Annotated in this window: 51 protein-coding genes, 5 tRNA genes and 1 pseudogene (2 of these 57 cut by a window edge); 26 read left to right on the forward strand and 31 right to left on the reverse strand. The window is 58.9% G+C overall.

Annotated elements, in window-relative coordinates; all coding sequences use genetic code 11:
• From AB4N82_RS05590 to AB4N82_RS05625, 8 genes are all read left to right on the forward strand, one after another.
• Window positions 1-1,075, forward strand: partial view of an ABC transporter substrate-binding protein gene (locus AB4N82_RS05590; RefSeq protein WP_032886231.1) — the 3' portion only. 554 nt of this gene lie to the left of the window's left edge; the window shows 1,075 of its 1,629 coding nt (coding positions 555-1,629); its start codon lies off the left edge, out of view; it ends in the stop codon at window positions 1,073-1,075.
• Between the two features lie 355 nt (window positions 1,076-1,430).
• Entirely contained in the window at window positions 1,431-2,984 is a 1,554-nt protein-coding gene (locus AB4N82_RS05595; RefSeq protein ID WP_371260713.1) for an ABC transporter substrate-binding protein, read from the forward strand.
• 171 nt (window positions 2,985-3,155) lie between these two features.
• Window positions 3,156-4,571: an OprD family outer membrane porin gene (locus AB4N82_RS05600; RefSeq protein WP_032886229.1), complete on the forward strand. Its 1,416-nt coding sequence runs from the start codon at window positions 3,156-3,158 to the stop codon at window positions 4,569-4,571.
• An 80-nt stretch (window positions 4,572-4,651) separates the two neighbouring features.
• The gene (locus tag AB4N82_RS05605; protein WP_095183824.1) at window positions 4,652-6,250 is read left to right on the forward strand and encodes an ABC transporter substrate-binding protein; all 1,599 of its coding nucleotides are present in this window, start codon (window positions 4,652-4,654) and stop codon (window positions 6,248-6,250) included.
• Window positions 6,251-6,326: 76 nt separating this feature from the next.
• Complete coding sequence (locus AB4N82_RS05610; protein ID WP_003171721.1) at window positions 6,327-7,337, forward strand: ABC transporter permease subunit; 1,011 nt, start codon at window positions 6,327-6,329, stop codon at window positions 7,335-7,337.
• 10 nt (window positions 7,338-7,347) lie between these two features.
• On the forward strand, window positions 7,348-8,259 hold the full coding sequence (locus tag AB4N82_RS05615; RefSeq protein ID WP_032886481.1) for an ABC transporter permease subunit: 912 nt from the start codon (window positions 7,348-7,350) through the stop codon (window positions 8,257-8,259).
• Between the two features lie 10 nt (window positions 8,260-8,269).
• Window positions 8,270-9,238 (forward strand): ABC transporter ATP-binding protein, encoded by a 969-nt coding sequence (locus AB4N82_RS05620; protein ID WP_122764733.1) that lies wholly within the window; start codon window positions 8,270-8,272, stop codon window positions 9,236-9,238.
• Window positions 9,238-10,209, forward strand: a complete 972-nt coding sequence (locus AB4N82_RS05625; RefSeq protein WP_095183822.1) for a peptide ABC transporter ATP-binding protein — start codon at window positions 9,238-9,240, stop codon at window positions 10,207-10,209. The genes AB4N82_RS05620 and AB4N82_RS05625 overlap by 1 nt, the downstream gene beginning before the upstream one ends.
• Before the next feature lie 98 nt (window positions 10,210-10,307).
• Here AB4N82_RS05625 and AB4N82_RS05630 read toward each other — a convergent pair whose 3' ends face one another.
• The 6 genes and pseudogenes from AB4N82_RS05630 to AB4N82_RS05655 all read right to left on the reverse strand — a co-directional run bounded on the left by AB4N82_RS05630 (window position 10,308) and on the right by AB4N82_RS05655 (window position 16,678).
• The gene (locus tag AB4N82_RS05630; RefSeq protein ID WP_122764732.1) at window positions 10,308-10,568 is read right to left on the reverse strand and encodes a hypothetical protein; all 261 of its coding nucleotides are present in this window, start codon (window positions 10,566-10,568) and stop codon (window positions 10,308-10,310) included.
• A gap of 96 nt (window positions 10,569-10,664) precedes the next feature.
• Window positions 10,665-10,910 carry a hypothetical protein gene (locus AB4N82_RS05635; RefSeq protein ID WP_032886224.1) on the reverse strand — a complete coding sequence of 82 codons (246 nt, stop codon included), beginning with the start codon at window positions 10,908-10,910 and terminating at the stop codon, window positions 10,665-10,667.
• Window positions 10,911-11,219: 309 nt separating this feature from the next.
• Complete coding sequence (locus tag AB4N82_RS05640; RefSeq protein WP_122752407.1) at window positions 11,220-12,419, reverse strand: MFS transporter; 1,200 nt, start codon at window positions 12,417-12,419, stop codon at window positions 11,220-11,222.
• Window positions 12,412-13,446 (reverse strand): hypothetical protein, encoded by a 1,035-nt coding sequence (locus AB4N82_RS05645; RefSeq protein ID WP_233896952.1) that lies wholly within the window; start codon window positions 13,444-13,446, stop codon window positions 12,412-12,414. The genes AB4N82_RS05640 and AB4N82_RS05645 overlap by 8 nt, the downstream gene beginning before the upstream one ends.
• Before the next feature lie 27 nt (window positions 13,447-13,473).
• Window positions 13,474-14,846, reverse strand: a pseudogene (locus AB4N82_RS05650) (DUF6002 family protein).
• 248 nt (window positions 14,847-15,094) lie between these two features.
• Window positions 15,095-16,678 carry a peptide chain release factor 3 gene (locus AB4N82_RS05655; protein WP_032886221.1) on the reverse strand — a complete coding sequence of 528 codons (1,584 nt, stop codon included), beginning with the start codon at window positions 16,676-16,678 and terminating at the stop codon, window positions 15,095-15,097.
• Window positions 16,679-16,973: 295 nt separating this feature from the next.
• Between AB4N82_RS05655 and AB4N82_RS05660 the strand changes: the two genes are divergently transcribed.
• The 6 genes from AB4N82_RS05660 (at window position 16,974) to AB4N82_RS05685 (ending at window position 22,622) form a co-directional block, all read left to right on the forward strand.
• The gene (locus AB4N82_RS05660) at window positions 16,974-17,726 is read left to right on the forward strand and encodes an ABC transporter permease (protein ID WP_242460935.1); all 753 of its coding nucleotides are present in this window, start codon (window positions 16,974-16,976) and stop codon (window positions 17,724-17,726) included.
• A gap of 20 nt (window positions 17,727-17,746) precedes the next feature.
• Window positions 17,747-18,640 (forward strand): glycine betaine ABC transporter substrate-binding protein, encoded by an 894-nt coding sequence (locus AB4N82_RS05665; protein WP_032886219.1) that lies wholly within the window; start codon window positions 17,747-17,749, stop codon window positions 18,638-18,640.
• 12 nt (window positions 18,641-18,652) lie between these two features.
• On the forward strand, window positions 18,653-19,306 hold the full coding sequence (locus tag AB4N82_RS05670; RefSeq protein ID WP_027604864.1) for an ABC transporter permease: 654 nt from the start codon (window positions 18,653-18,655) through the stop codon (window positions 19,304-19,306).
• Complete coding sequence (locus tag AB4N82_RS05675) at window positions 19,303-20,460, forward strand: osmoprotectant ABC transporter ATP-binding protein OsmV (RefSeq protein WP_032886218.1); 1,158 nt, start codon at window positions 19,303-19,305, stop codon at window positions 20,458-20,460. The genes AB4N82_RS05670 and AB4N82_RS05675 overlap by 4 nt, the downstream gene beginning before the upstream one ends.
• A 231-nt stretch (window positions 20,461-20,691) precedes the next feature.
• Entirely contained in the window at window positions 20,692-21,039 is a 348-nt protein-coding gene (locus AB4N82_RS05680) for a hypothetical protein (protein ID WP_032886217.1), read from the forward strand.
• A gap of 419 nt (window positions 21,040-21,458) precedes the next feature.
• Entirely contained in the window at window positions 21,459-22,622 is a 1,164-nt protein-coding gene (locus AB4N82_RS05685; RefSeq protein WP_032886216.1) for a type III PLP-dependent enzyme, read from the forward strand.
• Between the two features lie 73 nt (window positions 22,623-22,695).
• Here AB4N82_RS05685 and AB4N82_RS05690 read toward each other — a convergent pair whose 3' ends face one another.
• From AB4N82_RS05690 to AB4N82_RS05705, 4 genes are all read right to left on the reverse strand, one after another.
• On the reverse strand, window positions 22,696-23,097 hold the full coding sequence (locus AB4N82_RS05690) for a type II toxin-antitoxin system HicB family antitoxin (protein ID WP_095183816.1): 402 nt from the start codon (window positions 23,095-23,097) through the stop codon (window positions 22,696-22,698).
• 55 nt (window positions 23,098-23,152) lie between these two features.
• Window positions 23,153-23,335: a type II toxin-antitoxin system HicA family toxin gene (locus AB4N82_RS05695; RefSeq protein ID WP_122764730.1), complete on the reverse strand. Its 183-nt coding sequence runs from the start codon at window positions 23,333-23,335 to the stop codon at window positions 23,153-23,155.
• Window positions 23,336-23,532: 197 nt separating this feature from the next.
• Window positions 23,533-24,282 (reverse strand): tetratricopeptide repeat protein, encoded by a 750-nt coding sequence (locus AB4N82_RS05700; protein ID WP_122680378.1) that lies wholly within the window; start codon window positions 24,280-24,282, stop codon window positions 23,533-23,535.
• A gap of 2 nt (window positions 24,283-24,284) precedes the next feature.
• The gene (locus tag AB4N82_RS05705; protein WP_032886214.1) at window positions 24,285-24,965 is read right to left on the reverse strand and encodes a Fe2+-dependent dioxygenase; all 681 of its coding nucleotides are present in this window, start codon (window positions 24,963-24,965) and stop codon (window positions 24,285-24,287) included.
• Window positions 24,966-25,170: 205 nt separating this feature from the next.
• Here AB4N82_RS05705 and AB4N82_RS05710 point away from each other — a divergent pair, with 205 nt between their 5' ends.
• On the forward strand, window positions 25,171-27,474 hold the full coding sequence (locus AB4N82_RS05710; protein WP_095183812.1) for a TonB-dependent receptor: 2,304 nt from the start codon (window positions 25,171-25,173) through the stop codon (window positions 27,472-27,474).
• 135 nt (window positions 27,475-27,609) lie between these two features.
• Window positions 27,610-30,135: a PepSY domain-containing protein gene (locus tag AB4N82_RS05715; RefSeq protein ID WP_460104603.1), complete on the forward strand. Its 2,526-nt coding sequence runs from the start codon at window positions 27,610-27,612 to the stop codon at window positions 30,133-30,135.
• A 56-nt stretch (window positions 30,136-30,191) separates the two neighbouring features.
• Here AB4N82_RS05715 and AB4N82_RS05720 read toward each other — a convergent pair whose 3' ends face one another.
• The 4 genes from AB4N82_RS05720 to ptsP are packed head-to-tail and all read right to left on the reverse strand — an operon-like array spanning window position 30,192 to window position 37,284.
• Entirely contained in the window at window positions 30,192-31,733 is a 1,542-nt protein-coding gene (locus tag AB4N82_RS05720; protein ID WP_460104604.1) for an alkaline phosphatase D family protein, read from the reverse strand.
• A 44-nt stretch (window positions 31,734-31,777) separates the two neighbouring features.
• Window positions 31,778-33,493, reverse strand: coding sequence for a PTS fructose-like transporter subunit IIB (locus tag AB4N82_RS05725; protein WP_122752400.1), 1,716 nt, complete (start codon window positions 33,491-33,493; stop codon window positions 31,778-31,780).
• A gap of 11 nt (window positions 33,494-33,504) precedes the next feature.
• Window positions 33,505-34,425: a 1-phosphofructokinase gene (gene pfkB, locus AB4N82_RS05730; protein ID WP_095183808.1), complete on the reverse strand. Its 921-nt coding sequence runs from the start codon at window positions 34,423-34,425 to the stop codon at window positions 33,505-33,507.
• Window positions 34,426-37,284 (reverse strand): phosphoenolpyruvate--protein phosphotransferase, encoded by a 2,859-nt coding sequence (gene ptsP / locus AB4N82_RS05735; RefSeq protein ID WP_122680383.1) that lies wholly within the window; start codon window positions 37,282-37,284, stop codon window positions 34,426-34,428.
• Window positions 37,285-37,578: 294 nt separating this feature from the next.
• Here ptsP and cra point away from each other — a divergent pair, with 294 nt between their 5' ends.
• Entirely contained in the window at window positions 37,579-38,574 is a 996-nt protein-coding gene (gene cra, locus AB4N82_RS05740; protein WP_095183806.1) for a catabolite repressor/activator, read from the forward strand.
• Window positions 38,575-38,576: 2 nt separating this feature from the next.
• Window positions 38,577-39,353 (forward strand): TatD family hydrolase, encoded by a 777-nt coding sequence (locus AB4N82_RS05745; protein ID WP_099601105.1) that lies wholly within the window; start codon window positions 38,577-38,579, stop codon window positions 39,351-39,353.
• Here the strand turns inward: AB4N82_RS05745 and AB4N82_RS05750 are convergent.
• The 5 genes from AB4N82_RS05750 to AB4N82_RS05770 form a co-directional block, all read right to left on the reverse strand.
• Window positions 39,300-39,731, reverse strand: a complete 432-nt coding sequence (locus AB4N82_RS05750) for a hypothetical protein (protein ID WP_032886205.1) — start codon at window positions 39,729-39,731, stop codon at window positions 39,300-39,302. The two genes, AB4N82_RS05745 and AB4N82_RS05750, sit on opposite strands and share 54 nt — an antisense overlap.
• A gap of 126 nt (window positions 39,732-39,857) precedes the next feature.
• On the reverse strand, window positions 39,858-41,888 hold the full coding sequence (locus AB4N82_RS05755) for a methyl-accepting chemotaxis protein (RefSeq protein WP_122764729.1): 2,031 nt from the start codon (window positions 41,886-41,888) through the stop codon (window positions 39,858-39,860).
• A gap of 151 nt (window positions 41,889-42,039) precedes the next feature.
• On the reverse strand, window positions 42,040-42,876 hold the full coding sequence (ampE, locus tag AB4N82_RS05760; protein ID WP_095183802.1) for a regulatory signaling modulator protein AmpE: 837 nt from the start codon (window positions 42,874-42,876) through the stop codon (window positions 42,040-42,042).
• Window positions 42,873-43,436 (reverse strand): 1,6-anhydro-N-acetylmuramyl-L-alanine amidase AmpD, encoded by a 564-nt coding sequence (gene ampD / locus AB4N82_RS05765; protein WP_032886202.1) that lies wholly within the window; start codon window positions 43,434-43,436, stop codon window positions 42,873-42,875. The genes ampE and ampD overlap by 4 nt, the downstream gene beginning before the upstream one ends.
• Window positions 43,437-43,497: 61 nt before the next feature.
• Window positions 43,498-45,648, reverse strand: coding sequence for a DUF1631 domain-containing protein (locus AB4N82_RS05770; RefSeq protein ID WP_122764728.1), 2,151 nt, complete (start codon window positions 45,646-45,648; stop codon window positions 43,498-43,500).
• 244 nt (window positions 45,649-45,892) lie between these two features.
• Here AB4N82_RS05770 and nadC point away from each other — a divergent pair, with 244 nt between their 5' ends.
• A complete protein-coding gene (gene nadC / locus AB4N82_RS05775; RefSeq protein WP_122764727.1) occupies window positions 45,893-46,741 on the forward strand; it encodes a carboxylating nicotinate-nucleotide diphosphorylase in 849 nt (282 codons plus the stop codon).
• A gap of 65 nt (window positions 46,742-46,806) precedes the next feature.
• On the opposite strand, the gene AB4N82_RS05780 is transcribed toward nadC, so the two are convergent.
• From AB4N82_RS05780 to AB4N82_RS05795, 4 genes are all read right to left on the reverse strand, one after another.
• Window positions 46,807-47,112 (reverse strand): DUF6388 family protein, encoded by a 306-nt coding sequence (locus tag AB4N82_RS05780; RefSeq protein ID WP_122764726.1) that lies wholly within the window; start codon window positions 47,110-47,112, stop codon window positions 46,807-46,809.
• Window positions 47,113-47,276: 164 nt separating this feature from the next.
• Window positions 47,277-47,349 (reverse strand) — tRNA-Thr (locus AB4N82_RS05785).
• A 48-nt stretch (window positions 47,350-47,397) separates the two neighbouring features.
• Window positions 47,398-48,798: an O-antigen ligase family protein gene (locus AB4N82_RS05790; RefSeq protein ID WP_122764725.1), complete on the reverse strand. Its 1,401-nt coding sequence runs from the start codon at window positions 48,796-48,798 to the stop codon at window positions 47,398-47,400.
• Window positions 48,799-48,833: 35 nt separating this feature from the next.
• Complete coding sequence (locus AB4N82_RS05795; protein WP_032886197.1) at window positions 48,834-49,235, reverse strand: pilin; 402 nt, start codon at window positions 49,233-49,235, stop codon at window positions 48,834-48,836.
• 202 nt (window positions 49,236-49,437) lie between these two features.
• Between AB4N82_RS05795 and AB4N82_RS05800 the strand changes: the two genes are divergently transcribed.
• From AB4N82_RS05800 to yacG, 4 genes are read left to right on the forward strand one after another with little or no spacing between them, the layout of a single operon-like run.
• Window positions 49,438-50,646, forward strand: a complete 1,209-nt coding sequence (locus AB4N82_RS05800; RefSeq protein WP_122764724.1) for a type II secretion system F family protein — start codon at window positions 49,438-49,440, stop codon at window positions 50,644-50,646.
• Entirely contained in the window at window positions 50,643-51,509 is an 867-nt protein-coding gene (locus AB4N82_RS05805; protein ID WP_122764723.1) for a prepilin peptidase, read from the forward strand. The genes AB4N82_RS05800 and AB4N82_RS05805 overlap by 4 nt, the downstream gene beginning before the upstream one ends.
• A complete protein-coding gene (coaE, locus tag AB4N82_RS05810) occupies window positions 51,506-52,129 on the forward strand; it encodes a dephospho-CoA kinase (protein WP_122764722.1) in 624 nt (207 codons plus the stop codon). The genes AB4N82_RS05805 and coaE overlap by 4 nt, the downstream gene beginning before the upstream one ends.
• Window positions 52,126-52,326: a DNA gyrase inhibitor YacG gene (gene yacG / locus AB4N82_RS05815; protein WP_032886193.1), complete on the forward strand. Its 201-nt coding sequence runs from the start codon at window positions 52,126-52,128 to the stop codon at window positions 52,324-52,326. Before coaE ends, yacG begins: the two co-directional genes overlap by 4 nt.
• Here yacG and AB4N82_RS05820 read toward each other — a convergent pair.
• The 3 genes from AB4N82_RS05820 to AB4N82_RS05830 form a co-directional block, all read right to left on the reverse strand.
• Window positions 52,323-52,538 (reverse strand): hypothetical protein, encoded by a 216-nt coding sequence (locus tag AB4N82_RS05820; RefSeq protein ID WP_032886192.1) that lies wholly within the window; start codon window positions 52,536-52,538, stop codon window positions 52,323-52,325. The genes yacG and AB4N82_RS05820 overlap by 4 nt on opposite strands.
• A 76-nt stretch (window positions 52,539-52,614) precedes the next feature.
• Window positions 52,615-53,304: an energy-coupling factor ABC transporter permease gene (locus AB4N82_RS05825; RefSeq protein WP_032886191.1), complete on the reverse strand. Its 690-nt coding sequence runs from the start codon at window positions 53,302-53,304 to the stop codon at window positions 52,615-52,617.
• Window positions 53,301-53,768 (reverse strand): hypothetical protein, encoded by a 468-nt coding sequence (locus tag AB4N82_RS05830; protein ID WP_032886190.1) that lies wholly within the window; start codon window positions 53,766-53,768, stop codon window positions 53,301-53,303. Before AB4N82_RS05830 ends, AB4N82_RS05825 begins: the two co-directional genes overlap by 4 nt.
• 104 nt (window positions 53,769-53,872) lie before the next feature.
• On the opposite strand from AB4N82_RS05830, the gene AB4N82_RS05835 reads away from it, so the two are divergent.
• From AB4N82_RS05835 to AB4N82_RS05845, 3 genes are read left to right on the forward strand one after another with little or no spacing between them, the layout of a single operon-like run.
• Entirely contained in the window at window positions 53,873-54,502 is a 630-nt protein-coding gene (locus AB4N82_RS05835) for a DUF1780 domain-containing protein (protein ID WP_032886189.1), read from the forward strand.
• Between the two features lie 57 nt (window positions 54,503-54,559).
• A complete protein-coding gene (locus tag AB4N82_RS05840) occupies window positions 54,560-54,733 on the forward strand; it encodes a DUF3094 family protein (protein WP_032886188.1) in 174 nt (57 codons plus the stop codon).
• 60 nt (window positions 54,734-54,793) lie between these two features.
• On the forward strand, window positions 54,794-56,092 hold the full coding sequence (locus AB4N82_RS05845; protein ID WP_032886187.1) for an NAD(P)/FAD-dependent oxidoreductase: 1,299 nt from the start codon (window positions 54,794-54,796) through the stop codon (window positions 56,090-56,092).
• Between the two features lie 177 nt (window positions 56,093-56,269).
• Here the strand turns inward: AB4N82_RS05845 and AB4N82_RS05850 are convergent.
• The 5 genes from AB4N82_RS05850 to clpB all read right to left on the reverse strand — a co-directional run.
• Window positions 56,270-56,346 (reverse strand) — tRNA-Pro (locus AB4N82_RS05850).
• 94 nt (window positions 56,347-56,440) lie between these two features.
• Window positions 56,441-56,516: transfer RNA gene (locus AB4N82_RS05855), tRNA-Lys, on the reverse strand.
• Between the two features lie 5 nt (window positions 56,517-56,521).
• Window positions 56,522-56,598, reverse strand: a tRNA-Pro gene (locus AB4N82_RS05860).
• Between the two features lie 9 nt (window positions 56,599-56,607).
• Window positions 56,608-56,683, reverse strand: a tRNA-Asn gene (locus AB4N82_RS05865).
• Window positions 56,684-56,986: 303 nt separating this feature from the next.
• Window positions 56,987-57,414 carry the final stretch of an ATP-dependent chaperone ClpB gene (clpB, locus tag AB4N82_RS05870; RefSeq protein WP_122764721.1) on the reverse strand. 2,137 nt of this gene lie beyond the right edge of the window, so only the last 428 of its 2,565 coding nucleotides appear in the window; its start codon lies off the right edge, out of view — the gene reads right to left on this strand; its stop codon occupies window positions 56,987-56,989.

The raw sequence follows: 57,414 nt of genomic DNA on the forward strand, positions 1-57,414 counted from the left end.
CGAATATGCCGCCCAGTTGCTGAAGAACGGTACGCCTCAGGACATCAACCAGAAGCCAATCGGCACTGGCCCGTTCGTGTTCAAGAGCTACCAGAAAGACTCGAACATTCGTTACACCGGCAACAAGGACTACTGGAAACCTGAAGACGTGAAGATCGACAACCTGATCTTCGCTATCACCACCGACCCGTCGGTGCGTATCCAGAAGCTCAAGAAAAACGAATGCCAGATCACCCTCTTCCCGCGTCCGGCCGACCTCAAGGCGCTGGGCGAAGACAAGGACCTGAAACTGCCGAACCAGGCCGGTTTCAACCTGGGTTATGTCGCCTACAACGTCATGGACAAGGTCAAGGGCAGCGACCAGCCCAACCCACTGGCTGACCTGCGCGTGCGCCAGGCGCTGGACATGTCGGTCAACAAGCAGCAGATCATCGACTCCGTTTACCAGGGCGCCGGCCAACTGGCCGTCAACGCCATGCCGCCGACCCAATGGTCCTACGACACCACCATCAAGGACGCCGCCTACAACCCCGAGAAAGCCAAGGCGCTGCTCAAGGAAGCGGGCGTCAAGGAAGGTACCGAAATCGTGCTGTGGGCCATGCCGGTTCAGCGTCCGTACAACCCGAACGCCAAACTGATGGCTGAAATGCTGCAGAACGACTGGTCCAAGATCGGCCTGAAGGTCAAGATCACCAGCTACGAGTGGGGCGAGTACATCAAGCGTTCCAAAGGCGGCGAGAACCAGGCCATGATCATTGGCTGGAGCGGCGACAATGGTGACCCGGACAACTGGCTGAACGTGCTGTTTGGCTGCGATTCCCTGTCCGGCAACAACTTCTCCAAGTGGTGCGACAAGAAATTCGACGGCGTCGTGAAAGAAGCCAAGGCCACATCGGATGTCGCCAAACGCACCGAGCTGTATAAGCAGGCGCAACATATCCTCAAAGATGCAGTCCCGATGACACCTATCGCGCACTCGACGGTGTATCAACCCATGCGCAACACCGTGCAGGACTTCAAGATCAGCCCGTTTGGCTTGAACTCCTTCTACGGCGTGAGCGTCAGCGGCAAGTAAGGATCATTGACGGCGACGTTTCGTAACGTCGCCGTTATTACATCCGCCTGGCCCTTAGGAAATTGACCACGTTCGCAGCCGATGCTTCCTACAGCAACGAACTGCGAAACGGGACTCCGTTGCCTACAGGGTCAATCCAATTTGGCGCATTTACTGTGAAGTCCGCGACCCATAACGTCGTAGGACAGCAGAGGCTCCGACTTGGGAAAGGCACTTGCTGTGTGTGGGATCAGTGATGTCTCCCTGGCTTTGCGCCTGGGTGATTGCTCGCTGATGACAACTACAAACAAGGATCGGGATCGTCATGCGCCATACCACCGTTCTATCCGCCATTTTTGGCACCAGCCTGCTGGCCATGGCCACCATGGGCCACGCCGCCGACAAGAAGAGCCTGGTGTTCTGCTCGGAAGGCAGCCCGGCAGGTTTTGACACCGCGCAATACACCACCGCCACCGACAACGACGCGGCCGAGCCGCTGTACAACCGGCTGGTTGAGTTTGAAAAAGGTGCAACCAACGTACAGCCTGGGCTGGCGACCAAGTGGGATATTTCCGAAGACGGTCTGACCTACACCTTCCATCTGCGTGAAGGGGTGAAATTCCACAGCAACAAGGAGTTCAAGCCGACGCGCGACTTCAACGCCGACGACGTGCTGTTCACCTTCAACCGCATGCTGGACCCCGACCACCCGTTCCGTAAGGCCTACCCCACCGAGTTTCCGTACTTCAACGGGATGAGCCTGAACAAGAACATTGCCAAGGTCGAAAAAACCGACGCAAACACCGTGGTGATGACCCTGAACACGGTGGACGCCGCGTTTATACAAAACATCGCCATGAGCTTCGCTTCGATTCTCTCAGCCGAATACGCCGAGCAGTTGCTCAAGAGCGGCAAGCCCAGCGACATCAACCAAAAACCGATCGGCACTGGCCCGTTCGTGTTCCAGCGCTATCAGAAAGACTCGCAGATCCGTTACACGGGCAACAAACAGTACTGGGACCCGAGTCGAGTTCAGCTCGATCAACTGATTTTCGCCATCAACACCGACGCCTCGGTGCGGGTGCAGAAGCTCAAGGCCGGGGAATGCCAGGTGACCCTGCATCCGCGTCCGGCTGACGTCGATGCGCTCAAGGCCGACCCGAAGCTTCAACTGCTGACCAAACCGGGCTTCAACCTCGGCTACATCGCCTACAACGTGCGCCACAAGCCATTCGACCAGCTCGAAGTGCGCCAGGCGCTGGACATGGCGGTGAATAAGCAGAGCATCCTGAATGCCGTGTACCAAGGCGCGGGGCAACTGGCGGTCAACGCCATGCCGCCGACGCAATGGTCTTACGACGACACCATCAAAGACGCCGCCTACAACCCGGAAAAAGCCAAGGAACTGCTCAAGGCTGCCGGTGTGAAGGAAGGTACCGAGATCACCCTGTGGGCGATGCCGGTGCAACGGCCGTACAACCCCAACGCCAAGCTGATGGCCGAAATGCTGCAAAGCGATTGGGCCAAGATCGGCCTGAAAGTGAAGATCGTCAGCTACGAATGGGGCGAGTACATCAAGCGCACCAAGAACGGTGAGCACGATATCAGCCTGATCGGCTGGACCGGCGACAACGGTGACCCGGACAACTGGCTGGGCACCCTCTACAGCTGCGACGCTATCGGCGGGAACAACTACTCCATGTGGTGTGACCCGGCGTACGACAAGCTGATCAAGCAAGCCAAGGTCGTCACCGACCGCGAACAAAGGACTGTTCTCTACAAGCAGGCTCAGCAATTGCTCAAGCAGCAAGTGCCGATCACGCCTGTCGCCCACTCGACGGTCAACCAGCCGTTAAGCACCAAAGTCGAAGGGTTCAAAGTGAGCCCCTTCGGCCGCAACGTGTTCTCGGGCGTCAGTATTACCCCATAAGAAAATAACCGGATTGCAGGAGAGCGAAGTCAGCTCTCCGGCAAACGTGCAGCCTTTTATTGGGATTTTTCCTACGGCAAACGTTTGCAAGTGCCTGAACGAGTTACACACCAATAGTCGGTTCACCTAAAAAGACCGGCATAAAAAAAGAGAACCAAAGGAGCTTCACCCATGAAACTGAGCAGCAAAGCGCTTCTGGCCCTGGCCATCAGCACCATCACGGCAACCGCCTACGCTGAAACCCAAAGCCAGGACTTCGTTCCTACCACGTTGGCCGGCACCAGCGCCCAAAGCGAGGCCAAAGGCTTTATTGACGGTCAAAGCCTGGGCGGCACCACGCGTAACTGGTACTCGAACGAAAAATTCAACCGCAACACCCGCATCACCTATTTCAAGGATAAAGGCGACCTGACCAAGACCAGCATTTCCCGTCGTTACAACTGGGACCAAGGCACCATCCTCAATTACACCTCTGGGTTTACCCAAGGCACCGTTGGGGTCAGCACCGAAGTTGCGGCCTACAACGTGATCGCTCTGATCCGTGATCAAAAAGACATCGGCGGCGGCTCCAACCGCACCCTGGCCCACGACCGCGGTGACGCGGTGGACCAGTGGAGCAAACTGGGCCTGGCCAACGTCAAGTTCCGCGTATCCAACACCACGCTGACCGCCGGTCGCCAGAACTTCAGCAGCGGCATCGTCGACACCATCGGCAACCGTGCCCTGCCGTCGAGCTTTGAAGGTGTGAGCTTCAACAGCGAAGAATTCAGCAACCTGTCGTTCCAGGGCGGCGTGTTCGATCGCGTTTCGCCACGTACCGAACAGAGCCTGTCGAAGTTCCGCAGTGAGTACAACAGCAAGGGCGCAGCGGGCGTCGAGACTGACAAGGTTTACACCCTGGGCGCTAACTACCAGCCGCTCAAGAGCCTGAAAACCAGCTTCTTCGCAGCCAACGTGAAGGACTTCTGGAACCAGTACTACTTCGGCGCTACCCACGAGCTGGGTGACAGCTCGGTACTGGGCCTGACCACCGGCTTCAACTACTACAAAACCGTCGATGAAGGCAAAAAGCTGATGGGGGATATCGACAACGATACCTACTCCCTGTCCCTGGGACTGACCCACCAGGCCCACAGCCTGACGTTCTCGTACCAGCAAGTGAACGGTAACGAGTACTTCGACTACCTGCACGAAACCAACGGTATCTACCTGGCCAACTCCCTGACGTCGGACTTCAACGGCCCGAACGAGAAGTCCTTCCAGGTTGCCTACGGTATCAACATGGCCGAATACGGCGTGCCTGGCCTGAAGTTCAACATCTACACCGCTCGCGGCTGGGGCATCGACGGTACGCACTACACCGGCAACCGCGGTGTAGAGAACAAAGGCTACGACGGTGTCCAGGCTCAGGATGGCGAACACCACTATGAATACGGTGTTGGCGCGTCTTACGCCCTGCAAAGTGGCCCGCTCAAAGCCACCACCATTCGCGCCACCTACGTAGCGCACCGTGCTAGTGAACAACAGTCTGACGGCAACCTGAACGAATTCCGTCTGGTTACCACCATCCCGTTCAACATTCTTTAATTAGCGCCAGGTAGACGGCGGGCTCAGGACGAGCCCGCCGTCTACGCTTGTCTGGTCCCATCGATTGCAGAGGGCTCTGAATGAAAATGCTCCCGCTACAAGCTGCCGTTGCCGCAGCGCTGTTAAGCGTCGCTATCGGCGTATCGGCCAAACCCCTGGTGGTCTGCACCGAAGCCAGCCCGGAAGGTTTTGACCCGGTCCTTTACACCACCGCCGTCACCGCCGATGCCGCCGCTGAAACCATGTTCAACCGCCTGGTCGACTTCAAGCCAGGCACCACCGAAGTGGTGCCTGCACTGGCCAAAGACCTGCCAGAGATCAGCGCCGATGGCCTGACCTACACGTTCCACCTGCGTGACGACATCAAGTTCCACACTACCGACTACTTCAAACCCACGCGCAACCTGAATGCTGATGACGTGCTGTGGAGCTTCCAGCGCCAGCTGGACCCGAATCACCCTTGGCACAACAAGTCCGTCGTGGGCTATCCCTACTTTGAAAGCATGGGCTTCAAGGAACTGCTCAAGAGCGTAGAGAAGACTGACGATCACACCGTCGTCTTTACCCTGACTCGTCCTGAAGCACCGTTTTTGGCCGACCTGGGTATGGCGTTCTCTTCGATCCACTCCGCCGAATACGCCGACCAACTGCTCAAGTCCGGTAAGACCGACGACCTGAACGCCAAGCCGATCGGTACTGGTCCGTTCATCTTCACGCGCTACGCCAAGGACGCCCAGGTACGCTTCAAGGCCAACCCGGAGTATTTCCGTGGCAAGCCGGCAGCAGATCCGCTGATCCTCGCGGTCACTACCGACAACAACGTACGCCTGCAGAAGCTCAAGGCGAACGAATGTCAGATCGCGCTGTTCCCCAAGCCCGATGACATTCCAAGCATCAGGAAAGACCCGAACCTCAAGGTCGATGAACTGGCGGCGATGACCACCAGTTACACCGCAATGAACACCACTCACAAGTACATGAGCGATGCACGGGTTCGCCACGCGATCAATATCGCGTTCGACAAAGCAGGCTATACCGAAGCCCTGTTCGGCAAAGGCAATGCGGTCGTGGGCACCGGCCCGTATCCACCGACTTTGCTGGGTTTCAATACGAACCTGAAAAACCCGCCCCGTGACCTCGACAAAGCCCGCGCCCTGCTCAAGGAAGCCGGTGTACCGGAAGGCACCGAGTTCACCCTGTTTACCCGTAACGGCGGCGGCCCAACCAACCCCAACCCGATGCTCGGCGCCCAGCGCATGCAGGCGGATCTGGCGCAGGTTGGCTTGAAAGTGAATATCAAAGTCATGGAATGGGGCGAGATGCTCAAGCGCGCTAAAAACGGCGAGCACGACATGGTCTCGGCTGGCTGGGTAGGCGATAACGGCGACCCGGACAACTTCCTCACGCCCAACCTGAGTTGCGATGCCGCTAAAAACGGCGAAAACTACGCCCGCTGGTGTAACAAAGAGTTTCAAGCCCTGATCGACAAAGCCCGCGCAATTGATGAACCCGCGGCTCGGGCTGCGCTCTATGAACAAGCACAGGACGTTTTCGAAAAGGACCAACCATGGCTTCCCATGGCTTACCCGAAACTGTTCACCGCCATGCGTAAAAACGTAGAAGGCTTTACCCAAAGCCCTCTAGGTACAAATAACTTCGCCACCACCCAGGTGAAGTAAATAAGAGAAACGCTCGGCGCCGTCCACCAGGACGGTGCCGAACCTGCCTAACCGGCTGATTGAGGTACACACCAAGATGTTTAGTTTTATTGCCCGCCGACTGGGGTTATTGATCCCCACGTTTTTCGGCATCACGTTGCTGACGTTTGCGTTGATTCGCATGATCCCCGGCGACCCCGTCGAAGTCATGATGGGCGAACGACGAGTCGACCCCGAGATGCACGCACAGGCAATGGAGCGCCTTGGCCTTAACAAGCCGCTGTATGCGCAATATTTGGACTATGTCGGCAAACTCGCCCAAGGCGACCTTGGCGAATCGCTGCGTACCCGTACCAGCGTGTGGACCGAATTCACCGCCCTTTTCCCGGCGACCCTGGAACTGTCCATGGCCGCCCTGTTGTTCGCCGGTATCCTGGGCCTGTTGGCCGGGGTGATCGCGGCACTCAAGCGAGGATCCCTGTTCGACCACGGGGTGATGGGCATCTCCCTCGCGGGCTATTCGATGCCGATCTTCTGGTGGGGCTTGATCCTGATCATGTTCTTCTCGGTGAGCCTGGGCTGGACCCCGGTTTCCGGGCGTATCGACCTGCTCTACGACATCGAGCCGCGTACCGGCTTCATGCTGATCGACACCCTGCTGGCTGACGAGCCGGACGCGTTCTGGGACGCGCTGCACCACCTGATCCTGCCGGCCATCGTGCTCGGCACCATTCCGTTGGCAGTGATCGCACGGATGACCCGTTCATCCATGCTCGAAGTGCTGCGTGAAGACTACATCCGTACCGCCAAGGCCAAAGGCCTGTCGCCGGCACGCGTGGTATTTGTCCACGGCCTTCGTAACGCGCTGATCCCGGTACTGACCGTGGTCGGCCTGCAAGTCGGCACCCTGCTGGCCGGTGCGGTACTGACCGAAACCATCTTCTCGTGGCCCGGCATCGGCAAATGGCTGATCGAAGCCATCGGCGCGCGGGACTACCCGGTGGTTCAAAACGGCATCCTGCTGATCGCCTGTCTGGTGATCCTGGTGAACTTCGTGGTGGATATCCTCTACGGCTTCGCCAACCCACGCATCCGTCACCAGCGCTGAGATCATGACCATGACCACACCTACTCCCGTGTCAGCAGTCGATCAAAGCCTGCTGTACCCGTCCCCGTACAAAGAATTCTGGCAAGCCTTTTCCAAGAACAAAGGCGCGGTTGCCGGCCTGTTCTTCATGTTGTTGATCGTGTTTTGCGCGATCTTCGCGCCGTGGGTTGCACCCCACAACCCGAGTGAGCAATACCGTGACTTCCTGCTCACCCCGCCGTCGTGGCTGGAAGGCGGGCAGATCCAGTTCCTGCTCGGCACCGACGAGCTGGGCCGTGACCTGCTCTCGCGCCTGATCCAGGGCTCGCGCCTGTCATTGCTGATCGGTTTGTCGTCGGTGGTGATGTCGCTGATTCCCGGCATCCTGCTGGGGCTGTTCGCGGGCTTTTTCCCGCGCCTGCTCGGCCCGACCATCATGCGCTTGATGGACATCATGCTGGCCCTGCCGTCGCTGCTGCTGGCGGTTGCCATTGTCGCAATCCTCGGCCCTGGCCTGATCAACACCGTGATCGCCATCGCTATCGTCTCGCTGCCGTCCTATGTGCGTCTGACCCGCGCGGCGGTGATGGGCGAGTTGAACCGTGACTACGTGACCGCCGCGCGCCTCGCCGGTGCAGGCCTGCCACGCCTGATGTTCATCACCGTGCTGCCTAACTGCATGGCACCGCTGATCGTGCAGGCGACCCTGAGTTTCTCTTCGGCGATTCTCGACGCTGCCGCGTTGGGCTTCCTCGGTTTGGGCGTTCAACCGCCAACCCCTGAGTGGGGCACCATGCTGGCTTCGGCCCGTGACTACATCGAACGCGCCTGGTGGGTGGTGAGCTTGCCTGGTTTGACCATTTTGCTCAGCGTGCTGGCAATCAACTTGATGGGTGACGGACTGCGCGACGCGCTGGACCCGAAACTCAAGAACGCCGCCTGAGGAGATTCCCATGTCACTGTTAGAAATCAAGAATCTCAACGTACGATTCGGCGACAAGACCGCCGTGCCAGTGGTCGATGGCCTCGACATTTCGGTCGACAAAGGCGAAGTCCTGGCGATCGTTGGCGAATCGGGCTCGGGTAAATCCGTGACCATGATGGCGCTGATGGGACTGATCGAGCATCCCGGCATCGTTACCGCAGAAGCCCTGAACTTTGACGGCAAGGACATGCTCAAGCTGAGCAACCGCCAGCGCCGCCAGATCGTCGGCAAAGACCTGGCGATGGTGTTCCAGGACCCGATGACTGCGCTGAACCCGAGCTACACCGTGGGTTTCCAGATTGAGGAAGTGCTGCGCCTGCACCTGAAAATGTCCGGCAAGCAAGCGCGCAAGCGTGCCATCGAGCTGTTGGAAAAGGTCGAAATCCCGGGCGCCGCCAGCCGTATGGACGCCTACCCGCACCAACTGTCCGGCGGCATGAGCCAACGTGTGGCAATCGCCATGGCCATTGCCGGTGAGCCCAAGCTGTTGATCGCCGATGAGCCGACTACCGCGCTGGACGTGACCATCCAGGCACAGATCATGGACCTGCTGCTGGCCCTGCAGAAAGAGCAGAACATGGGCCTGGTGCTGATCACACACGACCTCGCCGTCGTGGCGGAAACCGCCCAGCGCGTGTGCGTGATGTACGCCGGCCAAGCCGTGGAAGTCGGCCAAGTGCCGCAACTGTTCGACATTCCGGCACATCCGTACAGCGAAGCGCTGCTTAAGGCGATCCCTGAACACAGCCTCGGAGCTACGCGCCTGGCCACGCTGCCGGGTATCGTGCCCGGCCGCTATGACCGCCCGCAGGGTTGCCTGCTGTCGCCGCGTTGCCCGTATGTGCAGGACAGCTGCCGTCAGACACGCCCGGGCCTCGACCCTAAATCCAACAGCCTTGCACGCTGCTTCTACCCCTTGAACCAGGAGGTGGCGTAATGGCCGTCGTTCTTACCGCCCGCGACCTGACCCGTCACTACGAAGTGTCCCGTGGCCTGTTCAAGGGCCACGCCACCGTGCGCGCCCTCAATGGTGTGTCGTTCGAACTGGAAGCCGGCAAGACCCTCGCGGTTGTAGGCGAGTCGGGTTGCGGCAAATCTACCCTGGCCCGTGCACTGACGCTGATTGAAGAACCGTCGTCCGGCTCCTTGAAAATCGCCGGTCAGGAAGTGGCCGGCGCCGACAAGGCCCAGCGCAAGCAATTGCGCAAAGACGTGCAGATGGTGTTCCAGAGCCCGTACGCCTCGTTGAACCCGCGCCAGAAGGTCGGCGATCAACTCGGCGAGCCGCTGTTGATCAACACCAATCTGTCCGCCGCCGAACGCCGCGAAAAAGTGCAGGCGATGATGAAGCAAGTGGGCCTGCGCCCTGAGCATTATCAGCGCTACCCGCACATGTTCTCCGGTGGTCAGCGCCAGCGCATCGCCCTGGCCCGCGCCATGATGCTGCAACCGAAAGTGCTGGTGGCGGATGAACCGACCTCGGCACTGGACGTGTCGATCCAGGCGCAGGTACTCAACCTGTTCATGGATTTGCAGCAGGAATTCAACACGGCCTACGTGTTCATTTCCCACAACCTGGCGGTGGTGCAGCACGTCGCGGATGACGTGATGGTGATGTACCTCGGCCGTCCAGTGGAGGTGGGCCCTAAAGAAGACATCTACGCGCGCCCTTTGCACCCGTACACCCAGGCGCTGTTGTCGGCCACCCCTACCATTCATCCGGATCCGAACAAACCGAAGATCAAAATCGTCGGCGAGTTGCCCAATCCACTGAACCCGCCGTCAGGATGCGCTTTCCACAAGCGCTGCCCGTACGCGACGGCGCGGTGCAGCAGCGAGGAGCCGCAATTGCGCGCCTTGGATAACCGGCAGGTGGCTTGCCACTATGCCGAGCAGTTCGTGGCCTGATCCCCACAAAAAAGGCCCTGGGGTTTCACTCCAGAGCCTTGCTTGAGTTCTACAGCCCTTCCCGCCAGGTTGCGCATCAGCCTGGCAGGAGGGGTTTTTTATGTCTGGCTGTCGCCTTCATCGTCCGGGTCATCGCTGTCCGGATCGTCGGTGGTGGAGTCTTCATCATCCTTGCTGCCGCCTTGGTCTTGATCACCCGGTTCAGCCTCGGACTTGGCCAGTTGCAGATCCTGCGCACTGTGCACCGCCGACAGCGCCACACCGCCCTGCGCCGGGTTATGCGCCCAGGCCGTCGACATCCCCAACGACAACAGCACCAGCACCTTTATCAACAACACTACGCGTTGAAAAATACTCATGGTTGATTCCGTCCAGTCAGTAGGTGAATCCCGCGCGGCAGCTGTTCAGCCCCGCCAGCGTTGACGCTAGCCGCGATACGGTGTTTGCGCCAGGGCTCAGGTGTCGCCGTCGTCGTAGGTTTCGCTGTCTTCGCCTTCGTTGTAAGGGTTTTCCGCATCCTCCTTGGGCGCAGGCTGGGCTTGCGGCTGCCAACTGCCGGAGTTGACCTCGTTTTGCTTCTTCTTGGTGACAGGGCCGGTGTCCTTCCACTGCGGCGCTCCTGCGCCCGCCAGTGCCGGAAGGGCCGTCAGCCCCAGAGCGGCCAGCAACACCAAGGGGATGGCGCGTTGAACATTTCGCACGGTGGTCTCCTTTACAGTCGGTGGGTAAACGCTAGACCCGATGCAGGCTTCTCGCCAATCCCATGCCTGTTGAAAGCAAAAATGTGGGAGGGGGCTTGCCCCCGATAGCGTAGTGTCAGCCCCGAATGTACTGGCTGACACACTGCTATCGAGGGCAAGCCCCCTCCCACATTTTGTTTTGCAACGCCCAAGAAAAAGGGCGAAGCCATCACAGCTTCGCCCTTCTCCTTACCGCTCAGACCTTAATGGTGCTCGCGAGTAGCCCGGAATTTCACATCCGGCCAACGCGCCTCCATAAATGCCAGGAGTCTATAAGGGTTCGGGTTCGAAACGAGTAGCTTGATAGATAAAGGGCATTGAACACATTGCCAATGTAGCTGTTACCACCCAAATGCTATGCCCACCGAACAAACCGTAAATTTGTCCGCCCAATGCCGGACCAAAAACGGCACTGGCACTCCAGCAAACAGAAAAAAGCCCGAAGTAATGCCCGCTTTTACCAGATTGCGCAAACTGCATAACAAGTACGCTTAGGGTCGGCAAAAATAGAATTTCGCCAAGCGTCCAAAGTGCAGTTGATATAAAAACATAAAATGGATCAGAGCCAAAAGGCAACATACTTAGCCCAACAGCAAGCAGCAGACTGCCGGTTAAAATCTGGCGACGAGCCCCCCAGCGCTCAGTCCAGTGAGAAATTGGAATTTGCAGTACCACAATCAACCCAGCATTCAATGCAAATTGCCATCCTATAAAGTCCGCACCGAGGTGATAGTAGTCGATCAAGTAATTCCCAAGCATGCTGTAGATCGGTTCAAAGGCAAGTCCAAGTAAAACGCTGGCCGCCAATAGCCAGAGAAAAGATCGGTCTCTGTAGGGCTTTTGGGAAGTCTTATTGAAGTCGTCTGGAACACACGACACTTCTACAGTTCTATGTAAAATCGAATAGGCAAACCACAGAAGCCCAGAAAACATCACCGCAGCACTGACAAAAAACAACCATCGAAAGTCGATTTGTGCCAATGCACCGCCCATCACCCCTGCAACCGCCATTCCTAAATTCGCTGCGACGCGATTCAATGCCTGGGCCCGAGGCCTTTCCATCACATCACAATATTCCATGATTAAACGTTGGTGCAGTGTTCGAACGGCCCCATCAAATACACCGCCTAATACCAGAAGCCCAGCAAGCACATACATATTCGTACTAAGCCCCAAGAGAACCAGTACGATGCCACATCCGAATAAAAGTATTAGAGTAAGTTTTGCGCAAGGGACATGATCACTTAATAAGCCCCCACCCAACGAACCTACTAAAAGGCCGACACCATAACCCGACAACAACCAGCCGACCCATTCAATAGGCAAACCCAGAATTTGACGGAGATACAGCGCCATAAACAGCTTGACCATGGCGCTCACTCGATTAATAAAAATCAGTGATGCAAGCACCCAAGCCACTTGACTGAAATAATGATTAAGTCGAGAGGCAAAGAAATTAAACCTAACCATATAGCGAATCCAAATCCCGAAACACCGCCCCATCTATTCCGCTTGACTCGAACGGAATATCTAAGCGCGCAACATTATTTGCATCGTAAAAATATAGCGCCTTTAACGACTTACACCCAGCCTCTATTAACAGAGGGTTATTTATTAAAAAATACCTGACTGAGGGGCTAAGTGCTGCCATCCGAATAAGCAAACGCCAATCACCGAAATTATTTTCCGGAATAACAGCTCTCGTACCAAACCGTTTTTTATATTGAAACGTCCCCTTAGTCAGAAATGGCTCGCACCCCTGAAAATCAACATAGTCAATAGCTGAACTATTCGCCGCCCACTCTATAATTGAGTGATAAACAAAGTTTTGAGAGCCGTTAACCCGATAAGTACCGCTCCCATTTTTAACTCCGATTAGCCGAGCATTTAGTATCCGACCAGACTTATCAATTTGCGAAACGCTTCCCGCGACCCACTCCTTGGCATCGTATATCCGAAACAACACGCCTTGTTTGAACAAGCGAGCGTATGCTTCTTTTTCCTCGACGCTACGCGCCAGATCTCCATAGCGACTCTTCATCGTTGGCAAATGCATCGAGTGATAAAACTCAAAAAAATCATGATCTTCAAACGAAACATTGTAATGAAATCCCTGAGCGACACATTGCTCTCGCCGCTTACCCTCTCTCTTAGACAGCTGGCTCTTTATGTCATCCCAGGGTCCAGACACATCAACCGCCTGATGGATACGACTTACCCCCACAACATCACTGTCCAGCGCAAAGTGGCTAATGATCGTCTTAGGGGCCATTAGACATAACATCTCGCTTTTGACTATTTGCAGAAAGCATTCAAGCTCCCTCCATTCAAAAGCGCCTTGACGGACTACAGATGAACGTTCGAAAAAACGCTCTTCTATAAACGGCGCAATATAGACCAACCCCTCTCTGACACCCACATATGTAATTTCAGCCTCTTCACCTAATACAGAGTATCCCTTGACAACGCGAAAATGGCATAACTTATCTACCGACATACTCACAACCCAACTTTATGATTAACGCTAGCGAAAAAACGCCAGCATTTCTTCAGCAGTGTTTATATAAGTCAAACCATTTGCAGCGATGCGTTTATAATCCTGACATGAGTAGGAGCCAGAAGCATGTATGGTACATCCGTTACTCGGCGTTAATAATCCACGATCAATTGCATTCAAACACCCGCAGAGCGCCATGACTAATGACCACTCCTTAAGATCCCGAGGGTCTGAGGGTAGCTTCACCGGGGTATTCGCTAATAATTGCACGCACTCGCTATAACGCTGCAAGCATTCATGAAGAGATACAACAATACCTGAACCGCCGCCTTCTCTTATTGCTGCAGTCATCTCATCAGCAGTAGTAGGCTGATGTGTATAAAAAGTTGGTTCAAGGACCTCACTTGGACTCCAAGTCGTAGCAGGGAAATGTGGGGATGCTGATTGCCCCCATAGTCCGCCGACCAAACGTGAATAGCGAGGCGTAGACGTTCCTGAAAAATCACCATCCAGCATGTGGAGTACCATGTCACTTGTAGCCAAATGCTGGACCAATAGAAATGATGGCGATGCTACAGCGTGTTTGTTTTCCCTTAAAAATTTTACCCCTGACAAATAGCCTAAGAGTCCATATGCGCTTGAGACTGCATGCACATGTACTGTTTTTCTGCCCACATCCCAAGCGTCTCCGTATTCGAAGTCAAAAAAAGCTCGGGTTTGGTCAGAAAAGCGGTAGTTTTCAAGGCGTAGCGAATGCCATAACTTTAAGTCGCTGATCCCTGCCTTAGAAAACGCCCCCTTAAAATCCTGACCGATCACCTTCACTCGTTCTGGCGAGTCCGTATCTAGCACGAAAATTGGATTTAGAGCACGAAGCCTCGGGTTGTCATATAGTTCTGTAGATCTAAGTTTTTCGACAGTTTGGGCTGGGGTCAGTGTAATAATCCTCAGTTGTGTTTCATCAACCAATTTTGCCTGCAGGGCACGCAGTACAGCGTCGCGCAATGCTATTGCCTTATTTCCCGAGGAAGGTGAAAACAGTAAAATCCTCTCCCTGTTTTCTGGATATGACAGATAGCGCGAGCAACTATCAGGGTCGATGCAAGTGTTTTCGTTGTTTGTGTATTTGGATTTCCTCTCAGATCAAGTAAGCGTAGTGGTACGTCCCTATACGCTCCAAGCTCAAAAAACTGCGCTGTCGCTACTGAAAGAAATTGGCGCATAGGCTCATTCAATAACGGCAGTTCCATTGAAGGTTCGAACCCGCCATTAGAGCTAGGCGATTCAAAACCGGCAGAACTTTGTGAAAGTAAATCGTAGTAGCGTTCTAGAATAGCGACCCTTTCATTGACTCTTCCTTCCACGCTTCTTAACGCCGCTGCCGGGTTAGCATTATCCATCTGTAGTTACTCCATAAAATAGGGTAGCGCGACATGGAAGCTAGACGTAGGAAAAACCCTTGTCATCATGAAAATCAAGACGAACAAAGAAATAGAATAGAGCTACTTATATGAAGGATTTGGACTACTGCTTTATAAGAAAAAAACCACAGATAAATATTTAGAAAACCACTATGGCACTCATCGGGAGGTCCCACAAAAAAGGGCGAAGCCATCACAGCTTCGCCCTTCTTCTTACCGCTCAGACCTTAATGGTGCTCGCGAGTAGCCCGGAATTTCACATCCGGCCAACGCTCTTCCATCAGCGCCAGGTTGACCCGTGTCGGTGCTAGGTAGGTCAGGTGACCACCGCCGTCGACCGCCAGGTTTTCCACAGCCTTGTTGGAGAACTCTTCCAACTTCTTCTTATCGCTGCAATCGATCCAGCGAGCGGAGTACACGGTGATTGGCTCGTAGGAGCATTCGACCTTGTATTCCTCTTTCAAGCGGCTGGCGACCACATCGAACTGCAGCACACCGACGGCCCCGAGGATGATGTCGTTGCTGCGCTCGGGGAAGAACACCTGGGTGGCGCCCTCTTCCGCCAGTTGCTGCAGGCCTTGGCGCAGTTGCTTGGATTTCAGCGGGTCACGCAGGCGTACGCGGCGGAACAGTTCCGGGGCGAAGTGCGGGATACCGGTGAAGCCCAGCGCTTCGCCTTCGGTGAAGGTGTCGCCAATCTGGATGGTGCCGTGGTTGTGCAGGCCGATGATGTCGCCGGCGTAAGCCTCTTCGAGTTGTTCACGCTCGGAGGAGAAGAACGTCAGGGCGTCGCCGATGCGTACGTCCTTGCCGGTGCGCACGTGGCGCATCTTCATGCCTTTTTCGTATTTGCCGGAGCAGATGCGCATGAAGGCGATACGGTCGCGGTGTTTCGGGTCCATGTTCGCCTGGATCTTGAACACGAAACCGGTGAATTTTTCTTCGACCGGCTCAACCGTGCGCTCGTTGGCGACACGGGCCAAAGGCTTCGGCGCCCAGTCCACGACGGCGTCGAGTACATGGTCGACACCGAAGTTGCCCAACGCGGTACCGAAGAACACCGGAGTCAGTTGGCCGTCGAGGAATTCCTGCTGATTGAACTCATGGCAGGCGCCCTGCACCAGTTCCAACTGGTCGACAAAACGGTCGTACTCGTCACCCAGATGGGCGCGGGCTTCGTCCGAGTCGAGTTTCTCGATGATCTTGGTTTCGGTGCGTTCGTGACCGTGGCCGGCGGTGTAGACAATGATGTAGTCATCCGCCAAGTGGTACACGCCCTTGAAGTCGCGGTAGCAACCAATCGGCCAGGTGATCGGCGCGGCCTTGATCTTCAGGACTGCTTCGATTTCATCCAACAGCTCGATCGGGTCGCGGATATCGCGGTCGAGTTTGTTGATGAAGCTGACGATAGGTGTATCGCGCAGGCGGCATACGTCCATCAACGCGATGGTCCGTGGCTCAACGCCCTTACCACCGTCGAGGACCATCAAGGCCGAATCCACCGCAGTCAGGGTGCGGTAAGTATCTTCGGAGAAGTCTTCGTGGCCCGGGGTGTCGAGCAGGTTGACCATGTGGTCGCGATACGGGAATTGCATGACCGACGTGGTAATGGAAATACCCCGTTGTTTCTCCATCTCCATCCAGTCGGATGTCGCATGGCGGTCGGATTTGCGGGATTTCACCGTGCCGGCCACAGCGATCGCCTTGCCCATCAGCAGGAGCTTCTCGGTGATGGTGGTTTTACCGGCATCGGGGTGGGAAATAATAGCGAAAGTGCGGCGTTTCGCGACTTCGGCGGCCTGGTGGGTCATGGGAAATCGCCTGGCAGGTGAGTCAAAAAAGGGCGGCGAGTATAGCGCAAACCCCGGGGGCCGGACCACCGTTCACCCGATTGGGGGTGGCTAAATGCTGCCAAGTATGGAACCTTTTAAAAGGTAGAGACGTCCACTCCCCTGCTACCGCACTCGGAACAGGGGCTGATAAATCAGCAAGTTAGCCTGACGAGGCTGCGCTCATGGCTCGGATTGATACCGCGTTGCCGGTATGGATGAGCTGCTTTTCGCGACCACATTCGCCGACAGCCAGGAATGGCATTGCCGCTCGGAAATGTGTTCGCCGACAAAAGAAAAAAGGAGTCCGCCTGTGGCTATTCGCTATGGCAAAGGGCTGATAGGAGGAGTGGTTGTCGTCGCTCTCCTGGCCCTGCTGGTCCACTGGATCGGCATCAACACGATCGAACTGTACCGCGACGATTTGTTGTTTTACCTGCAAGCTCATTTGATCCTTGTTCTAGTCTCCATGCTGGCGGCCCTGATTGTGGGCATCCCCGCCGGTATCCTGCTCAGCCGACCGAACATGGTCGGGCGCGCAGAACGCTTCATGCAGATCTTCAACATCGGTAACACCGTCCCTCCCCTGGCCGTACTGGCCATCGCCCTCGGCGTCCTCGGCATCGGCAGTGGTCCGGCCATCTTCGCGTTGTTTCTCGCGTCCCTCCTGCCCATCGTGCGCAACACCTACGAAGGCCTGAAAAACGTTCAAGGCTCACTGAAAGAAGCGGCCACCGGCATCGGCATGACGCCTCGCCAGGTGCTGTTTCGTGTGGAATTGCCCAACGCCGTGCCGATCATCATCGGCGGCGTGCGCGTGGCCCTGGCGATCAATGTGGGTACTGCGCCGCTCGCGTTCCTGATTGGTGCAAACAGCCTCGGCAGTCTGATCTTCCCCGGCATCGCCCTGAACAATCAGCCGCAATTGCTGCTCGGCGCCGCGTGCACCGCGTTGCTGGCCTTGCTGCTTGACGGTCTGGTGACCATGGCCAGCCGCCTCTGGCTGGAACGCGGGTTGCGTCCGTCTTAAGGCTTTGCAAAGGAATTCACATGAAAAAACTGACCTTGATATTGAGCTGCGCCCTGCTGTTGGCAGGTATTGCGCAAGCCGCTGAAAAACCGGTGATCCGCATCGGCGCACGGGTGTTCACCGAACAGACCCTGCTGGCCGAAATCACTTCCCAGTACCTGCGCACCAAGGGTTACGACACCCGCGTGACCGGCGGCCTGGGCAGCAACCTGGCGCGCAGTGCCCAGGAAAGCGGGCAACTGGATCTGATCTGGGAATACACCGGCGTGTCGCTGGTGGCCTACAACCACATCGACGAGAAGCTCAACAGCGAACAGTCCTACGCTCGGGTCAAAGAACTCGATGCGAAAAAAGGCCTGGTCTGGCTCTCGCCATCGCGCTTCAGCAACACCTACGCCCTGGCACTGCCAGAGAAAGTGGCTGAAGAGCATCCTGAGATCAACAGCATCAGCGACCTCACCAAAGCCATGGCGCAAGACACCAAGGAACACCGCCTGGTGGCCCTGGACACCGAGTTCGCCAACCGCTCCGACGGCTTGGCCGGCATGGTCAAGCTGTATGACATGAACCTGACCCGCAAGAACACGCGGCAGATGGACGCCGGCCTGGTCTACACCGCCTTGCGTAATGGCCAGGTGTTTGCCGGTTTGGTCTACACCACCGACGGTCGCCTGAACGCCTTCAAGCTCAAGCTGCTGGCGGATGACATGCACTACTTCCCGGACTACACCGCAGCGCCGGTGGTGCGTCAGGAATACCTCGACAAGCACCCGCAACTGGCTGCCGAGCTCAAGCCGCTGGCCACTCTGTTCGACGACGAAACCATGCGCCAGCTGAATGCGCGGGTCGACGTCGACCATGAAAGCCCATCCGCTGTTGCCGCCGATTTCCTGCGCCAACATCCCATCAACTAAGAAGGAGAAGACATGGAATTCCTGAACGCCTTTTCCCATCTTGATTGGGCCCAAGTCCTGCACCTGACCTGGCAGCACATCACCCTGGTCGGCATCGCGGTAATTCTGGCAATTGTCGTGGGTGTGCCCCTGGGCGTGCTGATGACGCGCTTCCCGACCTTGGCTGGCCCGCTGCAAGCCAGCGCCACGGTGCTGCTGACCGTACCGTCCATCGCGTTGTTCGGCCTGCTGCTGCCGTTCTACTCGAAGTTTGGCCAGGGCCTGGGGCCGATGCCGGCGATCACCGCCGTGTTCCTCTACTCCCTGTTGCCGATCATGCGTAACACCTACTTGGCGCTGACCGGCGTCGAACCGGGCATTCGCGAGGCCGCCAAAGGCATCGGCATGACCTTCGGCCAGCGCCTGCGCATGGTCGAACTGCCCATCGCCGTGCCGGTGATCCTCGCCGGTGTGCGCACCGCCGTGGTGATGAACATTGGCGTCATGACCATCGCCGCCACCATCGGCGCCGGTGGCCTGGGTGTACTTATTCTGGCTTCCATCAGCCGCAGCGACATGTCGATGCTGATCGTTGGCGCCGTGCTGGTCAGTCTACTGGCCATCTTCGCCGACCTGCTTTTGCAATGGCTGCAACGCTCGCTGACTCCAAAAGGACTGCTCAAATGATCGAACTTCAAAACCTGACCAAGACTTTTCAAAGCAACGGCAAAACTGTTTCGGCCGTGAACGACGTAAGCCTGACCGTCAACGAAGGCGAGATTTGCGTATTCCTCGGCCCTTCGGGCTGCGGCAAGAGCACCACGCTGAAAATGATCAACCGCCTGATCAAGCCGACCTCGGGCAAGATCCTGATCAACGGCGAAGACACCACCGACCTCGACGAAGTGACCCTGCGTCGCAACATCGGCTATGTGATCCAGCAGATCGGCCTGTTCCCGAACATGACCATCGAGGAAAACATTGTGGTCGTGCCCAAGCTGCTCGGCTGGGACAAGCAAAAATGCCACGACCGCGCGCGCGAGTTGATGAGCATGATCAAGCTGGAGCCTAAGCAGTATCTGCACCGCTATCCGCGTGAACTGTCGGGCGGCCAGCAACAGCGGATCGGCGTGATTCGCGCACTGGCGGCCGATGCGCCGTTGCTGCTGATGGATGAGCCATTCGGCGCGGTCGACCCGATCAACCGCGAGATGATCCAGAACGAGTTCTTTGAGATGCAACGCGCGCTGAACAAGACCGTGATCATGGTCAGCCACGACATCGACGAAGCCATCAAGCTGGGTGACAAGATCGCGATCTTCCGGGCCGGCAAGCTGCTGCAGATCGACCATCCGGATACGCTGCTGGCGCACCCGGCCGATGAGTTCGTCAGCAACTTCGTGGGCCAGGACAGCACCCTCAAGCGCCTGCTGCTGGTGAAGGCCGAAGACGCGGCGGACAACGCCCCGTCGGTGAGCCCGGAAACCCCGGTGGCCGATGCCCTGGAGCTGATGGACGAAACCGACCGCCGCTATGTGGTCGTCACCTGCGCCGAGAACAAAGCGCTGGGTTATGTACGACGTCGCGACCTGCACCGTCAGACCGGCACTTGTGGCCAGTACCTCCGCGAATTCAACGCCACGGCGGCGTATGACGAGCACTTGCGCATCCTGTTGTCGCGTATGTACGAGTTCAATCGTTCGTGGCTGCCGGTGATGGATGCCGAGCGGGTGTTCCTGGGTGAAGTGACCCAGGAGTCGATTGCCGAGTACCTGAGCTCCGGGAAGTCCCGTGGGGGCAAGACCAGTATCGTTTCGCCGGCTGAGACAGCCTTGAGCTGATGCACAGTTAGACCCATTCACGCTGAAACGGCCCATCACTGTTCGAGTTTTCCACAAACCCGGCAGTGCATGAGCCGAGTCAGGACGCGATAAGCCGCGCAAATCTCATTCTAACTAAGCCTTAAAGACTGTCAGAACTCACAGGTTCCAAGGATTCAGGAATAGGTTCCAATGCGCCTCGACACATCGAAACGCTCTTGCACCTAACGTCTTGAACCTACGAGGCTCCCTATGAGTACGAAAGAATCGGCCACTCCAATCTCCGGGGAAAAAACCCGGGCCCCAGCGGAAATGATCATCGGTGGAATCGCTGAACCACAGCGTGTCAAACGAGGCGAAGACTTCAAATTGACGATCGCTGCCCAGCTCGTGGACGAACGCGGCACCGCGATTCCAAACGTCACCACAACCTGGAGTACAAGCACATCAGGGGCCAGCTTCGCATCAGGCCCGGGGCCATTGAACGGTACGCTGACGGTAAGGAATGTACAGAGCACTACAAACGTTTCATTTATCGTTTCCACGGCTCAATACCCGGACATTAAGAAGACCCATAGCTTCACCCTGATTCCGTTCTGACGTTTTGTTGGCTGATTGCCCCACGCTGATAGCCTTCGTGGCGAAGGCACTTACTCCTTCGCCACGAAAGCGCTGAATCCCCTTCAATTTTCCCCTTTTGGGGAACATCAATCCGTCACACCTGTCGGTTACATAAGTAGCTGCACGCCATCGCGCGACGAACGCGTGCAAAAACGCGACATTTTTAGTTGATCTCAAGCCCCTCACGCCCTAAAGTTCGCGCCGAACGTCCATGCTGGAAACGATCCATCCGGCTCAAGTACTGACGACGAGACAGCAAGGCCAAGGGACGCAGTTGATCCCATGGCCTTTTTGCTTTCGGCGACATGCCTTGGGAAGTAGGCGAACCAAAGTGGGGATACGGAGGACGTTCATTTGCACCCATTGCTAATTTTAGTTTGCCCTTAGGAGTTCCCAGCATGTCGATCAACGTCGAAGATTATTTCGCGCGCGCCACTTTTGACAAAATGAAGGCGTTCGCCGACAAGCAAGAAACCCCGTTCGTGGTAATCGACACCGCCATGATCAGCCAGGCCTACGATGACCTGCGCGCCGGTTTCGAATTCGCCAAGGTGTATTACGCGGTCAAGGCCAACCCAGCTGTCGAGATCATCGACCTGTTGAAAGACAAGGGTTCGAGCTTCGACATCGCCTCGATCTATGAGCTGGACAAGGTCATGGACCGTGGCGTCAGCGCCGACCGTATCAGCTACGGCAACACCATCAAGAAATCCAAGGACATCCGCTACTTCTACGAGAAGGGCGTGCGCCTGTTCTCCACCGACTCCGAAGCCGACCTGCGCAATATCGCCAAGGCCGCGCCGGGTTCGAAAGTGTATGTGCGCATCCTCACCGAAGGCTCGACCACCGCTGACTGGCCTCTGTCGCGCAAGTTCGGCTGCCAGACCGACATGGCCATGGACCTGCTGATCCTCGCCCGTGACCTGGGCCTGGTGCCGTACGGTATCTCGTTCCACGTAGGCTCCCAGCAGCGCGACATCAGCGTGTGGGACGCGGCAATCGCCAAGGTCAAAGTGATCTTCGAGCGCCTGAAGGAAGAAGACAACATCCACCTCAAGCTGATCAACATGGGCGGCGGCTTCCCGGCCAACTACATCACCCGCACCAACAGCCTGGAAACCTACGCTGAAGAAATCATCCGCTTCCTCAAGGAAGACTTCGGCGACGACCTGCCGGAAATCATCCTGGAGCCAGGCCGTTCGTTGATCGCCAACGCCGGTATCCTGGTCAGCGAAGTGGTGTTGGTTGCACGTAAGTCCCGTACCGCCGTCGAGCGTTGGGTGTACACGGATGTGGGCAAGTTCTCCGGCCTGATCGAAACCATGGACGAAGCTATCAAGTTCCCGATCTGGACCGAGAAGAAAGGCGAGATGGAAGAAGTGGTCATCGCCGGCCCAACCTGTGACAGCGCCGACATCATGTACGAAAACTACAAGTACGGCCTGCCGCTGAACCTGGCCATCGGTGATCGTTTGTACTGGTTGTCGACCGGTGCCTACACCACCAGCTACAGCGCAGTTGAGTTCAATGGCTTTCCGCCGCTGAAGTCGTTCTACGTGTAAGTAGCCGGCCAATAAAAAACCCATGACGTGTCATGGGTTTTTTTATGCCTGTGATTTGTCATCACCCGTTGCGTCACGCAGATAACTCACGCAACGCCGCCGTCGCCAGAAACCCTGACCGCGACGCATAGCGGTGATCCTTTTGCACTCGCTCATCAATGCGCTGCAACAACTGTTCCGGCAAAGAAGCATTGAACCGCACCGATCTCCCCAGATAAGGGGTGAGATCAAAGTCGACTATCGCCCATACGCCACCGGCAAAATCCGGGTTATCCCAATGGGCATCAACCTCCTGCGCATGGGGAAGTGTTTCCTGGTCTGCAACCAGCCCTTCCAGATGCAGTGCGAGTGCCTCACGGACATTATCCAGCGCTTCGGAAAACGACCCACCAGCCGAAAAACACCCTGGTACGTCGGGGACCGTCACGCTGTAGTCCGAGTCAGCATCTTTATGTACTACCACGGGAAACTTCATTGTTCCTCCTTTGAACGAGCCTCACAGAACTCATTCAACTCATCAATGGGGGCCATCACTTGAGACCTGCTGACTTGAAAATACTGTGCAAAGTGCCCTTTGCAATTTCCGACTTGGGATGAGGAACGGTCAATCGCCCTCGCTTCACCGGGTGCTTGAACTGGTGATGACTGCCCTTTACTGCCACCTCAAACCAACCATCCGCAACCAGCAGCTCAATCACCTCTCGACTTCTCATCGCCTCACCCTTCAGTGTGTATATTACACACCGCCATTAGGCAATGCGCTTTTTTATACACACGAGACACACCAATGAAAAAGCCCGCTTAACGTATAAGCAGGCTCGTGTGAGGCAATGATGACGATGTGTAAATCCTTTTCGCCAGCGAAGTAATGTCAGTTTCTATGCCACGGACTGTTAAAAGCTTTTGTGCACTATGAAAGTATCGCAGCCCGCTGTTGATAGGCCTGCGCCATCGCACGAATACGCGGATCATTCGCCGCTGCCAGCGCCTTGTGCGCCGTGCGCAGGAACTTCAGATTACCGCCCGCCAACGCCTTGCGCAGCCACTCCAGCGCCGCCTCGATCTGGCCTCTGTCGGCCAACACCGCCGCATAACTGAACTGCCCGCGAAAATCCCCGCCTTCGGCTGAGCGGCGGTACCACTCAACGGCTGCATCCAGGTCCTTCGGGCAAAACTGGCCTTCTTCCAGGTAGCGCCCCAGCAGGTTCATCGACTTGGCGTGCCCCTGCTCCGCCGCCTGGCGATAACACATCAGTGCTTGCTGCTGATCTTCAGCAACACCACGGCCAGTCGCCAGTAAGTTGGCGTAGTTGTACTGCCCCCAATCCAATCCGGCCTGCGCCGCCAAGCGGTACTCCCGCACCGCCGCCGCTTCATCGACGGCACAGCCCCAGCCATGCTCAAGGCAACGCCCGGCCATATTACGGGCCATCAAATGCCCGCTCTGAGCCGCGATGCGGAACCAGCGCAATGCCAGCGCTTCATCGCGTGCGATGCCGCGTCCCTCCAGCAGGATTTGCCCGAGCAAGGCCTGGGCATCCACCACACCTTCCTTCGCTGCGATCAGAATCGCCTGGGCGGCTCGTACCGGTGAGTCGTCGAGCATGCCTTGCAGTTGTTCGACGTTGAGCACCTCTTCGCGGCGCAATAGGAAGCCCATGCTCAGACCTCTACCCAGCGACGCAGCAGGTTGTGATAGGTGCCGGTGAGCTGAATCAGCGCGGGATGATCGGGCACGTCGCGGGTCAGTTGCTGGATCGCGCCGTCCATCTCGAACAGCAACGTGCGCTGGCTGTCTTCGCGCACCAGGCTTTGGGTCCAGAAGAACGAGGCATAGCGCGCGCCACGGGTTACGGCGTTGACTTTGTGAAGGCTGGAGCCGGGGTACAGCACCATGTCGCCGGCGGGCAACTTGACCCGTTGCAGACCGAAAGTGTCCTGGATCTCCAGTTCGCCGCCGTCGTATTCATCCGGGTCGCTGAAAAACAGCGTGGATGAAAGGTCGGTGCGCACCCGCTCGTGACTGCCTTTAGGCTGACGCACGGCGTTGTCGATATGGAAGTCGAAACTGCCACCGGCGGTGTAGCAGTTCAGCAACGGAGGGAACACCTTGTGTGGTAACGCCGCTGACATGAACAGAGGGTTTTGCCACAAACGTTCGAGCATCGCCGCGCCGATTTCCTTGGCCAGCGGGTGGCCTTCGGGCAATTGCAGATTGTGTTTGGCTTTGGCGGACTGATGCCCAGCGGTAATTTTTCCGTCGGCCCAATCGGCACTTTCCAGGGCTTGGCGGATGCGCTGCACTTCCTCGCGAGAGAACAGGCCGGGAATGTGCAGCAGCATGGGGCAATACCTGTAGGCAGAGAGGCGCCAATGGTATTGATTCTTATCCGCCCTGTAAAACGCCATGACGGACGAGTCCGTAAAAACCGTAAGCAAAAAGTGTAAAGAATGTAAATTCAGCGCAATTAGCAATGTATCGCAATTGATATGAATACTTGTTCACCCTATATTCCGCGGCCTCACATCCTTGGGGAAAGGACACGTCATGTCGCGCACTACGCTAAAAACAACTGCCAGTTCACCGCGTTTGCTGGCCTCGGCCATCGGCGTCGCCCTCGGTGCCAGTTCTGTCGCCCATATGGCGCAAGCGGCCGAAGACACAGAACAAAAAGGCCAGCGCAACAGCATCTCCCTGGGCGCCACCAGCATCACCGGGGAAGAACAGGACGCTACCTCCTACCAGGTCGAGAAAGCCTCTTCGCAGAAATACACTGCGCCTCTGGTGGACACGCCACGTTCCGTCACCGTCGTGCCGCAACAAGTACTCAAGGACACCGCCGCTACCTCGTTGCAGGATGCCTTGCGCACCGTACCGGGCATTACCTTCGGCGCCGGCGAAGGCGGCAACCCTCAAGGTGACCGTCCATTCATCCGCGGCTTCGATGCCCAGGGTGACACCTACCTGGACGGTGTTCGCGACACCGGCGGCCAGAGCCGTGAGATTTTCGACATCGAGTCCATTGAAGTCAGCAAAGGCCCGAACTCCTCTTTCGGCGGTCGTGGCTCGGCCGGTGGCAGCCTCAATCTGGTGAGCAAAACCCCGCAAGCCCGGGACTTCACCAACGGCGGTTTCACCTACGGTTCCGACCAGACCCGTCGCTACGTGCTCGATGTAAACCGCCAGTTCCTCGACGACAGCGCCGCGTTCCGCCTGAACCTGATGACCCATGAGCAGAACGTGGCCGGCCGTGACGCCGTGAATTACGACCGTTGGGGCGTGGCCCCGTCGCTGACCTTTGGCCTGGGCACCCCGACCCGCGTCAACCTCAGCTACTACCACATGGAAAGCAACGACCTGCCGGATTCGGGCATTCCCTACGGCTATAGCTCGTCGACCGCCACCACCCACGGCCATGACAAGCCCACCGACGGCGGCGACAGCAATAACTTCTACGGTCTCAAGGATCGTGACTTCCGAAAGACCCGCGCCGACATCAGCACAATCTCCATTGAGCACGACCTGAACGACGACATGACGCTGAAAAACACCCTGCGCCATGGCAGCACCGGCCAGGACTACGTCCTTACCCAGCCCGACGACAGCCAGCGCAACGTCAACCGTTTCGGTACCGTTTGGCGCCGCGCCAACACCCGCGTGTCGACCACCACGACCACCACCAACCAGACCGACCTGTTCGGCAACTTCCAGGCCCTGGGCTTCAAGCACAGTTACTCCACCGGCCTGGAATTCACTGGCGAAGAAACCCGCGTCAGCGGTTACACCGTCAGCCCGAACACCAACCCGACCTGTACCGTGGCCGCCGGCAGCCTGGGCGGTCAGTGCACCTCGCTGAGCAACCCGAACCCGGATGACGCCTGGACCGGCAGCATCGCGCGCAACTACAACGGCACCAACACCAAGGCCACCAGCCGCGCCGCCTACGTGTTCGACACCATTGAGCTGGACCCGAAATGGTTGCTGAACGTCGGCCTGCGCTACGACACCTTCGACACCGAAGCCAACACCAATGCCGTCCCCTCCTCGACGGTCAAGGCACGCAGCAAGGTCAAGGACGACAGCCAGTTCTTCAACTGGCAGGCCGGCCTGGTCTGGAAGCCGTTGGACAACGGCAGCATCTACACCTCCTACGCCACATCAGCATCGCCGGCCGGCGGCCTGGTGGGTGAAGGCGTCGACAACAACGCGATCCCGACCGGTATCAACACCAGCGACCTGAAACCCGAAGAAACCGTCAACTACGAGCTGGGCACCAAGTGGGACCTGTTCCACAACCGCCTGTCCCTGGCTGCAGCGGTGTTCCGCACCGAGAAGAAAAACACCCGCATCCTGGTGGATTCCAACACCTACGAAACCGCGGGCGAGTCGCGAGTCGATGGCCTGGAACTGTCGGCCAGCGGCAAGATCACCGATCAATGGCAAGTGTTCGCCGGCTACAGCTACCTGAAAGCCGAACTGGTTGACCCAGGCAAAAACGGTAACCGCCAGGGCGTGGTCCAGGCCGGTTCCAACAAAGGCAACCAAATGCCCAACACCCCGAAGAACGCCTTCAGCCTGTGGACCACGTACGACGTAACGCCGAAGCTGACCGTCGGCGGTGGCGCGTTCTACGTCGACCAGGTTTATGGCGATGCGGCCAACACCGTGTACGTGCCGTCCTACACTCGCTACGACGCCATGGCCAGCTACAAGCTGACCAAAAACGTCGACCTGCAGTTGAACGTGCAAAACCTCACGGACAAGACTTATTACGACAAGGCCTACGCCTCGCACTTCGCCAACCAGGCGGCTGGGCGCACGGCGCTGGTGTCCACCAGCTTCCACTTCTAAACACCGCTCCACATAGCAAAAAGCCCCACGCATCGGATGCGTGGGGCTTTTGCGTGTTAAACAGAATGTTTCTCGACAAGCCACGGCATAATGCGCGCCGTGCCCTACATACCCAGACAGACGAGGCGGTCAGACGTGTTGAAGAAAACCCTGTTCCAGTTGCACTGGTTTTTCGGCATTACTGCCGGGCTGGTGCTGGCCTTGATGGGGATCACCGGGGCTGCGGTCTCGTTCCAGGATGAACTACTGCGGGCTCTCAACCCCCACGTACTGAGCGTAGAAAAACGCGAAGCCGGCGTGCTTCCGCCTGCCGAACTGGTGCGCAAACTTGAAGCCACCGAAGGCAAGACCGTGTCCATGCTGTTCGTGGAAAGCGAAAGTGGCAACGCCGCGCGCGTGTTCTTTACCCCACCGCCGGGTGAGCGACGTGGCCAACTGCGCTACTTCGATCCCTACACCGGCGACTACATGGGCGATGCGGTCGGCCAGGACTTCTTCGGTTTTATCCTGCAACTGCACCGCTTTCTCGCCATGGGTGAAACCGGGCGAAATATCACGGGCGCCTGCACGCTGATCCTGGTGTTTTTCTGCCTGTCCGGCCTGTACCTGCGCTGGCCGCGCCAGGTGGCAAACTGGCGTGTGTGGCTGACCTTGGACTGGCGCAAAAAAGGCCGCAGTTTCAACTGGGACCTGCACTCGGTATTCGGCACCTGGTGCCTGCTGGCGTACTTGCTCGCGGCGCTCACCGGGTTGTCCTGGTCCTACGACTGGTACAGCCAGGGCCTGAACAAACTGCTGTCCGATGCGCCGCAAACCGAGCGGATGCGCAAGCGCGGCCCGCCGCCGGAAGGCCCAGCACCGGTAGCCAACTATGACGCGATGTGGAGCAGCATCTACAGCCAGGCCGGCCCGGGTTTGAATGCCTATAACATCCGCATGCCCGCCGTTGCAGGGCAACCGGCGACCGTCTACTACCTGCTGAAAGACTCGCCCCATGACCGTGCCCTCAACCAGATCAACCTGGACCCGGCCACCGGCGAGGTCAAATCCCATGACCAGTACGCCAGTAAAAGCTTCAAGGCGCAGTTGCTGACCAGCATCTATGCGCTGCACACCGGCAGTTACTTCGGCCTGGCCGGGCGAATCATCCTTACCGTCAGCTCATTGCTGATGCCGCTGTTCTTCATCACTGGCTGGTTGCTGTACCTGGACCGTCGCCGCAAAAAACGCCAGGTGCGCGACGCCCGCAACGGCCTAAGCGCCAACCACAGCGACGCTCCGGCCTGGCTGATCGGCTTTGCCAGCCAGAGCGGGTTTGCCGAGCAACTGGCCTGGCAGACCGCCGGACAATTGCAGGCGGCTGGTCTGCCAGTGAAGGTGCAGTCCTTGGGCAGTGTGAGCCAGGACGACCTGCGCCAATCAGAAAATGCGCTGTTCGTGGTCAGCACCTTCGGCGACGGCGAAGCCCCGGACAGCGCCCGGGGTTTTGAACGCGCAGTGCTCGGCCAGGACCTGTCCCTCAAAGGTCTGAATTACTCGGTGCTGGCGCTGGGTGATCGTCAGTACGAACACTTCTGCGGCTTTGCCCGGCGCCTGCATTTCTGGCTGACCAACCAGGGCGGCAACCCGCTGTTCGCCCCGGTGGAAGTGGACAGCGGCGACACGGCCGCGCTGCTGCATTGGCAACAAGAGCTCGGACAGTTAACAGGTCATGCACCGGCCGCTGCATGGCCGACGGCCCAGTACGAACACTGGACACTCACCCAACGCAGCCTGCTCAACCGCAACAGCACGGGCTCGGACGTTTACCTGCTCGGCTTCACCCCGCCTTCGCCACAAAGCTGGCAAGCCGGCGATTTGGTAGAAGTGCTGCCCCGCAACTGCCCATGGGCCATTGAGCACTTCCTGAGTGGGCTTGGCCTGACCGGCACCGATGGCGTGTTGATCGACGGTTTGTCCACTCCACTCGCTCAAGCCCTGGCCACGCGCCAACTGCCGGGAAACCGTGCGCATCTGGTGGGCATGCATGCCCAGGCGCTGGTGAACGCATTGGCGCCCTTGGGCATGCGCGAATACTCCATCGCCTCGATTGCCAGCGACGGCGTGCTGGAGTTGATCGTGCGCCAGGAACGCCACCCCGACGGCAGCCTGGGCCTGGGTTCCGGCTGGCTCACCGAACACGCAGCCCTCGGCACGGGCATCAGCCTGCGCCTGCGGCGTAACAGTGGCTTCCACCTGCCGGACGTCCCAGTGCCGCTGATCCTGCTGGGCAATGGCACCGGTCTGGCGGGCTTGCGCAGCTTGCTCAAGGCGCGGATTGCCGATGGCCAGCAGCGCAACTGGCTGCTGTTCGGCGAACGCAATATCGCCCACGACTACCTGTGCCAGGACGAACTGCAAGGCTGGCTGGCCAGCGGTGATTTGGCGTTGCTGGACCTGGCATTCTCCCGCGATCAGGAAGAGAAGATTTACGTGCAGGACCGCCTGCGCGAATCGGCCGATGTGCTGCGCAAATGGCTGGCCGATGGCGCAGCGATTTACGTGTGCGGAAGTTTGCAGGGGATGGCGGCCGGGGTGGATCAGGCGCTGGTCGACATACTGGGAAGTGAAGCGGTGGAGCGCTTGATCGAACAAGGCCGCTACCGCCGGGATGTCTACTGATGTGATCCAATGTGGGAGGGGGCAAGCCTCCTCCCTCATTTAGAGTGCATTTCAAGTCAGACCGGTTGCAGTTTTTGCTGGAATACCGAGACCCCATCCAGGTCGCGCAAAGTCACAGTCAACTCCGCTGTCTGCCCATCAATCTGCACTTCGCCAAAAAACTGAAACCCGGCAAACGGCGAGGTGTTCTGCGCGGGTGGGGCCTTCTCGAACACCACCTCAGGGCCAAAGGTTTTATCCAAGGGGTTCGGGCCGAAGCTGCCCGCATTCAAAGGCCCGGCAACAAACTCCCAGAACGGCTCAAAATCCTGAAACGCCGCCCGATCCGGGTGATAGTGATGCGCCGCGCAGTAGTGCACATCCGCCGTCAGCCACACATGATTACGTACCTTCTGCGCGCGCAGAAATGCCAACAGTTCGGCGATTTCCAGCTCGCGCCCTTGCGCCGGGCCGGGGTCACCATTGGCAATCGCCTCCCAGCGCGGCACGCCGGGGCTGACTTCACCGTCGGGCACACCCAGGCCAATGGGCATGTCGGCGGCGATCACTTTCCATTGCGCCGTCGAAGCCTTGAGTTCGCGCTTGAGCCAGTCCAGCTGTTCGCGGCCAAGGAAGGGTTTTTCACCGCCCAGATTGTCATCGTTGCCGCCGCGATAGCTGCGCATATCCAGCACAAACACATCCAGCAGCGGCCCGTAGCTTAGCTTGCGATAAATCCGCCCGCCGCCATCGGCGCCCTGCAAACGCATCGGCGCATATTCCAACCAGGCCTGGCGCGCACGACCGACCAGGGTGTTGATGTCCTTGGTCTGGTAACGCTCGTCGAGTTGCTTGCTGGGCGACCAGTTGTTCACAACCTCGTGGTCGTCCCACTGCCAGATCTGCGGCACTTCAACATTGAAGCGGCGTACGTTTTCATCCAGCAGGTTATAGCGGTAGTTGCCGCGGTATTCGTCGAGGGTTTCAGCAACTTTGCTCTTGGCCTCGGTGGTGATATTGCGCCAGATGCGTCCGCCTTCGGTGGGCAGTTGCGCCGGCACCGGGCCGTCGGCGTAGATGGTGTCGCCGCTGTGGATAAAGAAGTCCGGCAGGCGCAGGCGCATGGCTTCGTAGATGCGCATGCCGCCGATGTCCGGGTTGATGCCGAAGCCTTGGCCGACGGTGTCGCCACTCCACACAAACCGGATGTCGCGACGCTGTTGCGGCACGCTGCGCAGGTGGCCGAACCACGGCTCGCTGGCGACACCGGTTTGGGCATCTTCGAAGTGCACACGGTAGAAAATCGCCTGGTCGGCGGGCAGCCCGGTGAGTTCGACGCGGGCGGTGAAGTCGCTGCGGTTGTCGGCCAAAGGCGAGATGAATCGGCGTGGGTTGCTGAACACGCTGCGGGTGTCCCACTCCACCACCATCCTCGCCGGGCGGTCGCTGCGGCTCCAGATCAGGGCGCGGTCGCCCAGTAGGTCGCCGGACTGTACGCCGTCGGTGAGTTGCGGCCGGTCCTTCACCGAAGCAATCACCGCCGGCGCCAGACCCGGCAGCAAAAGGCCGGCGCCGACGACTTGCATCACACGGCGCCGGCCCAGATCGAAATGGCTCATGCAGGTGCCCTCTTGAGTATCAAAAGGGCCACTTAAGCACGCGCTTATGACACCGGTGCGACAGCCAGTTCCACCGTTTCAGGACGTTTGATCACGGCATAGACCAAACCGGTCAACAGGCTACCCGCGACAATCGCCAACAGGTAAAAGAGCGCGTGGTTGATCGCACCCGGGATCACCAGCACAAACAGCCCACCATGGGGCGCGGCGAGTTTGCAGCCGAAATACATCGACAAAGCGCCAGTCAACGCGCCACCGGCGATGCTGGCCGGGATCACCCGCAGCGGGTCTTTAGCCGCAAACGGGATCGCGCCTTCAGAGATAAAGCACAGGCCAAGGATCATCGCGGCCTTGCCGGCTTCGCGCTCGGTCTGGGCAAATTTACGACGCGCCAGGAACGTTGCGATGCCCATGCCAATCGGCGGCACCATGCCGGCGGCCATGGTCGCGGCCATCGGCGCCCCACTGGACGCTGCCAGCAAACCCACCGAAAACGCATAGGCTGCCTTGTTGATCGGCCCGCCCAGATCCACGCACATCATGCCGCCCAGCAGGATGCCCAACAGCACCGCATTGGTGGTGCCCATGGTGCTGAGGAAATCCGTGAGACTGGTCAGCATGCGCGCCACAGGCGGGCCCACCAGATAGATCATCGCCAGGCCGGTAATCAGGCTCGCCAGCAACGGGATGATCAGGATCGGCTTGAGCGCCTCCATGCTTTGCGGTAATTGCACAGCACGGGTGATCAACTTGACGCAGTAACCCGCCAGGAAACCGGCAAGGATGCCGCCGATAAACCCCGCCCCCAACGTGCCGGCCAACAGGCCGCCGATCATACCCGGTGCGATACCCGGACGGTCGGCAATCGAGTACGCGATATAACCCGCCAACAGCGGCACCATCAGCGTAAAGGCACTGTTGCCGACGGTTTTCAACGCGGCCGCCAAAGTACCTTCCTGCTCGAACGCGTGAATGCCAAAGGCAAACGACAAAGCGATCAACAAGCCGCCCGCCACCACCATCGGCAACATGAACGACACCCCGGTGAGCAGGTGTTTGTACACGCCGGTTTTTTCTTTCTTGGCCACGGCAGCGTTGCCCGCGTTTTCCACCGCGCCTTCGGCCAAGGCCTTGTTGAGGGTCGCTTCGGATTGCTTGAGCGCAATACCGGTGCCGCAGCGGTAGATCTTCTTGCCGGCGAAGCGCTCGGTGGCGACTTCAATATCCGCCGCGAGCAACACCACGTCCGCGTTGGCGATAGCCTCCGGGCTCAGCGGCGTGCGTGCGCCGACCGAGCCTTGGGTCTCGACCTGCAAGTCATAGCCCAGGCGCTTGGCCGTCTGCTGCAAGGCTTCGGCGGCCATGAAGGTATGGGCCACGCCAGTGGGGCACGCGGTAACCGCGACGATACGCGGTGCCTGCTTCGACGCCGCTGGCGCTTGGCTGGCGACATGCACCAGTGCTTCTTCAGCGCCCCGGCGCAATACCGCTTCAACATCCGCCAGCGCTTGGGCCGGCGTGCTCTGAAACACGCGCTTGCCAACAAAGCGCTGCATATCCACCGGGGTGCTGCTGACCAGCAACACCCACTCGGCAGCGTCGATGGTCGTCTGGGACAGCGCGCGTTCCGGGTGCTGCACATCCACCACTTCAACGCTGGTGCTCCAACCCTGGCGCTGCGCGGCAGCGTCCAACAAGCGGGCACACAGCACACTGGTGACCATGCCGTTCGGGCAGGCAGTAACAATGGCTAACTTCATCACAAACCCTCTTATTGTTCTGTCAGCGGGCGTACGAGGACGCCGCTTTCGAGGTGCGCCAACTGCGCGTCATCGCTGATGCCAAAACCGATCTGCGTCACCGCCATCGCAGCAATCGCAGTGGCGCGGCGCAGGGTGTGCTCGGGGGCTTCGCCGCTGAGCAGACCGTGGAGCATGCCTGCCAGCAGCGAGTCGCCGGCGCCTACGGTGCTCGCCACCGTGACCTTGGGCGGCGTCGCATGCAGTGTGGCGCCCGAGCTGTACCAGCTCACGCCTGCGGCGCCGTCGGAGACCACCACATGTTCCACACCTTGTTGATGCAGTTGGCTGATGGCATCCGCAGCGTTATCCAGAGCGTCGGCGAGTTCCTCAGTATTGGGTTTGACCAACCATGGGCCCGCCTGCAAACCGGCGCGCAACGCTTCGCCGCTGGTGTCCAGCGCGACTTTCAAACCGAGGTGTTTCAACTGCACCAACACCCCATGCAACCACTGCGGGGTGACGCCGCGAGGCAAGCTGCCGGCGACCACCACCGCGTCATGCCCGGGGGCAATTCGCGTGAGTTGATCGAGCAACGCCTGTTGCGCCTGCTCACTGACCAGCGGACCTGGCGCGTTGATGTCGGTGACCCGGCCGTCCTGCTCGGCAATCTTGATATTGCTGCGGGTTTCGCCGGGGACGCGGATAAACGCGTCGGCAAAACCACGGCGTGCGATCAGGGCCTCAAAAGCTTGAGGATTGTCCTCCCCCAGAAAGCCGCCCACGGTCACCTGATGCCCAAGATCTGCCAACACTTGCGCCACATTCACACCCTTGCCGGCGGCATGGGTGAGCACGGTGTCGCTGCGGTTGACTTCACCGGGTTCCAGGCGCGGCAGGCGCACCGTAAGGTCCAACGCCGGGTTCAGCGTCAGGCTTAAAATCCTTGCCATTTACACGGCCTCCACAAGGGCACGCACTTCAGCAGGAGAACCCACCGCCAGTGCTTTTTGCGCCAGGCCCTGGGCCTCGCTCAGACTGAATTCACGCACCCGCGCCTTCACTTCAGGAATGCTGCGGGCGGACACACTCAACTCATCCACACCCAAGCCGACCAGCACCGGCACCGCCAGCGGGTCTGCCGCCAGCTCGCCGCATACGCCGACCCATTTGCCATGGGCATGGGCCGCACGCACGGTGATATCGATCAGTTGCAGTACCGCGGGGTGCAGGCCATCGGCCTGGGCCGACAAGGTCGGATGGCCACGGTCGATGGCCAGGGTGTACTGGGTCAGGTCGTTGGTGCCAACGCTGAAGAAGTCGACCTCTTTGGCCAGCACCGGCGCCAACAACGCAGCGGATGGCACTTCGATCATGATGCCCAGTTGCAGGTCGGCCACCGGGATTTCCAGGCGCAGGCGCTCGGTCATGTCCCGGGCTGCGCGCCATTCATCCACGCTGCCGACCATGGGAAACATGATGCGAAGGGGACGGTTATCCGCCGAGCGCAACAGCGCGCGCAATTGCGCCTCCATGATCTGCGGGCGTTGCAGCGTTAGGCGAATGCCACGCACACCAAGGAAGGGGTTTTCTTCCTCGGCAATCGGCCAGTAAGGCAACGGTTTATCGCCGCCCACATCAAGGGTGCGCACCACCAGCGGGCGCCCGTCGAGGCCGTCGAGAACGCGGCGGTATTCGGCTTCCTGGGTGGCTTCGTCCGGGGCTTGCGGGTGGGCCATGAAGATCAGTTCGGTGCGCAACAGGCCAATGCCTTCGGCGCCCTGCTCGACCGCTTTGGCAACACCTGCGCTCTCGCCGATATTGGCAAACACTTCCACGGCGTGGCCGTCACGGGTGACAGCTGGCTCGTGACGCTGGGCCGAGGCGGCTTGCAGGCGTTGTTCGCGGGTGTCGCGCTCGACGGTAGCGCGTTGCAGGGTGGCGGCGTCGGCGTCCACGTGCAGGCGACCGCGCTGGCCATCCAGCAACAGCGGCGTGCCGGAGGCCAGCAGCAACACGGCCGGACCGGCGCCGACCAGCGCGGGGATACCAAGGGCACGGGCGACGATAGCGCTGTGGGCCGTAGCGCCACCACGGGCAGTGAGGATGCCGGCAACGCGAGCCGGGTCCAGACGGGCAACGTCTGAAGGGCCGACTTCGTCCATCACCAGGATGTAGGGCTCGGTAGGCTCTTGGGCGGTTTCGACACCGCACAGTTGGGCCAGCACCCGCCGACCAATGTCACGCAGATCGGCGGCGCGTTCAGCGAGAAGAGCATCCTGCAACGACTCCTGCTGCTTGGCGGCGGCTTCGATCACGCTCATCCAGGCGGCTTCGGCGCTTTCGCCTTGCTTGAGACGGGTGTCGACTTCATCGGTGAGTTCCGGGTCGTCGAGCATTTCCTGGTGGGTGATAAAAATCTCGCGAATCGCCTTGGATTGGCTGCGCTCGATCAGGCCATGGATATCGCGGCGTACCTCAGCGAGTGCATCTTGCAGGCGCTGGCGCTCAATGGCCGAGGACTCACCGCGCAGCGGGTAATCGAACACTTGCTGGATCTGCACATGCGCAGGGCCGATGGCAATGCCGGGCGCAGCGGCGATGGCCTGGACCTGGCTGCCGGCCAGCGGTGCGCTGAGCGTGGGTTCGGCCTCAACGATGGCAGGCTGGGCGCTCGCGGTCGGCAATGGCTCGACCTCTTCACCCAGGCCCTCTTCTACTGCCGCCAATAGCGCGGGCAGCGCATCACCAGCAATGGTCGGCTCGGCGACAAACTCCAGCACCTGGCCGCGACGGGCGCCCAGGCTGAGCAACTTGCTCAGGCTCTTCACCGACACGGCGCCCACGGGGCCATCGACGATGCGCACACGGATGTCGCCTTCAAAACTTTTTGCCAATTGCGCGAGGATCTTCGCCGGCCGCGCGTGCAGGCCATGGGCGTTGGCCAGGGTGATGCGGGCACTCGGCCAGTCCGGCGGCAGTTCACCGCCCAGCACTTCGAGTACCGCACGGCTGCTGGTGGCGCGACCCAATTCCTGGCCTCGGCCTTCGATCAACAGCGCGCACAGGCGTTCAAGCAACGCCTGATGGGCTTCGCCCAGGCTGGCCAGGCAGAACAGGCCATTGAGCGGCTGACCGAGATAGCGCATGGGTTTGTCGGGCGTGACGAACGCCAGACCAGGGCGCTTGACCGTCTGCTCGCTGTGCAACCACCACAAGCCATCGCCCAGGGGCAACGCATCGACCTGCTGCAACACAGCGGCGAAACCATTGCTCACACAATCGGCCTGGCGCAACAGGCGTGCGCCTCTCCAGACAAGCTCTTCGAAGTCATCGGCGGACACGCCCAAGCTGATCATCTGCGCGTCCAGCGCCAGCTCCTGCGGGGCGCCTTGCAGCAGTTTCAGCAACGCTTCAGCGCTGCCAGCACGGCGCAAGGCCTGGCCCAGATCGGTTTCACCGAGGGCGCGGGTGAGCAGTTGCAGCAGGCGCAGGTGTTCATCGGACTTGGCGGCAATGCCGATGGCCAGGTAGACAATCTGACCGTCGCCCCAGTCCACCCCTTCGGGGAACTGCAACAGGCGCACGCCGGTGGAAAACACTTGGTCGCGGGTTTCGGGAGTGCCGTGGGGGATGGCAATACCCTGGCCGAGAAAGGTCGAGCCTTGGGCTTCACGGGCTTGCAAGCCGCTGAGGTATCCCTCGGCGACCAGGCCATCAGCCACCAGTTTGTCAGCGAGCAGGTGCAAGGCAGCAGATTTATCCGCAGCCACTTGGCCCATGGATATCTGCTCTACAGTGAGCTCAAGCATGCCGTTCTCCTAGTTAGTGCAATGGGTGCACTAGGTATTGTTTTGAATAAAACAGTGTAGAGGCGTTCGGTAATAACTGACTGAGTAGTCAATTGGCAGTAGGCACTCAGTAGCGAACGTCGTAAAAATACGCTGGCTGAAACGTTTAATCTAGAATTTAAGGCAGATTACGCGTTAATTGTGCATCCTTGAAGGACCACTCGGCACTTGAGCTGGAACATGGGTCGTAGGCTGGAATCGGTTACGATTGGAAAAAATGTCGGGGCAAGCTCCAAAAAACAAGGAAATCCCGGTTTGAAACTCAGTGATATCGCGCGTCTAGCCGGTGTGTCCGTGACCACCGCCAGCTACGTCATCAATGGCAAGGCCGAACAGCAACGCATCAGCAACGCCACCGTTGAGCGAGTGCGTGCCGTGGTCGAAGCCCATGGCTTTACGCCCAACCCCCAAGCCGCCGGGCTGCGCAGTCGGCACACGCGCACCTTGGGCTTTATTCTGCCCGACTTGGAAAACCCCAGTTACGCACGAATCGCCAAGCTATTGGAACAAGGCGCCCGCGCGCGCGGCTATCAGTTGCTGATCGCCAGTTCCGACGATGAGGCGGACAGCGAGCGCCAACTGCTGCAACTGTTCCGCGCGCGGCGTTGCGATGCGTTGTTCGTGGCCAGTTGCCTGCCCGCCAGCGATAACAGCTACCGCGAGCTGCAAGCCAAAGGCTTACCGGTGATCGCTATCGACCGGGTGATGGAACCAGACCAGTTCTGCTCAGTGGTCAGCGACGACCGCCAGGCGTGCCAGCAACTGACCAGCAGCCTGCTGCAACCACTGCCCAAACAGATCGTGCTGATCGGCGCACGGCCTGAGCTGAACATCAGCCAGGAGCGTGCCGATGGTTTTCGTGAAGCGCTGCAAGGCTTCACAGGCGAGGTGATCGTCGAACACGGCGAATCCTTCAGCCGTGATTGCGGCAGACAGTTGATGGAACAACTACTGCAACGACTGGGGCATTTGCCTGACGCACTGGTGACCACGTCCTACGTGCTCTTGCAGGGTGTGTTTGACGCGCTGCATGACTTCCCACTCAAGTCGCGCCCGCTGCGCTTGGGCACCTTTGGTGACACTCAGCTGCTGGATTTTCTGCCGCTGCCGGTCAACGCCATGGCCCAGCAACATCAACTGATTGCCGACGCTGCCTTGCGCCTGGCCTTGGCCGCGATTGAAGAAGAGCAGTACCAACCGGGCGTGCATGCGATCGGCCGGACCTTCAAACAGCGGATCCACGAGGCCTGAGCGTGGAGCTGATCGACACCCATACCCACTTGGACTTCCCGGACTTCGACAACGATCGCCCGCAAGTCCTCGCCCGCAGCCGTACACTCGGGGTGCAACGCATGGTGGTGTTGGGGGTGTATCAGCAAAATTGGCAGCGACTGTGGGATCTGGTGCAGGCGGATGAAGGATTGTTCGCGGCTTTCGGCTTGCACCCGGTGTACCTGGACGACCACCGTCCCGCCGACCTCACGGCATTGGGCGACTGGCTGAGCCGCCTGCACGGCCACCGGCAACTGTGTGCGGTGGGTGAAATTGGCCTGGATTACTTCCTTGAACACCTGGACCGCGAACGCCAGCAGAGCCTGTTCGAAGCCCAGCTCAAACTGGCCGTGGACTTCCAACTGCCGGCGCTGCTGCACGTACGCCGCAGCCACGCAGCCGTGATCGCCACCCTCAAGCGCATCCGCCTGCCACGAGGTGGCATCATCCACGCGTTCGCCGGAAGCCGGGAGGAAGCCCACGAGTACATCAAGCTGGGCTTCAAGCTCGGCCTCGGCGGTGCCGCCACGTGGCCCCAGGCTTTGCGCATGCACAAGGTGCTGGCGCAATTGCCGCTGGACGCGGTGGTACTGGAAACCGACGCCCCCGACATGGCACCGGCCATGTACCCAGGCCAGCGCAATAGCCCTGAGCACCTGCCCGAGATCTGCACCGCCCTGGCCGAACGCATGGGCACCAGCCCGCTATTGCTGGCCGAGGCGAGCACACGCAATGCGTGGGAGCTGTTCAAGTGGTAAGGCCGGGATCACCGCTTGCAGGTTAAGGGTCATTCGCTGCCGATGGCGGGCGTAGCGCAGCACCAGGAAATGCACCAACAGCACCAACAGTGACACGTTGAGCTGGCCGATCACGCTGATCAGCCCCACCCATTCAGTCACCAGTGCCACGATCAGCACCACGCTGGTCAATATCGCCATGCTCGGGCGTACCAGCGCCCAGTGGTCCAGCGCTTTGAAGTGGCGCAATTGCCGTGGGCAGTTCAGTTCCAACACATGCTGACAGTAGGGGCAGTCGAAAGGTTCTTCGATGGCGATGGCATTCAGTTGCCAGGGCTTGAGTTCAAACGTGATGTCGCAATGGGCGCAGTGCCCCTTGATGCCAGCGGCGGTGGTCATCGTCGTGCCTCCCCTTGAGCGGGATTGAGTGAAATAAATTCTCACTCATTCCCGCGAACAAAAAAGGCACCCAGGGAAATCCAGACGAGAACTACATCACCAGAAGACCAATCCTACTCCGCCCCCTTACACGCGAAAGGCCCCGATCAATTGCTTCAACTCGATCACCTGCAATGAGAGCTGCCGGCTTGCCGCCTCGGTCTGATGTGCGCCTTGGGCCGCATGTTCGCCGGCCCGATTGATTTCGACGATGTTCTGGTCGATATCGTGGGCGACGGCAGTCTGTTGTTCCACGGCGGCAGCGATTTGCTGGTTCTGGTCGACGATCATGCCGACGGCGCCGAGGATATTTTCCAGCGCCTGCTGGACCTTTTCCGATTGGCCGACGGTACCGCTGGCCATTTCATGGCTGGTGCCCATGGCCTTCACTGCCGCGCCGACACCGCTGTGCAGGCGGCTGATCATCTGTTCGATTTCTTCGGTGGAATGCTGAGTGCGCCGAGCCAGCGTGCGCACTTCATCGGCCACCACCGCAAAACCGCGTCCCTGCTCACCAGCCCGCGCGGCCTCAATCGCCGCGTTGAGCGCCAGCAGGTTAGTCTGCTCGGCGATGCTTTTTATGACTTCCAACACGCTGCTGATCGACTGGCTGTCAGTGGCCAGTTGGTTGATCACCCCCACTGACAAATCTATCTCCGAGGCCAGCCGCGCAATGCTGCTCTGCTGGGATTGCACCAGTCCACGGCCACTTACGGTTTCATCGTTGACGCTGTGAGCACTGCTGACCGCCGCGGCCGCACTGCGCGCCACTTCCTGGGCGGTGGCCGACATCTGGTTCATGGCCGTCGCCACTTGTTCGATTTGCGTGCGCTGGCCAGAGACCGCTTGATTGCTGCGGGCCGAAACCGTTTCCACTTGTCCGGCCTGCAGTTCGACCTGGCTGACGGTGTGACCGACGCGTTCGATCAAGTCATGGATTTTCGCCACGGTGCCGTTGAACACCTGGCCGAGATCGCCCAACTCGTCGCGGCTTTGGGCGACAAACGTGACGGTCATGTCGCCGGCCGCCACCTTGTCCATCATCGCCCCCAGGCGTCGCAGGGTGGTGCGCGTCGAGGCGTAGAAGCCTGCGTACAGATAGAAGATCAGCAGAAATACCGCTGTCAGTGCCGAGACCAGTACCACCATGTGTGTACGGTTTTGCGCCAGGCGCTGATCCAGTTGCTGCCCGAGAAAACTCAGGGTGGCGTCATCGAGCTGATAGGTCTTGGCCATCAATTGGCTGACGCTGTCGTAGAAAGCCTGCCAAGGAGCTTCGAGGGTTTCAGCCATGACCACCTGCTCTTCAAACAACTCGCTGCCTTGCTTGAGGCTGGCGTTGCTGGCCTTCGCCAAGCCATCAAGCGCAGCGTGAGCGGCTTTGCTGGAGCCCAGGGCGTCCTGCAATTTTAAGCCGTATTCGGCCTGGAGTTTTTCCAGCTGTTGCAGCAGTTCGTCAAAACGGGTGCTTGAGGAGGAATTGAGGAAGCCCTGTCCCAGGGAGTAAGCGCCCATCGCCCGCCCTTCTCCCAGGGTTTGAGTGACTTGGGGGGTGACACTGGTGATCAGTTCGCTGAGTTGGCGTAAATCGCTCTGCGGGTCACGGCTCAAGCCGGATTGGCTGGCAATGATCTGGCTGAGCATCTGCGATTTATTCAGCAACTTGCCGATCAGCGCACTTTTGCTCAGCAACGAAGTTTCCTGTTGCTGGGCCTTGAAGGCGGCGATCAGTTCGTCGCGCTTGCCTTCAAACACGGTGATTTGCTCGGGCTCGGTGGCCATCGGGTTGAGGCCTTGCAAACGGGTGAGCACGCTCTGCTCCAAGGCGCCGATCTTGGCCTCAAGGTCACCGGCTTTGCCGGACTGGCCGAGGGTTGCGTTGATCTGCACCTGGTTATTCAGGGTCTCCAGATCTCGGCGCAGGGCCAGGCTGCTGCCGAGCAGATCAAGGCTTTGCAGTTCGACACGGGTGCCCTGGAATTCGCGCCAGGAATCACGCACCAGGTAGTAGTTGGTCGCGAGCATCGGCAGCAGGAACAGCACGCTGATCAGGCTGAACTTCATGCCGAAGCTCAGGCGATTCATCAGCGCGATGGCGGGATAGAGCAAGCTCTTCACAGGTGAACTCCCTTTTCTTTTATTTTTATTGAGGCGCAGGGCGGCGGCAGAAAGCCACTATTTGGCGCTCTGTCTATATAGCTCAATTTGAAAGGGAGTTTTGTAACTTAAGGTTAACGACAGGAGCGAAGGACTCGCTCCTGTCGGAGGGTCAAGGCAGCACAGTCCAAATGGCGAAACCGGCATACCACAGCACTGCCGCGCGCAGCAGCAGCTCCCAAAGCCGATCCAGGCTATTGATGCCGTCTGCACCTACCACCGGCGGCGGGATTTCAGCAGCGACCAGGCCGACTTTTTCCACCAGTTGCGCGGCGCTGATGTCCCAGTTCAGCAGCTCGTGAAGCATGACACGACTGACCGCGACGAAATTGCCCACCAAGGCAAAGCTGGCCGCCAGCAGGCGCACCGGCAACCAGTCAAACGCATGACGCAATTGCCCGGCGCGTTCAGCCACCAGTGGGTTCTGGCTGTGCTCACTGGCCAGGGCCAAAAGCCGATAGGCCAGCGCGGCGACCGGCCCCAACAGGAAGTACCAGAAAATCACTGCGAAAAAGCTCTGGTAAGCCTGCCACAACAAATGGCCCTGAACGCGTTCCAGCAGTTGCTCACCGCTGTCGGCACCCAGCTTCAGGTCGCGCTCGGCCACGTGCTCGGAAGCTTGCAGATCACCCCGGCGCCAAGCGTCGCGAAACGGCCCAAGCCCGGCCAACAGATCACCACGGCCCAAGCTGTAGATCACCACCAGCAGGTGCACCGGCAGCGCCAACAAGCCATAGGCCACTGGTTCCAGCACCAGCAGCAACAACGCCAGCAACGCCACCGGCAGCAACACCAACAGGACCAGAATCAGCCAAGGTTGCTTGCCCAGGCGCGGGCTCGACTCCAACTTGGCCAATTCACGCAACCAGCCGCCGTCACGCTGCAATCGCTGGCGCATGGCCGAGAACTTCTCGATCCACACCGCCAGCACCAATACCAGAAAACTCATCGTGCGTGTCCTCCATCCTGCAGAGCGCTGCGAAAGCGCGTCCAATCAAAAGCGGGGCCGGGATCGGTCTTGCGCCCCGGGGCGATATCGCTGTGACCGCATATGCGCTGCGGCGTAATACCGGAATAGGCCGCCAGCAACTGAAGGGTAAGGTCGATCAGCGACCTATATTGGGCGTCGGTGAAGGGCAAGTCATCCGTGCCCTCCAGCTCTATACCCAAGGAAAAGTCATTACAGGTTTCACGCCCTTCGTAGCATGAAACCCCGGCATGCCAGGCGCGGTCGATGCAGGACACAAACTGCGTCACCGCGCCGTCGCGCTCAATCAGAAAATGCGCAGACACCCGTAGCTCTGCAATCCCTTCAAAGTAGGGATGTTCCGTGACATCCAGGCGATTCTGGAAAAACTCCTGCACCTTGCCAGTGGCGAACTGCGCCGGTGGCAGGCTGATGTTATGCACCACCAACAGTGAGATTTCGCCTGTGGGGCGCTCGTTGAAGTTGGGCGAAGGGCAATGGCGAATGCCCTGGCACCAACCGCTGGCGGGGTCCAACTGCATACAGGATCCTTGAACGTGACTAAGTGTGACCAGTATGCCGCGTTCGACCCCGTGGTTGCGATCACTTGCCGCGATTGAGTTGACGCAGTTGTCCCACCACTGCCGCCAGTGCTCGCTCGAACAGCGGCCCATCATCCAGGATGTACAGCGCCCCACGCTTGAACGCCAGCGCCAGTTGGCCTGCACTTTTATCCAGGACTTTGAGCCCGGTGCGGCCAACAAAAACGTAGGTATTGGCCGGTGCCATGATCGCCATCAGCTTGCACCGCAGAGCGCTGGGCTGCCCTGGCTGGAACACGACCCAGTCACCGATCCGCAATTTGTAAACTTTGAGCAGGTCCGGATCATCCGCCGGGAGATCTTCAACTGAACCAGGCGGCGTTGTGCTGAGCACTAAAGGTTCGCGCACTTCGATCAACCCATCGACACCCTCGGTCGGCTGGACATGCAGGGCCTGCAAGCGAACAAAAAAATCACGGGTGCTGAAGGGGTCGAAGGCTGCGCTGGTCAACCCGTCGCGTAGGGCCTTGAGCAAGCCCGGCAACTGCTCTACTAAATGGCCCCCGGCTTCGGTGTCTTGCGGCAGGCTCACACTCCAGATCAGCTCATCCATGGTGCGCAGCGCTGCTTGCCATTGCACCGACTGCTCGCCGTACTTGAGGCTGGCCAGCAACAGCACCTGACTCCAGGCCTGTTGCAGAAACAGCACCACAGCTCGCGGTAAAACCTTGCCCAATAGCCGTCGATTGAGCACCTCGGCCACCCGTGCTCGCGCCGCGTCAGTGCGCACGCGCCCTTCTTCGGCGTCGCGAGTGTGCTGCTCAAGCAACTCGCAGCGCCGACGCTCATCAGCGGTAAACGCATTGAACTCAGTCAGCAACAGGGAAAAAATCGCCGGGTCTTCGACATACTCATTGAGCAAACGCTGAACCACCTGCTCGATGCGCAGATACAGACTGTCGCGCTGGTAGTCAGCGACCGGGCTCCAGCCCATGGCGGTCGTGGCAATTTCATTCAACAGGCGCCGCGCTGGGTGGCTGGCACGGCTGAAAAAACTCTTGTCCAGCACCGCCACTTTCAGCAGTGGGATCTGCAGTCGGCCGATCAAAGCCTTGAAGGCGTCCGGCACGGTGCGGTCGTTGAGGATAAATTCGAACAGCAAGGCGATCAGGTTGATTACATCTTCGTCCGCATCCTCCACGACCCGCGACTTGCCACTTTTGACGCTGACACGGGTGAGCAATTGCTCAAGCTGGTTACGCAGGTCGAAATCATCTTCGACTTCCGGTTCCGGCACGTACTGCTGCAAATGGGACAACAGCCGCAACAGGTCGCGGGTGGCGATGGGCTGGGGTTCTGCGCTGGCCTCAAGCGTAGGCGACACGCTACCGCGCACGGGGGCCAACAGCGCCTGCAAAGCGGCGAAGGCTTGCTGGCCATTCTCGTCGACGGGTTGCTCCGCGCTGGGCAATGCTGCTTCACGCTGGTAATCACGAGTGGCGCGCTCGCCAGGGCGACGGGAGGGTACAGCCTTGAGTTCCGGCAATACGCCGGTGGCGCCCAGCAACTGGTTGGCTTCCCCGTAGAGTTGGTCGGCGTCACTGAGCACGTATTTTTCAAACAGTTTGAGCATGATCAGTTTGACGCGGATCTCCACACCCAAACTGCGCCCCGCACGCAGGAAAAACTCGCACAGTAGCGCCGGGCCCAAAGGGTTTTCACGATCATCCAGGTTATTGCCCAGCAAGGCACTCAAGCGCGCGGTCAACTGCCCAAGCGCCAGGCCGTCTCGGTTGCGCACCCGGCCGACCATAGCCTCAAGTGCCACGGCTTTTTCCAATTCATCCTTGGATGAACTTGGCGCCGTGTCATAGGACATCACCGGCACCATCTGAAGCTCGCCCCTCCCCGCCTGACCCAGGCCGCCAAAGGCTTGGAATAACCGCTCCATGAACACGCGCTCGAAATTCTTGCGCTTGAGGCGCAGGTCGCGCATGGCTTCAAAGAAAATATGGTGATCCACGTTGCTGCGGGCCTTGTCGGCCATCTCGAACAACGTGTCGTCGGCGTTATCGAACAATTCCTGCAGCCCCTGCTGCAACTGTTGCGCGGCTCTGTCGCGAACCTGCAGCAGTACCACCGGCAGGCGCGCGAGCGGCGATGGCGTGGCGTGTGCCCTGTTGATTGGCACCACCTTTCCGTCATTGTGCATCCTGGCCTCCTGAAACGGCGGTATTGAGTTGGGGAAAGATCGGGTACAGGCCCGTTGGGCGCTGTGGAAACCGCTCATCACCAGGACGTCAAAGCTATGACGCCAATTGCAAGGCGCAGGATTATCTTGCAAATGAGGGCCGTTGCGCCAGCACCCTCTGACATTGCGTGGTAAATCAGCGGTGACTCTGGGTTCGAATGCACGCTACCCCTATAATCGGGACACTTTGTTTGTGGAGCCTGTTATGCCGAACCTCCGTCTTGCCGACCTCACCGCCGAAATCGAAGCCAACGTGCGCCGTGCACTGCTGGAAGACATCGGCAGCGGCGACATCACCGCGCAGTTGATCCCGACCGAACGGCTGGCCACCGCCACCATCATTACCCGCGATATCGCTGTGATTGCCGGTACGGCCTGGGTAGACGCAGTCTTCCGCCAACTGGACCCAAGGGTCGCCGTGCACTGGCAAGTGGCCGACGGCGAGCGCGTCAGCCCCAACCAAGCCCTGTTCCACCTCGAAGGCCCGGCGCGCTCGCTGCTCACCGGCGAACGCTCTGCCCTGAACTTCCTGCAGTTGCTGTCCGGGGTCGCCACACGCGCCCGGTTCCTCGCAGATTTTGTCGCCAGCACCCAGGTCATGCTGCTGGATACCCGAAAAACCCTGCCCGGCCTGCGCCTGGCGCAGAAATACGCCGTGACCTGTGGTGGCTGCCACAACCACCGGATTGGCTTGTATGACGCGTTCCTGATCAAGGAAAACCACATCGCGGCCTGCGGTGGTATCGCCCAAGCCATTACCGCCGCGCACAAAATCGCGCCCGGCAAGCCGGTGGAAATCGAAGTGGAAAGCTTGGACGAACTACGCGAAGCACTGGCAGCGGGCGCCGACATCATCATGCTGGATGAATTGAGCCTGGAAGATATGCGTGAAGCCGTGCGCCTGAACGGCGGCAAGGCGAAGCTGGAAGCCAGTGGCGGGATCAATGAAAGCACCCTGCTGCCCATCGCTGAAACCGGAGTGGACTACATCTCCATCGGCGCGATGACCAAGGATGTTAAGGCGGTGGACTTGTCTATGCGACTGAGCATCTGAGGTCAATATTTGATGCTTGATTGTGGTGAGCGGGCTGACCCGCACACCACACAAGTACGTCGGCGTCAGACGACCAGGTTATTCATCTCGCAATACTCTTCCCAATCAACACCCAGCACCTCGGCCGCCTCTTTGTGCAAGGCCAGCCGTGCGGCTTCGAACTCTTCCGGTGTCGAGGTGTACTTGAGTGTCAACTCCCAAGGCTGGAGGCCCTGGCTCTCGGCCTCGTCCTCGAATGCCCACTGGATCTGGTCGCGCTGATCATCGGCGCTCAGGTCCTTGATCTCTTCTTTGAGCTGCGGCGATTCCTCGATGTATTTTTCGAGGGCTGCTTGATGTCGAACTTCCTGGGTCATTTCAGTCGTGGTCATGTTGTTCTCTTAGATCGAGGAATGGGGATGCATCTGTGTCATCAAGGTTGCGCAGATACAAAAGAGCGGGCATGAATGCCGACTCGTCTGGCCTTCAGAACCATTCTGGGATCATCTGAAAACGTTGCCGTTTAAACACGGCATCTAAAACAGTAGCGCCTTTATGCCCGAGACAGGAATCGAACCTGCGACCTTCGCGTTACGAGTGCGCTGCTCTACCAACTGAGCTACACGGGCGGTGGGCTAAAGCTAGCACCGCATCGGGCGTCCGGCAACTTACACCCCTCAGCGAGCAATGACCCCCTGGGCCCAGAAACGTGGTTGCAGGTGATTTCCATGGTCACTCAGGTATTGCTGCTGGGCTTGCGCGATGTGAGGGACATCGCGAAGTGCAATCGCAATCAACAGACCAACGGCCAGCACACTCAGTACTTTCCAAGCCCACCCAACCAGCGGTAGCGCAACCGTTGCCGAGGCACCCCACACATGCAGCGCCATTAGCCAGCCGATTGTCAGTGCCAGCCAGACTTGGGAAATGGGCATCACGATCACGCCGTCGACCATGGACTGCACCAAGGCGCCGACCAACGCTGCAAACAGACATAAGCGCAACAGATCAACGCGCTCGGCAGACAGCGCCCTCTCACGCAGCACACCAAGCGTGGCCCATCCGGAACGCCACGCCAACACCGCCACGCAGAGTGCCGACGGCACACCCCATTCGCTGGCCCATTGCAAAACGGACTGATGCGGATGGGCGGCGATCTCGTTGGCAATATCAGCAAAATGCATCGGCCCGAACCCGAGCCATGGCCGCTCGACAAGCATATGCCATGCCTGCCACCAGATTGGACCACGCCCAGACAGCGAGGTGGTGAGGCGGTCACCGGCGCCACTGGAAAGCACAATCCCCAAGTGGTCGGCCAGCGCCGTAAATACCAGCCAGTACAACAACAGGCCGCCTGCGACAGCGGCCAACTGCCACCCCATCCAGCGTCGCCCCCAGGGCCCCAGCAGCGCCAGCAGTAAACCCGCCGCGCCCATCCCTAGCCATGTACCGCGCGTACCACCGCTTATCGCAATCAGCCACCAGACGCACAACAAAGCAAACGCCGCACCTCGCAGGGCGCGGGAGATATTGGGTATCAGCAGGGGAAGCGCCAGTAACGGCAGGGTAAATGTCTGGAACTGACCGTAGAAGCGCTTGTTGGAAAAGCCTGACAGCAACAGGTCTGGATCCAGCGTGCGTGCACCACTGGTGAATGCGAGCGCACCGGCATACAGATATTGGATGGTTTTGATCAGGCACAGCAGCACCACAACCAGTATCAGCACACGATCCATCGGCTCACCGCCGTGGCGCCGGAGTAAGGCAAACGCTACGGCAATCGCAGCACAACTGAAAAACAATGCCACTTCGGTGAAGGCCCAGAGCGGCTGATGGGCCAGCACCGAAGACACCATGCCCATCACCAGAACCAGCGCCAGGCCCCAGCCCGTAAGCCTATCCACCAAGGGTTCAAGCCTGGTAACCGACAGCCCATACAGCACCGCACAGACGCCGATGGCAATCTGCACTACGCGCTGCAGATCATGCCCACTGAACGGTGCGCAGATCCCAATCGTCAGCAAGCACACCACTGCTACCAGGAACACACCGCCTCGCTGCTGTACGGATAACGCCATCGGCCACCTCTACTTCCCTGTGGATGGTTTAGCAGTTATGCGCCGCAACCCTTGCCGGCATATTTCTCTTCAGCAGTTGTAGTGCATTTCCAGCCGGTGGCGCTGCGCGTCAGGCTGATGGTCTTGCCCAGCACAGGCGCTGGCGCATCAAGTATTTCGCAACTGATGGAGCCCACGCCCGTCGTGACGTCGCCTGCTACATCGATCTTGCAGTTGGCGGTCGGGGTCGTGCCGCCAATCAAGGCCAAGGTGGGTACGGTGCCCTGATTGAAGGTGTCTTCGTAGCCGGCCTTCAAGGCGGTAATTTCAGCCAGGCCGGCAGTGAACTTGGCCTTGGCCTGGTGTGTGGTGTACATCGGGAGGCCGATGGTGGCCAAAATGCCGATGATTGCCACGACGATCAACAACTCGATCAAGGTAAAGCCTTTTTGACTCATCACATTCACTCTCCAGAATAGAACTCATGACAAGGCGCGTCCTGCACCCCGTTTTTTTCAGCGGCGCCAGTGTACTCACCCGTAAGCGGTCAATCGCGCACAAGACGCACATTCTGACATTTTATCCTGCGCCCTCGACACGCCCGAATCCGTCACCTGACTACGCTATAAATCTTCGAAGGTTTATATGCGGAACCGCGACATGAACAACGCTTCAACGATTTATGCTTGGGAAGGCATCAACCGAAAAGGGCGCAGGGTGTCCGGGCAAACCAAGGCTCACAACCCTGCCCTGGTCAAGGCGCAACTACGCCAGCAAGGCATCAGCCCTGGCCGTGTGCGCAAGCACTCCCCGATGCTGCCAAGCCTTACTCATTCGGTTAAAGCCACTGACATCACGCTGTTCACTCGCCAACTGGCAACGCTGCTCAGAGCCGGAATCCCCCTTTTGCAAGCCTTCGATATCATCAACGAAGGCTTCGACAACCGCGTGGTGCGTGAGCTGGTACAAGACCTGAAACAGCACATCGCAGCCGGCACCAGTCTGGCCGAGGCGTTGCGTAAACAACCGCGCTACTTCGATAAGCTGTACTGCAACCTTGTGGCCGCGGGCGAACAAGCGGGTGCGCTGGAGACCCTGCTGGACCGGGTAGCGATCCACCGCGAAAAGAGCGAGCAACTCAATGCCAGGATTAAAAAGGCCATGACCTACCCCGTTGCGGTCCTGGTGGTTGCCAGCCTGGTCACCGGCATACTGCTGGTTCACGTAGTTCCGCAGTTCCAGACCCTGTTCGCCGGGGTTGACGGTAAGCTGCCAACGCTTACCTTGCAGGTGATCGCCTTGTCGGCATTCGTGCAGCAAGCCTGGTGGATGCTGGTGTTGGGCATTGCCGCCGGAATCATGGGGTTGCGTAAGGCCTATCGGAGCTCGCCGCGTTTTCGCTACTGGCTCGACGCCGGTTTGTTGAATGCGCCCTTGGCAGGCAAACTGCTGACAAAATCCGCAGTGGCCCGCTACGCCCGTACGTTGTCCACCACCTTTGCAGCCGGTGTTCCACTGGTACAGGCTTTGGACTCAGTCGCCGGCGCCGTGGGCAATGCCCCGTTCAAACAGGCAATCGAACATATGCGTCACGATGTATCCACTGGCATGCAGTTGAATCACTCCATGGCCAACAGCGGCCTGTTTCCCAGTATGGCGATTCAGATGACAGCAATCGGCGAAGAATCGGGCATGCTGGAACAGATGCTGGAAAAAGTCGCCAACCACTATGAGAACGACGTGGACAACCAAGTCGACAGCCTCACCAGCCTGATGGAACCGCTGATCATGGTGGTTCTGGGGGGGATTGTCGCGACGCTGGTCATCGCCATGTACCTGCCGGTCTTCCAACTGGGGAGCGCATTTTGAATTTGCTGTTGAGTGAGCACCCATGGGCCTTTGTGGCGATAGCGTCGGTACTGGGGCTGATCGTCGGCAGTTTTCTCAATGTGCTCGTGTGGCGCCTGCCAAAAATGCTCGAACGGGAATGGCGTGCTCAGGCCCACGAAGTGCTCGGTTTACCTGCTGAGCCTGCCGGGCCGACCTACAACCTGATGCACCCCAACTCGTGCTGCCCGCACTGTGATCATCCGATCCGGCCGTGGGAAAACATCCCGGTGCTCAGTTACCTGATACTCCGAGGCCGCTGCGCCCACTGCCAGGCAACCATCAGCACACGCTACCCCTTCACCGAGCTTGCGTGCGGGCTGATCTCGGCCTGGGTCGCCCTACATTTCGGCTTTGGCTGGCAAGCCGCAGCAGTGCTGATATTGAGTTGGGGGTTGCTGGCAATGAGCCTGATCGACGCGGACCACCAATTACTGCCAGATGTGCTGGTGCTGCCATTGCTGTGGCTGGGGTTGATCGTCAACAGCTTTGAATTACTGACAACTTTACCCGACGCCCTTTGGGGCACAGTGATGGGCTACATGAGCTTATGGAGCGTGTTCTGGCTGTTCAAATTGGTCACCGGTAAGGACGGCATGGGCCACGGCGACTTCAAGTTACTGGCACTGCTAGGCGCCTGGGGTGGTTGGCAGATTTTGCCGATGACACTGTTGATGTCGTCGCTGGTGGGAGTGGTTATCGGGCTGATCCTGATGCGCGTGCGCAAGACTCAGGCTTCGGCCCCGATGCCGTTTGGTCCGTATCTGGCAATTGCCGGCTGGATTGCATTGCTCTGGGGTGGTCAAATAACCGACTTCTATTTGCAGTCTGTCGGTTTCAGATGACCACTTCTGTTGCAACACCCTGGATTCTTGGCCTCACCGGCGGCATCGGCAGCGGTAAAAGCGCGGCGGCCCAGCACTTTATCGACCTGGGCGTGGACCTGGTCGACGCCGACCACGCCGCGCGCTGGGTGGTCGAGCCTGGCCGGCCGGCACTGGCACGCATCGCCGAGCACTTTGGTGCACACGTGCTGCAGCCCGACGGTCAACTGGACCGCGCCGCGTTGCGCAAGCTGATCTTTGAAGTACCTGAAGAGCGCCTATGGCTGGAAGGCTTGCTACACCCGCTGATCGGCGAGGAGATTCGCAGCCACCTGGCGCGCGCGCGCTCGCCTTACGCGATCCTGGTGTCGCCGTTGCTGATCGAGTCCGGCCAGTACAGCATGACCCAGCGCATCCTGGTGATCGACGTGCCGCAATCGGCGCAGATTCAGCGTACCCTGCAGCGCGACGGCATCAGCGAACAGCAAGTACAGGCGATTCTAAAGGCTCAGTCCAGCCGTGAAGACCGCCTGAACCATGCCGATGACGTACTGGTCAATGACCAGGACCTCGCCTGGCTGCACAGCGAGGTCGAGCGACTGCACCACTTTTACCTTACTTTGCGTGGAGGCCGATCATGAGCCAACCCTTGACCGTCGACTGCCCAACCTGCGGCGCCCCCGTGGAATGGAAAACCGACAATCTCAACCGGCCGTTTTGCTCGGACCGTTGCAAACTCATCGATCTGGGCGCCTGGGCCGCTGAAGAACACAAGATCCCCGTAGCCCCGGACGCAGAAGACGAGCTGTTTTCCGAAGATCTGCCGCCTCGCCATTAAGGCCGCATAAAGGCGTATTCCTGCTGGTCGTCGAGGTTCTCTGCAAGGTATTGCAGCTCGTCGGCCAGGTCTTCAAAACTGCGCACGCCCTTGCTCTGCTGCACAACCGCACTGAGCATGGCCCGCAGGGTCAGGCCTGGGTCGAAACCGATTTCCTGCGCCGCATCCTGGCTTTTTCGCAACTCCTGCCGTGCCCACTCATACACACCCATGATCCGTGCTCCCCGCCTGCTTATCTAAAATTTGGCAGAGCATGGGCCTGCTCGCTCGCCCTGGGTTTGATCTGGATCAACGCTGCGAATCGTCATCCTTCCAAGGCGCAGAGAGGTAGCGGGTGCGGTTGAAGGTCTCCAGCCATTCGGGGCAAAACACCACCAGAGCGCTGATGACCATGCCGTTGATAAAGGCCTCTGGGAAGATGATCAGCCACAGGTAGCCGACGAAATCTTCCAGCCATTCTGGCATGGCAAAACGGCCGTCAAACCATAGCAAACCCAACCCCAGTAACAGGCAGAGCAAGGCCGACAGCGCGGCAGCAAAAAAACCGGAGCAAAAGATATACACGAAAGGATTGCGCGGCTGAGCCCGCTCGACCACAAGCGCACAGCCTTCGGTGATCAGCACCGGCAGCACGACCAGCAGCAGGCCGTTGACGCCAAGGGCCGCCAGGTCCTGGCGCCCAAGCAGCATTAACCCGAACTGGGCGGCAAAACCACCGACGATGGCCAGGGGCCAATCCAGCAGCAAGGTTACGGCGGTCATACCAATAAAGTGGTAGGACACACCAGTGTCGAAATCCCGCCGCACCAGCCACAACATGAACAGTGCGAACACCGTACCGAACAGCAAATGCTGGCGCCGCCGGTCGGCAAACAACTCGACCCAGGGCGAGCGCAGGATCGCCCATAGCAGCACCGGCGCGTACAACAGCCAGCCGATGCCCAGGGTTGTGGGCGCCAGCACTGCGGCGCTGATCACGGCCTCACCTGCTCCAGGGCCTGGCGCAATTCGGCAGCAGTGCCGTATTCGTGCTGAGAAACCAACGCACCGTTTTCCAGCTGCAGCCACAGCACTTTATCCGCCGCTGCGGGATAACGCGGCGCGATACGCGCGTCACGGTCCAGCATGACCCGGTAGTTGTAGGATTGCATGGCGGGTACCGCGAACAGTTTGGCGATCAGTCGAGGCATGCGCTGGATATCGGCGACGAACACTGCATGCCGTGCTTCTAAGTAGCCTTTAGGTTGGCCTTGCAGCGCCGCATCTACCAGCTTCGCTGCGTCCATGCTGCGCGCCACCAGCAGAATCTGCGCATGGTTATCGAGGGTATAGGCTTGGTCGAATTGATCGAGCAAGGTCCAGGGAGTGAGGCGCTCGCCCACTTCAACAGCCTGCGCCCATACCGGTAAAAGACTTAGCAACAACACCACCAGAAACTTCACTGCACGCTCCTCATTTGGGGGAATTACGCTTGAAAGGCCAGTCTACACCCTGGCTTTTGCGGCAGGACTTCCTGCGGTCATCATTTGGACGCTAAGCTGCATGCATGGATGACTCAGATTATTTGCGCCTGCTCACCGTAGCAGCCGAACAAGCCAATGCGTTCCTGTCCAATGCCCGCAAATGGGAGCGTGAGCGTTGGGTCTGCCAGCGCCTGCTGCAAGGTTTGAACGTGCCTTACCGCGCCGAAGAGTTTCATGCCGCAGGTCAAGAACCACCGGATGTGCTGTTTCGCGATGCCAGTTTCGAGGTGTTTTTCGTACTTGATGAAGGGCGGCGACTGAACGACGAATGGCGAGACGAACTGCTGCGCCGGCGTAGCGCATTCTCCCTCAGCCAACTGGTGCGGCGCGAAGCCAAGCCTCGGCGAATCCCCGCTCATGAATTCCTGCTGCGCCTGGCGCCCACGTTGCGCAAGAAGGCCCACAACTACAAAGAGCGCGGGATGGACCTGGGCGAACTGGATCTTGTCGCGTTCACCAGCCTCAAGCGCGAAGTGCTCGACCTCAACAGCCACTTCCCACCCCCCACCGAATACTTGCGCCAAGGCTGGCGCTCGCTGTCGCTGGTGGGGCCAACGTTCGCGCGAGTGCTGTTCGCTCACCCGGACGCCCCGGATTTCTTGCGCAACAACCTGGGGCGCAGCATAGTGTTCGACGTGGGGATCAGCCTCTGATCCCACCCCGACTGTAACGTGGCGCCCTTTTGCAACGTCTACCTGACGAGGCCTTATATGACCAGTCGCCTGAACCCCGACGACCAAAAGCATGTCGAAGAGTATCTGCAACTCTCCCAAAACCGAGTCGAGCGCAAGCCTTTCCGGCCGTGGCTGCTCCTTGGTGTGGTGCTGGTGGTGGTGATCGGGCTCGGTCTGCTGAGCCGCCTTTTGAGTTACCTAACGCTATGAGCTGCCTGGCGCTCGCGAGGGTAACTGCTCCGATTTCTTTTAGCCTTGCGAGATATCCCTATGACCCATCGTATTATTATCGTCGGCGGCGGCGCCGGCGGTCTGGAGTTGGCTACCCGCCTGGGTAAGACTCTGGGCAAGCGTGGCACTGCCAGCATCACGCTGGTGGACACCAACCTGACCCATATCTGGAAGCCGCTGCTGCACGAAGTGGCCGCCGGGTCGCTGAACTCTTCGGAAGACGAACTCAACTACGTCGCCCAGGCCAAATGGAACCACTTCGAGTTCCAACTGGGGCGCATGAGCGGGCTTGACCGAGAGCAGAAGAAGATTCAGTTGGCCGCCACCCTCGACGAAGAGGGCCGCGAACTGGTGCCTGCGCGCGTTCTGAGCTACGACAGCCTAGTGATTGCGGTAGGCAGCACCACTAACGACTTCGGCACCGAGGGCGCTGCGCAACACTGCCTGTTTCTCGACACCCGCAAACAGGCCGAACGTTTTCACCAGCAACTGCTCAACCACTACCTGCGCGCACATGCCGGACAGACCGATGTCGTCGAGCAGATCAGTGTCGCCATCGTCGGCGCCGGCGCCACCGGCGTCGAACTCGCCGCCGAGCTGCATAACGCTGCCCATGAGCTGGCTGCCTACGGCCTGGACCGAATCAAGCCGGAAAACATGCACATCACCCTGATCGAAGCGGGCCCACGCGTACTGCCCGCCCTACCGGAGCGTATTGGCGGGCCAGTGCATAAAACCCTGGAGAAGCTCGGCGTGACAGTGCTGACCAATTCGGCCGTCAGCGAAGTCACCGCCGATGCACTGATTACCAGCAGCGGCCAGGTGATTCCGGCCAGTCTTAAAGTGTGGGCTGCGGGGATTCGCGCGCCAGGATTCCTCAAGGACATTGATGGCCTGGAAACCAACCGCATCAATCAGCTGCAAGTGCTGCCGACGCTGCAAACCACCCGCGACGAAAATATCTTTGCGTTCGGCGACTGCGCCGCGTGCCCGCAACCGGGCACCGACCGCAACGTACCGCCACGGGCCCAGGCTGCCCACCAGCAAGCATCGTTGCTGGCTAAGTCGCTGAAGCTACGCATCGAGGGCAAGGAGCTGCCGTCGTACAAGTACACCGACTATGGATCGCTGATCTCGCTGTCACGCTTTTCAGCGGTGGGTAACTTGATGGGCAATCTGACAGGCAGTGTGATGCTGGAAGGCTGGCTGGCGCGGATGTTCTACGTGTCGCTGTACCGGATGCACCAGATGGCGCTCTATGGCTTCTTCCGCACGGCGATGCTGATGCTGGGCAGCAGGATTGGGCGTGGTACTGAGCCGCGACTCAAACTTCACTAACAACATAAAATAATGTTGGAGGGGGCCTGCTCCCGATCGCGGTGGGTCAGCTATGTCTTCATTGGCTGACAGACTGCTGTCGGGATCAGGCCCCCTCTCACGTTTGATGCGCAGTGTTTTGAGGTTTTGCGTGCGCAAAAAAAATCCCCGTATCTTTCGATACGAGGATTTTTAATATGGTCGGGGTAGGGGGATTCGAACTCCCGACATCCTGCTCCCAAAGCAGGCGCGCTACCGGACTGCGCTATACCCCGGTAAAAAAAAGGCGACCTCTCAGTCGCCTTCTTCGATCAGCGCTTTTGGCCTCTGATCTTAAGATTCGATTCCAGCGCTAACTGGTCTCAAAAATGGTGGGTCGTGTGGGATTCGAACCTACGACCAATTGGTTAAAAGCCAACTGCTCTACCAACTGAGCTAACGACCCAAAAATGGTCGGGGTAGGGGGATTCGAACTCCCGACATCCTGCTCCCAAAGCAGGCGCGCTACCGGACTGCGCTATACCCCGGTTTGAAATTGGCTCCGTGACCAGGACTCGAACCTGGGACCCAATGATTAACAGTCATTTGCTCTACCGACTGAGCTATCACGGAACTACATATTTCAAAGTACAACTTTTACTGCTTCAAACTCTCCTCTTCGACCCTGTCCGTATCGCTACGTTAGCGTCTCTGAGGCGCGCTATTCTACAATCTTAAAAACCCCTGTCAACCCTTTAAATTGCTTTTAAGACAATGATTTGCGCTTCTTTCTGATTTCTTCTTGGGGAGAAGAAACCCGTGGGCTGACGTTGCTGCGGGGCGCACTTTACAAGCCTTTTCCTTACAGTTCAACGCCCTAACGAAAAAAAAGGTCCCGCGATGCGGGACCTTCTCTCATAACGCTGCAATCCGGGCTTAATGGAAGACGATTTCGTCGTTCTCCACAGTCGCCTCTACGCTGGAGCCTGGCATAAAGCTGCCTGACAGGATCAACTGCGCCAGCGGGTTTTCGATCCAGCGCTGGATCGCACGTTTCAATGGCCGTGCACCATACACCGGGTCGTAACCGACTGCGATCAGCTTGTCTAACGCCTCGCGGCTCAGCTCCAGCGACAGCTCGCGCTCTGCCAGACGACCGCGCAAGCGGCCCAACTGGATCTCGGTGATGCCCGCGATCTGATCACGCGCCAATGGCTCGAAGATCACCACTTCGTCGACCCGGTTGATGAATTCCGGGCGGAAGTGTGTGGTCAGCGCATCCATTACCGCAGCGCGCTGGGCCTCACGATCACCTACCAACTCCTGGATCTGGGAGGAGCCCAGGTTGGAGGTCATCACGATCA

Source organism: Pseudomonas sp. H1_D04 (assembly GCF_054683855.1).

What these genes read in the sequence shown, in the direction of transcription:
- AB4N82_RS05595 (WP_371260713.1), top strand. Translation starts at nt 1,431, where the DNA reads ATGGCCACCATGGGCCACGCCGCCGACAAGAAGAGCCTGGTGTTCTGC.
- AB4N82_RS05600 (WP_032886229.1), top strand. Translation starts at nt 3,156, where the DNA reads ATGAAACTGAGCAGCAAAGCGCTTCTGGCCCTGGCCATCAGCACCATC.
- AB4N82_RS05605 (WP_095183824.1), top strand. Translation starts at nt 4,652, where the DNA reads ATGAAAATGCTCCCGCTACAAGCTGCCGTTGCCGCAGCGCTGTTAAGC.
- AB4N82_RS05610 (WP_003171721.1), top strand. Translation starts at nt 6,327, where the DNA reads ATGTTTAGTTTTATTGCCCGCCGACTGGGGTTATTGATCCCCACGTTT.
- AB4N82_RS05615 (WP_032886481.1), top strand. Translation starts at nt 7,348, where the DNA reads ATGACCACACCTACTCCCGTGTCAGCAGTCGATCAAAGCCTGCTGTAC.
- AB4N82_RS05620 (WP_122764733.1), top strand. Translation starts at nt 8,270, where the DNA reads ATGTCACTGTTAGAAATCAAGAATCTCAACGTACGATTCGGCGACAAG.
- AB4N82_RS05625 (WP_095183822.1), top strand. Translation starts at nt 9,238, where the DNA reads ATGGCCGTCGTTCTTACCGCCCGCGACCTGACCCGTCACTACGAAGTG.
- AB4N82_RS05630 (WP_122764732.1), bottom strand. Translation starts at nt 10,568, where the DNA reads ATGAGTATTTTTCAACGCGTAGTGTTGTTGATAAAGGTGCTGGTGCTG.
- AB4N82_RS05640 (WP_122752407.1), bottom strand. Translation starts at nt 12,419, where the DNA reads ATGGTTAGGTTTAATTTCTTTGCCTCTCGACTTAATCATTATTTCAGT.
- AB4N82_RS05645 (WP_233896952.1), bottom strand. Translation starts at nt 13,446, where the DNA reads ATGTCGGTAGATAAGTTATGCCATTTTCGCGTTGTCAAGGGATACTCT.
- AB4N82_RS05655 (WP_032886221.1), bottom strand. Translation starts at nt 16,678, where the DNA reads ATGACCCACCAGGCCGCCGAAGTCGCGAAACGCCGCACTTTCGCTATT.
- AB4N82_RS05660 (WP_242460935.1), top strand. Translation starts at nt 16,974, where the DNA reads ATGTGTTCGCCGACAAAAGAAAAAAGGAGTCCGCCTGTGGCTATTCGC.
- AB4N82_RS05665 (WP_032886219.1), top strand. Translation starts at nt 17,747, where the DNA reads ATGAAAAAACTGACCTTGATATTGAGCTGCGCCCTGCTGTTGGCAGGT.
- AB4N82_RS05670 (WP_027604864.1), top strand. Translation starts at nt 18,653, where the DNA reads ATGGAATTCCTGAACGCCTTTTCCCATCTTGATTGGGCCCAAGTCCTG.
- AB4N82_RS05675 (WP_032886218.1), top strand. Translation starts at nt 19,303, where the DNA reads ATGATCGAACTTCAAAACCTGACCAAGACTTTTCAAAGCAACGGCAAA.
- AB4N82_RS05680 (WP_032886217.1), top strand. Translation starts at nt 20,692, where the DNA reads ATGAGTACGAAAGAATCGGCCACTCCAATCTCCGGGGAAAAAACCCGG.
- AB4N82_RS05685 (WP_032886216.1), top strand. Translation starts at nt 21,459, where the DNA reads ATGTCGATCAACGTCGAAGATTATTTCGCGCGCGCCACTTTTGACAAA.
- AB4N82_RS05690 (WP_095183816.1), bottom strand. Translation starts at nt 23,097, where the DNA reads ATGAAGTTTCCCGTGGTAGTACATAAAGATGCTGACTCGGACTACAGC.
- AB4N82_RS05695 (WP_122764730.1), bottom strand. Translation starts at nt 23,335, where the DNA reads ATGAGAAGTCGAGAGGTGATTGAGCTGCTGGTTGCGGATGGTTGGTTT.
- AB4N82_RS05700 (WP_122680378.1), bottom strand. Translation starts at nt 24,282, where the DNA reads ATGGGCTTCCTATTGCGCCGCGAAGAGGTGCTCAACGTCGAACAACTG.
- AB4N82_RS05705 (WP_032886214.1), bottom strand. Translation starts at nt 24,965, where the DNA reads ATGCTGCTGCACATTCCCGGCCTGTTCTCTCGCGAGGAAGTGCAGCGC.
- AB4N82_RS05710 (WP_095183812.1), top strand. Translation starts at nt 25,171, where the DNA reads ATGTCGCGCACTACGCTAAAAACAACTGCCAGTTCACCGCGTTTGCTG.
- AB4N82_RS05720 (WP_460104604.1), bottom strand. Translation starts at nt 31,733, where the DNA reads ATGAGCCATTTCGATCTGGGCCGGCGCCGTGTGATGCAAGTCGTCGGC.
- AB4N82_RS05725 (WP_122752400.1), bottom strand. Translation starts at nt 33,493, where the DNA reads ATGAAGTTAGCCATTGTTACTGCCTGCCCGAACGGCATGGTCACCAGT.
- pfkB (WP_095183808.1), bottom strand. Translation starts at nt 34,425, where the DNA reads ATGGCAAGGATTTTAAGCCTGACGCTGAACCCGGCGTTGGACCTTACG.
- ptsP (WP_122680383.1), bottom strand. Translation starts at nt 37,284, where the DNA reads ATGCTTGAGCTCACTGTAGAGCAGATATCCATGGGCCAAGTGGCTGCG.
- AB4N82_RS05750 (WP_032886205.1), bottom strand. Translation starts at nt 39,731, where the DNA reads ATGACCACCGCCGCTGGCATCAAGGGGCACTGCGCCCATTGCGACATC.
- ampE (WP_095183802.1), bottom strand. Translation starts at nt 42,876, where the DNA reads ATGAGTTTTCTGGTATTGGTGCTGGCGGTGTGGATCGAGAAGTTCTCG.
- ampD (WP_032886202.1), bottom strand. Translation starts at nt 43,436, where the DNA reads ATGCAGTTGGACCCCGCCAGCGGTTGGTGCCAGGGCATTCGCCATTGC.
- AB4N82_RS05770 (WP_122764728.1), bottom strand. Translation starts at nt 45,648, where the DNA reads ATGCACAATGACGGAAAGGTGGTGCCAATCAACAGGGCACACGCCACG.
- nadC (WP_122764727.1), top strand. Translation starts at nt 45,893, where the DNA reads ATGCCGAACCTCCGTCTTGCCGACCTCACCGCCGAAATCGAAGCCAAC.
- AB4N82_RS05780 (WP_122764726.1), bottom strand. Translation starts at nt 47,112, where the DNA reads ATGACCACGACTGAAATGACCCAGGAAGTTCGACATCAAGCAGCCCTC.
- AB4N82_RS05790 (WP_122764725.1), bottom strand. Translation starts at nt 48,798, where the DNA reads ATGGCGTTATCCGTACAGCAGCGAGGCGGTGTGTTCCTGGTAGCAGTG.
- AB4N82_RS05795 (WP_032886197.1), bottom strand. Translation starts at nt 49,235, where the DNA reads ATGAGTCAAAAAGGCTTTACCTTGATCGAGTTGTTGATCGTCGTGGCA.
- AB4N82_RS05800 (WP_122764724.1), top strand. Translation starts at nt 49,438, where the DNA reads ATGAACAACGCTTCAACGATTTATGCTTGGGAAGGCATCAACCGAAAA.
- coaE (WP_122764722.1), top strand. Translation starts at nt 51,506, where the DNA reads ATGACCACTTCTGTTGCAACACCCTGGATTCTTGGCCTCACCGGCGGC.
- yacG (WP_032886193.1), top strand. Translation starts at nt 52,126, where the DNA reads ATGAGCCAACCCTTGACCGTCGACTGCCCAACCTGCGGCGCCCCCGTG.
- AB4N82_RS05820 (WP_032886192.1), bottom strand. Translation starts at nt 52,538, where the DNA reads ATGGGTGTGTATGAGTGGGCACGGCAGGAGTTGCGAAAAAGCCAGGAT.
- AB4N82_RS05835 (WP_032886189.1), top strand. Translation starts at nt 53,873, where the DNA reads ATGGATGACTCAGATTATTTGCGCCTGCTCACCGTAGCAGCCGAACAA.
- AB4N82_RS05840 (WP_032886188.1), top strand. Translation starts at nt 54,560, where the DNA reads ATGACCAGTCGCCTGAACCCCGACGACCAAAAGCATGTCGAAGAGTAT.
- AB4N82_RS05845 (WP_032886187.1), top strand. Translation starts at nt 54,794, where the DNA reads ATGACCCATCGTATTATTATCGTCGGCGGCGGCGCCGGCGGTCTGGAG.